Genomic DNA, 54,539 nt, shown 5'->3' with positions numbered 1-54,539 from the left:
TGGCACCGTGGCCCAGCCCGTCCATCGCGAGCAGGTATACTTCTGCACCTTTCTCTACAACACACAGGCCATCGCCGCAGAGCGTCTCGTTGGGCTTAGGCACCATGACAAACCCAATGTTGTGGCTGCCAGCGTTTGGGGCCAGGGCAGGTTTGGCCGCCCGGTGCACCTGCGAGACAATCACCGTGCCCATGCCTGGCTGAGAGTACAGGTCAAACACATCCGACTGCCTTTTGATGGCGCCCAGGCCCTCGCCGGCCGAGCCGTAGGTGGACACGCCGTCCTCCAGCATCCGGAGGGAATCAACCATGCCGGGGCCGTTATCGAGGCAGATCACCTCTATGCCGTGGCCGAGCGAGCGCACCAGCAGTTCCCCGCCGTCGGCTGCGTGCTTGGCCAGGTTAGATGTCATTTCGGACACCACAATGTTCAGCCTGCCTGCCTCAGCAGCGGTAAAGCCTGCCTCTTCTGCCATTTGGCGAATCTCCCGCTTGGCAATGCTAGCGTAAGATTTGTCGGGTATTGAAAAAAGCGTATGTTGGTTAACGACCATTCTTCCAGTGCGTAATCGTAACAGTGGTGCCTTCGCCGAGCTTGCTCTTTATGTCAAACTCGTTAACCAGGCGTTTGGTGCCCGGCAGCCCCAGGCCCAGGCTCTTGCCCGTCGAGAAGCCGTCGCGCATGGCCTGTTGCACATCGGCAATGCCAGGGCCTTCGTCCACAAATGTTAACCTTACGCCAGTTTGAGCATTTTTGCTGATAATTTCGAGCAAAACTTTGCCGCCGTTGGCGTACTTGAGCATGTTGCGCACCAGCTCGCTTGCCGCCGTAATCAGTTTGGTCTGGTTCACCAGGCTCATCCCTATTTTGGTGGCAAGTTCTTTTACTCTGTTTCGGAAAGGCACTACATCCTGCTCGCGCACGATTTGCATCGCGTCTTTAGTCAATATCATCATTCGGCACCTCCTCGTCTTCGTCTTCGGGATTTTCTATAATGCCGATTTTATTTTGCAGTAGCTCCATGCCCTTCTCCACATCCAGGGCAGTGTATACCCCCTGCAGGGTAAGGCCCAGCTCTACCAGCGTGATGGCCACGGCTGGCTGCATGCCTACTACAACGGTCTCAGCATCCATAATCCGTGACATGGAGGCAATGTTACCTAAGATGCGCCCCATAAAAGAGTCTACGATGCTTACCGCAGAGATATCAATGAGCACGCCGCGGGCGCCGGTCTTGCTCACCATGCTTATCAGGTCGTTCTCCAGAGTTAGGGCCAGCCTGTCATATAGGTCCACTTGTATGGTTACAAGCAGGTAGGGGCCCATTTTCAGAATCGGAATTCTATCCATTGGTATGATCGTATGCTATTTCAACAGGCTAAGCGCAGAGCCTTTGTTTGTTTTTCTTACTTCCACGCCACGCATGCTGAAGGCAACCTGCAGTGCGCTGGCCAGCGTAGCTTTTGTGTTGATGTTAGACAGGTCGATACCCAGGTGCACGATCGTCTGAGCGATTTCGGCGCGTATACCGCTGATAATACACTCAGCACCCATTAGGCGCGTGGCGCTAACGGTCTTGATCAGGTGTTGTGCCACCAGTGAGTCTACCGCCGGAACACCGGAGATATCAAGTATGGCGATGCTGCTGCCTGTGTTTACGATTTCCTGCAGCAGGTTTTCCATTACCACCTGGGTGCGGGCGCTGTCCAGCGTGCCGATGATCGGCAGGGCCAGGATACCCTCCCACACACGTATAACCGGCGTGGAGATTTCGTTTATCTCGTCGTTCTGGCGCAGAATAACTTCTTCGCGGCCTTTGATGAAGGTATCGAACGTGATCATGCTCAGGTTGTCGAGCAGGCCGTGCAAGGTATTCAGCTCCTTGTAAAGCTGCTCCGGCTGGTCGGCCATTTTCTCTTCCATCACACTGCTGATGGCACGCTTCAGGCTCAGCACATACATGCCTGTTTCGCGTGGGCTGAAGCCCTGGCGCGCCCGGGTAATAGAGATGTCGGAAAGAATCTCAACAACGGACTCATACTCGGGGGCATAAATATTTTCTGTATTCCCGGTGGCTGTTGCAGAAGCCAAACCACTTAGCAGGTCCTCTGACTGGCGGCGAAGCTCCTCATTTGAGATAAGATCATCGCGCAGAGCCTCGTCAGCTAGTTGGTTCTGCATCCAGGTTTCCAGGATTCTTTTCTTGTTGTTCTGTAACAGTTGCGCAGTATTGTTCATGGTTGCGTGTATAACGTACTTTTGGTTCAGCAATAGATGTATGGAATGAGGTCTAAAATTAATGAAACGCTTTTAGAAACAGGCGATTTATTGTAACTATTGAGTAATGGTTGGTAAGCCTGATAAAATAAAAGGGTCGCTATTCTTTACTTGATGAACTGTAAGTTGTTGTTAATTAATACTATATGTTTAGTGTTTGCACCCAGCGTACTGATGTGTTTCCGGGTGTTTTTTTACACAGCGTGCTTGATTGGCAACGCCTGCCGAACGCTAACGCTTGGACACTGTGCCCGTATAGAGAGTGTTTCCTAATGCGTAAACTGTGCTGTAATGCAACAAATGACAAAGCTTTGTTTCCTACTTTGCCTCCTGCTGGCAGTCGTGGCTTCCTGTTCTCCTACGCGAGTGCTGGAGACGGATGCCGCGCCGGGTTTTCACCTGTCCGAGTACAAAACTTTTGACTTCTACGATATAGACGCCAGTGGCGATGCCCTGCAGCCTTACTCTGAGCAGCTCGAGTTCCTGAAGCAGGAGATTACACAGCGGTTGGAGCAGCGCGGCCTTTCCCGCAGCTCTTCAAACCCGGACCTGAAAATAAACCTGGGGGTGGTAGTGGCTGAGAAAGTGCAGACCCGGGAAACCAGCATCCTGACTGACCCTCCGTATTACATGGGGCAGCGCCGCTACAGCTGGCAAACTCGTGAGGTGGAGGTCGGCCGCTATCAGCAGGGGACGCTGTCGATGCACCTGGTTGACAACGCCCAAAATGAGTTGGTGTGGCAAGGGGCCGCCGAAGGAGTGTTGCCGGACGATAACAGCGCCAAAGTTCGCAAGCGGATCAGCGAGGGCGTGCAGAAACTGGTGGAGGAGCTTCCGCAGTAAGGAGGTTAGCTAAAGAAATGCCTCCGGCCATCCGGGTTTGTGTTGCCCAGGTGGCCGGAGGCACAGCCAAAATCCTAACGACGCCTTTAGCTACCCGACTTTCTTTTTCTTTACCTTTTAAGCTATCTGGCGAACGAAACTTTGGACAAAGCGTGGAATAGATCCTGCTCCGGCTTGTCGGAAATAGCTGCGGCGCGCCACGCTACATAACCATCAGGGCGAATTAAAGTGGCGCCCGTGGCACCAAGGCCAAAGCTCTTTCGCCAGGTTGCTACATCATCTACTTTCACGTCTTTGCCTACCCGCACAACGCGTAGCTGGCAGTTCACTTTAGCGTTTACCTTTTCTGCTGCTTCATACCAAGCGGAGTTTTCGGTTAGTACCACCCATTCTTTCTGCAGCAGATCAAGGGAAGAGATGTTTTTGCCGTTCTACTCTACCCACAGGTGCGGCGCACGGGTGCCGGGCTGGCCATTCCACTCGTCGGGCCGTGCAGCCTCGGGTAGTTCTTCACTTACGCCCAGTACAGCCTCGGATCGGTATAGCTGCCCCAACTCCATACTCACATTGTCGTGCATTTCTACTCCCTCTAAGTCTTCGGCTTTGGCATGCTTCGCATAGTCGGGCCTGATAAACGTTTGCTGATACCTGCTCCAGGCAACGGGCCACCTTTCGGAGTGGTAGGTATCCAGCAAACCGGGGGTGGAGCTGCCCGAAAGCACGGCTGCCAGCTTCCAGGCGAGGTTGTGCACATCGTGGATGCCGGTGTTAGCCCCGAAGCCACCACGCGTTGGCGGGAGGGTATGGGCGGCATCCCCGGCCAGAAAAACCCTTCCTGCCTTAAACTCTTCGGCAATCAACGCTGTCAAATCCCAGCGGCCGTGGGTAATGATCTCAATGGGGAGGTCGGTCCGGCCGATGGCCTTTTGGATGGCTTCCATCGTTTCATTCTCATCCCGCTCCACATCATCGGTAAACATCAACACCCAGCGTCCGTCGCGGTACGTGGTTAAGAAGGCCTTCAGCCCGGGCTGTTCAATTTCAAACTGTGAGATTCCCTGTTCCAGGTACTCCTCCAGTGGTGCCCGGAATAGAACGCTTCGTACGCTGTGCATCAAGCCCCGCCCTTTTCTTTTAAGCTTTAGTGCTTCACGCACCGGGCTGGCACTGCCATCGGCAGCAATCATATACTGTGCTCTGATTTCGTCCGTTTTGCCGCTTTCCCTTTCGCGGACAAATGCAGTAACACTATCGTTGTCCTGCTCAAAGCGGAGCAGTTCCGTGCCTAATCTTAAGTTAGCTCCCAGTTCTACGGCTCGCTTTCGTAGTACCGGCTCCAGATTATCCTGGGCAATGGCGGCTCCTTTCACCGGGGAGTATTCCTTTACCTCCGCTGCTGCTCTTGCTTTTTGCGGTGGGGTCCAGTCTGTTTCCTCAACTACTTGCCCGGCTAAGCTGTCTACTTTAGCCCTGCGTAGTTTGAAATCGCCGGAAACCTGAGGGATGAATTTTTCGATGCCCACGGCCCGGTAAAGCTCCATGGTTCGCTCGGGGTAACCCACGGCTCTTGGGTGCGGATGGCTGCCTTTATGCTTTTCAATGACTATAACCGGCACATTTTGCCAAGCCAGAAAAACTGCTGCAGAGAGACCAACCAAGGAGCCTCCTATGACGAGAACCGGAATGTTCTCCATTGCTTTCTGTTCTTTTTCCATCATCTTAATCTTTTATGAATAAGTATGAGGCAAAGTTATTTCCGGCCAAGAAGGGAAAATTGAATAAATCGGTCGTTTTTGTTTTGGCTTAGCTCTTTAGGTGAGACGCCTGAGAATTTCTTGATTTCGCGGATGAAGTGGGGCTGGTCGGCGAAATCACGCTCCGGAAAGAATTTGCCTTCTTTGATTTGAGGAAGGGAAGCCCGGAAGCGCAGGATGTTGCAGTACGCTTTTAAAGAAAGGCCGAAGTATTGGTTAAAGTACCGGTTGATCTGCCTGCTGCTCCAACAGGCTCGGTCAGATAACTCCTGAACACTCAGCGCTCCATTTGAGGCGTAGAGCAGGTGGAAGAGTTTCTGCTTCCTGGGGTCGTGCTGAACAGGGGAGAACACTTGGGAAAGCTGCCCATTCAGCTTGGCGCAGAAGCTATCGAAGTCAAGCAGGTCATCAGCCTGAATATTCCAAAAGCCTTCGGGCAGCACCCTCGCCGAATCAAGTAGGGCTGCAATGCCTGCATCAAAAAGAAACTCGATTGCGGGCAACTTAAGGCTTGCAGCAAAAATGGTGGTGTGAGCCTGAAAAACTACCTGTTCGGCTTTGCTTTCTATACCTATCAGCGAAGCGTGAAAAGGCTCGGTGGGCGACATGGAAAACATGATGTCTACTCTTCCGTCGGGCAGCACGACAATGTTGTTTGCTTTGTCCGAACGGTTGGTGAGCACCCAAAAGCTCTCTACAAAATCTGTAAGGGTACTTTCTGGTTCTCTAATTTGATAGTAGATAGAGTCTGGTTGCATGTTTTGGGGTGTTGCCTACTGGTGGCTTTAGAAGCACTCACGTATCCGCCTAAAAAAGCTTGGCGTGAGCTGATTAACGTCAAACTAATATTTTACCCGTCAAAGCTCTGTTCAGTACCAATGGCGCGTTGTTGAAGTTACTCGGAGTGCCAGCTTGCGTGCCACTTCTTGCTCAGTCTTCGATTGCCTCGATACCAAGTTGCTTTAGATGCTCCAGGTGTTCCTTCATGCTCTGGAGCTGTTCTGGAGAGTGCCCCTGCCAATCCTTAACTTCTCCAGACACCCGAAGCGGGTCCCGGGAGCGGTAGGACTTGGTCGGGTTGCCCGGGTACTTTTTATCCGTTAAGTTGGGATCGTCTTCAATTAGGCCAGTCGGTTCAACTATGTATATTCTGCCGCGCCCTTCGCCCAAGGCAAGTTCGGCGCCCCAAACAGCGGCATCCATGGTGGCGGTCAGGTAGACGTAGGAGGCTTTCTTTCTCTTACCGTAGTTTGACGTAAAGCCGGGTTCTATCAGGTCCCCGGGCTTCAGGTCGGCTTTTGTGCCATGGTAGAACTGCGTCGCGCTTTGCTCCTTGGCTGGCTCCAATGGCTTTTCCTCATTTCTACTCTGTTCCATTGTTTTGATGTTGTTTGTCGATGTTTTTACGGATTTGCTGAACTAGCAGCCGTTATGCCGGCTAAGGTTCCAGTACAGCAGCTAGCGGGGTGGAAACCAAGGTACGACTGCTATACCACCTTGCTTGGCTTCAGCTTTATTTTCTTGAATCTTCTTACCCAGTCCCACACTAAAAGCGCCATGCAAAGTAGAGTTAGCGTTATGACCGGTTCAACAGCAACGTTCTTTAGTGTTTCCCAAAGGCTATCGGCTACAACAGTCTCCACTGCAAGCGTTAGTAGTATACTATCCGCAACTACAGCCAGAGCAGCAGTCGAAGTCCTATTCTCCCTCCACCTAATTCCAACAGCAATGAGGAGGGCTGAAGCTATCAGGCTATTTAATAATGCTGTACTTTCTGTGATGCGGCCACCATGCAAATTCAGGTTTAGAAATGCTGCCATAGCAACGTAAACAGCAGCCAAACAGATTAGTACCTCTCGAACGATAGGTTTAACAGGCATACCAGTTTTTATTTTGTTGCATGTAAGGGTTCTGCTAAAAACGCAGGGTTTTTATAACGCTGCTTTGCCCTCTTGAGCAAAGCTTGTTGGGAGCCTTTAACCCTTTGAAGCCTCGCCAACTCTACCTTAGGTATACTTTGCTGGGCAACGCATTTCTTTTAGTTACTGTTGGGTAGTTTCAGTGTCATTCCCTGTCCCAGGGTTAGTCCGTCTAGATGCCCTGATGTTTTACTGTCTGCCGTTTTTATGTGTAAGTGCATGTTTGTTGTGTGGTGCGTAAAGATTGCGTGGTGGCTGTTGGAGTAAAAGCCAAGTATTTCAACAGCCTGGTCAGTCAATGTGCCACGAAGCCCGGAGTTGATGTGTTTCTCGTGTGAGTGTGCCGTGTCTCCGTCTTTCCAGTTAATTACGTGCCAGTCGAACGAATTTACCTGCCCTTCAATGAGGAATGGGAATGGCTCGTCTATGTTGACGCCACTCTCTTCTGCGGTTTGCTCCACGTATTTTTCTAAGTCCTCATACGTGGATATGTTGTCAGGAATGGTAAAGCTTGTCCACTTATCGACGGAGGCGTACACCAACAAAGCTGCTTTATGATCAAAGGAGTTGCTGATAGCCAGTTCCTGGTCTTGTACTGATGAAATGAAGGGTTTACTGTCAAGGATGAGGATTTCGCCTTTTAAGTTTTCCATCGCTCCAAGGGCATAGAAGTGCTGCGTGTTTTTAAAGTCAGTCAGGTCCGCTTGGGCTGAAATGTCGCCTTTGTGCATGATGTTTTTCAAAGCCCCTCTATGCTCTACTTTGAAGTTGTCGTCCGTGTTGGGAGGTGTCGCGCAAGAGAATGCTGCGAAGAGTGTCATCGTGAGTATCTTGTGTTTCATCGTCGTTTTTTAGTGTTGCCTAATGGGGTGGTGTAGCCGCTTGGCGAGGCGTAGCCACAACAAAATGCTTACACGTGGTTGTACTTTTATTCTGCCCCAAACCTAAACCATTTTCCCTTTATGTGCTCCAGGTAGGTGATCTCTATTTTATGATTATAAGTTCTAATCTGTTGCGGGTGCTCAATTTCATTTTGAGAAAACTCTCCATAAACAAATCCCCAACCTTTACCTACTTCCCCGTATCCACAAAAGAAAACCTTAAATTGGCCAAGGTTCCTGTACTCTAAGAACCCTATTTGCTCCATTTTTTCAATTGTTGCCTCTGGTATTTCTGAAGGAGGATGATCTATTCTAAATCCTTCAATTTCCGGTTTAGAGTGGAGGTACGAAATTACCTCATTAAATTCATCTTCTTCAAATCTAACAGAGTGAGGGGCAGGATCTGTCTTCATTGCTGGAAAGCACGACACAAGAAGCACTAGAAACAAAAGATATTTTACTTCCTTCCTCATAAATATTCCCAACACTTAAGGTAGCGCAAGTTGCAGCTTAGGGATTGCAGTTGTAAAAAAAGCCATTCTTGAAGCAGTCGTAGTTTGTGAGGATCATTGCCTTACACTGTAGCTGCGTTTATAGCGCCTATATAAACTTTTCTTTACTCTTATCAAAAGCCATGTGACTGTGTAAGCCCTGCTGTAAAACACTTGCCACCTGCTAAGGCAAAAGATACAGAAAATGAATTTCGGTTGTGCAGCCTAACAAAAAAGCCACCTCTTTGCAAAGGTGGCTTTAGATCTAGAGTGGTTTCCTCTTTATAAATCATCGACTGTTTGGTATTTCAGTTGAAATACCGACAGTTCTGCATCGTTTACTTCCTTTATGGCCTTGTCATAATCCTCAGCAGAGTTTATCACCACCCCATTCCGATGTTCTTTTAGAGTGGAGAAGAACTTTACCTCAAACCATACTTTATCCAGTATTTCCTGCTCTTCGGCAGTGATGCCGGACTCACCGGTAAGCATGCTTAGCATTTGCCTGCGGGCAATGTCTTTTATTTTATCGGCTGAGTTGCCGCTGGTAGGCAGGTTGCGGATAGCACCAATTACAAAAAAGGTCTTCCCGTATCCTACCTTCTCGATGTATTCATTTCCGTATTTCAGCTTATACAGGGCCGGGTTTTCCTGGTAAACTTTGGCCAGTGAGTCCTGTACTTCCCAATTGTTTTGAAAGTAATCGTAGCCATCCTCATACTTAACCCCGCCGATCAACACGCCCTTTTCCGTTACCGGATACTGCTCAATAACCGACTGGTACAATTCGGTGCTCACAGCAAACCTTGTAGCAAAGTAATTCCCTGGATAGTAAAACGCATCGAAGAGACGGTAAGGAAACATAAATTCTATCGGGTCGGCATCGTGCTGCCAGATAGGGCTTTGGGAAAACGAATGATTAAGCTTGTAATAGGAAGTTTCGGTAGCACCAAAAGCGTTGGCGACCGGAACAAAATTACCTGTGTAAACTCCGGCTCCAACCTGCTCCTGGTAAGGATAATCTTCATCAAGGATAAGTTGCCCGTTACTGGTTATGGTTACGTTCCGGTTTCCGGCGGCTGCGTTGTAAGACGTGATACTGGTGCTGCTGTTATCGGCAGCGGTAAATTCAACCGAGCGCAGCTCGCCGTCGGTGTAGCTGTGAATAGCCGTACCTTCTTCGCTATACACTTTCTTAATTGAGGGAAGCCCGTTGGTGTACGCTGTTTCAAACCATAGTTCTCCGTCAGGGTTGTAGTATTTAGACCAGAGCGGCTTATTATCCGCACTACGACTTACTTCCATATACAGGTGCTGCTGCGGATAGCTGGCGTATACTTTGGCCGATTTTATATAACCGTTTTCGTAGTATTCGAACTCTTCTGTAGCCCCTCCGATAAGCTGATATCGAGCTTCTTTTATCCAGCCGTTTGGGTGCTGGCTAACCAGCTCAAAAGCCTCGGTAGACTGAATAGAGTAGTCGGTTTGGGAAACACTGTCTTCTTTTTCGCAGGAAGAAAACAGCACTGTAATGGAGAGAAGCAGCGATAGGTGATAGTTTTTGAGCACTGTACAGATAGTAAGGTGTTGTTAAAGTTAAAAATTTACTGAGATAAAACAAACCCTTGATCGGCTACCTGTACAGCGAAAGGCAGATAAAGGGAAGTCTGCCGGGTATTTTCTCCTGTGTTTAAGGTTAGCTCTACCTAGTATGCAGCTACTACGTAGGCTTAATTCTCTTGTAACGGCTTGTGTAAAAAGCGAACGAGGCGTAGCCGAATGTGGCGCCTGTGCAGGTTGTGAGAAGGAGCCTTACTCTTTAACTGTAGCAGTATCTTGTTTGACGGTTCTTCTGCTAACGGCTTTGTTGCTTCATCGTTTTTACCTGTTGAGATAGAGATAACTGTTACAATAGTAAGCCGCCGTTGCGCAAAAGCGATGCTGTGCGTTCGTACTTATTTCGCTTTTGTCTTTTCCGCTTCAATCTGTTTGTCGCCCCATTCTTTTAAGTAACTGATAAAGGGGATAAGCTCTTTGCCCACTTCGGTCAATGTGTATTCTACTTTGGGCGGAACTTCGAGATATACTTTCCGGTCAATTAGGTTGTCTGCTTCTAATTCCCTTAAGGTTTGTGTCAGCATTTTAGTAGTGATGTCAGGCAGCGTTCTGTTTAACTCGCCATAACGCAGTATAGCGTGCTCATGCAAATACCATAAGATTCTGCCTTTGTATTTTCCGCCAATCCGCTTAAAGGCGTAATCAACAGAACAAGTTGCAACCTCTGGACAAGCTTTCTCTTTCTTTTGCATTTTAACTTATTGATAATCAGTAATACATTATTTTTAGTATGTAGCTTACAAAAATGTACATACTTGCCATAAATATACTGTTATTCTACTTTTGAAGCTCACAAAAAGAATGAAAAAAAATGAGTTTAGAACTGGAAAATGGCAGACCTACTGTAATGAAAGCAGTCAGGCAACACGAATTTGGCGGCCCAGAAGTGCTTCGCTATGAAGATGCACCAGTCCCGGAAGTAAAAAAAGGAGAAGTTTTAGTTAAAGTGAAAGCGATTGGGCTAAATCCTCCCGACTGGTATTTACGTGACGGATATAAAATGCTACCCCCGGAATGGCAGCCCAAAGTACCGTTTCCTGTTATTCTTGGTACCGATATTTCAGGTGTAATTGTTGAAGTGGGGGAAGATGTAAAGGAGTTTTCTGTTGGTGATGAAGTGTATGCCATGGTACGGTTTCCCAGTTACGGGCAGAGCCAGGCATATGCAGCATATGTTAGTGTGCCCGCCGAAGAAGTAGCGTTGAAGCCAAATAAGATCGATTTTGTTCAAGCGGCTGCTGCCCCTATGTCCTTACTTACTGCCTGGCAGTTTCTAATTGACCTTGGCCATAAAGAACCGAATCCACTTCAACCTAATTTACACGAACCTGTTCCGGTGGCGGGAAAGAAAGTTCTTGTAAATGGAGCTGGTGGCGGAGTAGGGCATTTTGTATTGCAACTGGCAAAATGGAAAGGGGCATATGTTATTGCCGTTGCCTCAGGAAAGCAGGAAAGCATTTTGCGTGAACTTGGTGCTGATGAATTCATTGACTACACCAAAAACAACGCGGAAGATGTTGTAGCTGATCTCGATTTGGTTGTTGATGCTGTTGGGGGCCCTACCACTGGCCGCTTCTTAAAAACACTAAAAAGAGGAGGTGCCTTATTCCCAATTTTCCCTCTAGGTTTTTCCGGTGCTGAAGAAGCCGAAAGATTGGGTGTCAGGGTATCTGCCACCCAAGTACGTTCAAACGGCTCCCAGCTTTCAGAGCTTGCTGATTTGCTCGATAAGGGCACCATTAAAGTTGTTATAGACAGTGTTTTTCCGTTAGCTGATGCCCGTAAAGCGCACGAAAGAGCGGCAGAAGGGCATATACAGGGGAAAATAGTACTTACTATTCAGTAAACTAAGATATGCGTATAAATGAAGTAGCAGACAGAATTGCTTTGAAGGAACTCATTGATACTATTTCAATCCTGGGAGATAAAAAAGATTTTGAGAGCCAAGTGCAACTGTTCTCTGAAAATGCCCTATCTGAAACCATAGCAGATGGAAAAACAATTCTTAAGGTAGAAGGCAGGAAAGAAATGGCGCAGGCCTTTGGGAAATTCCTTCAGGATATGGAAACCGTGTATCATTTCAATAGTCAGCAGGTGGTTGAAATCGATGGGGATAGCGCCACAGGAAAACATTATTGTTTAATTACGCTAATAGGGAGCAGTAACGGTAAAAGAGTTAAGACCACGATTGGTGCTACCTACGAAGACGACTACATTCGGGTGCATCATAAATGGTTAGTTTCCAAAAGGGTAGGTTGTTTTAAGTGGCAGGATGAAGCGGAGATCAAGTCCTGAAGATTGAGGATTTTTAAATTAAAATGCTGTTCTTTGAAGACAGCACTTTAATTTAAAACGGTGTTATTGGGTATGACGCAAACCGGATTGTGGGCCTGGCGTAGTTACAGATTTTAGCATCTAAATTTATGTGAAGCACTCGGTTTAAGTATAGCACAAGTGCTTCTATAAAGAACCTCATCCGGCATTACACCAAACCATTGTTATGTGCCGTCTTTATTCCTTGTCCCACCTGTCTTTTGGCAGGTCTTGGAAGATTTCGAGTAAATTATTTTCTGGGTCTCTAAAATGAGCTACACGTATTCCCCACGCTGTCATGTCTTTGGGTTCCGTTATAAATCTCACGCCCTTGTTTTGTAGGGCTTTGTATGTCTCGTCGACGTTATCAACTTGAACAACGATTGCAAATTTGTCTTGCACCTTTTCATTCTTAGATGCCTCTGCACTATTAACAGCTGTACTCATAAGGTCAGCGGAAAACAGAGCAATAACTGAAGAATAGCCTGCATCAAAGCTTGCAAAGTTGTCGCCCAGTTTTCCCCAGGTGCACTCTAAACCAAGGGTGTCATTGTAAAAAGTGAAGCACTTGTCAAAGTCATTGACTAATAGTCTGATGTTGTTAAATTTCATGTTGCTTTTTTAGTTTGTTGATAGTGCAAAACTACTTTTCAACCATCGTGGCCAATTGTAAAAATCGGTCGTTTTTGTTTTGGTGAAGTTCGCTTGGATTTTGTCCTGTATGCTTCACAATTTGTTTTATAAAGTGGGATTGGTCAAAGTAATTTTGTTGTGGATATAGCTGACCATTTTTAATATGCCTATAAGAAGCAAAGCATCTTAAAATATTACTGTAGGCTTTTAGAGATAGCCCAAACCTCTCATTAAAGTAACGGTTGATTTGTCGGCTTGGCCAGGAAACATTTTTTGAATACTCTTCAACAGTTAAGTTGCCATTGGAATCATAAAGGAGGTTAAACAAATTTTGCTTTCTGCTATCAATTCCTTTACCGTTCCCTAACTTAGACAGTAGTAAGTTGTTTAAAACCTCAACAACCGCTTCCTTATCTTTGAAATGTAAACTGTCTAGTTGCCAGAAATCGTTCTGAAGGACTAGTTCCGTATTTAACAACTTCGAAATAGTTAGCTGCAATAAATACTCTGCTGCTAGAAGCTTAAACCTAACAGCGAATAAAAAGGTGTTAGGAGCAATTAAAACATCAATTTGTTTTGTCCAGAGACCTGTTAAAGAAATAGACTGAACAGAATGGTTGTCGAGTGAAATAATCAAGTCGAAACAGCCGTCAGGTAAAATAGTGAATTCAAACTCCTTGTTTGTAGAATTGTCAAACTGCCAATAACATTTCACATAATCATGGATCATGCTGTTAGGTACAAATTCTCTATATATCATTGGCTGTTTAGGTTGTCCTAACGGTTGGTGTAAGATTAGTTGCGGGAATCAGCCGAGCTTTTAGATGTGGAAACCCTGCCGCAATTAATTATACACGGGGTTAGCAATGGTATTCTCGTTTTTCCATTTCTTCATAATCAAAATCCATAGAACGATTGAAACACTTAAAACTATCAGTTTATCGGTTCCGTTAATTCCGTTTTTGATCAATGCATTGAACATCATAATTTGGATAATCAGGTGAAAACAAGCACTAGCTAAAACTGACTTTGTCAATTCCGCTACCTGTCCGATTCCCCAGCTCCCTAAAAGCATCATTGCTAAAAAGAAAAGATTGTCTCCGACAGTTGCTTTCGTTAAAAAGGTTAAATGCCACAAGTACCAAGTAAATCCAATTATCAGATATTTTTTCCAGGGTTGTAACGTTTTCAATTCTTCTTGTAAATAACCCCGCCATCCATATTCTTCCATTATGCAATACAGTAACGTCCCGATTACAGCTATAAACCCATAGAGATGAGAGTCCAGTTCAAATACATTTTTTACTCCAATTGATGTTAAAATTATAATCGGGATGACAGCCATTACCAAGCTTTTTAATTTTGATGTTCCTAAAAGTGTTGTCTCAACTTTTCTGTTTTTTTTCAAAAATAAAATAGTAAGCAATGCACCTATAAAAACACCACTGCCTTCAAGAATCATTGTTGACAGAATATAAAGCCAGGTCGGTAATTGTTGTAATTCAGATTTAGTTCGAAAATATCAAATCTGAAAATATTTGATATTGCAGTAGCAATGATGAAAAAAAACAATATTCTTTTCGAACTGATTTTATTCTGATTGATTTCGTCTTTCATATTATTGCTAACTATCTGCTCAGCAGAGGTCTATTCCATTTATCTGCATTATGTGTAGAGTATGATGGTCTCATACCATCAGAGAATCAATATAGGAAAAAATCGTTGGAGTAGTGATTTGGAGGGGCGTTCAAATGGCGTGGCGGGATAAAAAGTGCTTAAAGACTCAAGGATAAATACTCTTAAATGAGCTATAGGACTGTTTTGTACCGGAAGCTTAATTTTTTGTGCGCCTTGCGTCAGTGGTGTATCAATAAAAAGGCCTTTTACACGCTGTAAAAGGCCTTTTAAGTCGTCGGAGTGGCGGGATTCGAACCCACGACCTCCAGCACCCCATGCTGGCGCGATACCAGGCTACGCTACACCCCGATGAGAGGGCTAATTTATTAAGCAGAATGAATAATCAAAAGTCTTTTGACCGCAATTTTTACCTCTTCTGCGGCTTAGGGTTTCGCTGCACAACATAAGGGGGACGAAGTGTCTGTTCTATGCTTTCTGTGCCGTACTGTAACGCATAACCTTAGCAAAACTGAAGACGGCTGCCGCTGCGGTTTACGCCTTCCGCTCTGCCCTTTTTAGGGGGCAAGCCCGGTAGTGGTGCGTGGCGTTGCTGAGAACGCAGCCACCATACCTGTCATGGTAGAGGAGGTAGGGTGGAGGCAATAAAAAAAGCCTTGCAAGATCATTCTTGCAAGGCTTTTACGTCGGGGTGGCAGGATTCGAACCTACGACCTCCACATCCCAAATGTGGCGCGATACCGGGCTACGCTACACCCCGAACTGGGCTAGTACAAAGGCCGTTTGTAGCGGCGTTTTATACTTGGTGCACAAAAGTACGAAACTCAAATCATTTTGCAAATCATTTCACGGGTTTGAGAAGAAGAAAAATAGACCACCCTGTGCTATAGGAGCTGAGCTATACTGCTTGGCAGCATTGGTAGAAAACACAAGCGATTTAGCTTTAGTAGCTTAGGTGCTCTAGGTACTGCTTTTAAAGAGTACAGCTTCAGCTACGTGTAACGTCGGTTTAGCGGAAAATTTTTTTCAGAAGAACGCTTATGGCAGGTGCGCTGCACAAATGGTAGCATTTTGTTGAGCAGAAAGAAGCAGTAACCTGCTTTACGGTAGAAGCAGGCTACGCCGTTTTTGTAAGCCTGATCTGCCACAGGTGTTACAGGTTGTGCTGAGGTACCCCGGCCTGCCATGAATAAAATTCTGCAACAGACATCTGTAATTCTGTAACAGCCCTCCCTTTGCCACCCGCTACTTTTGCCGCATCAAATTTAACTGCGAACAATCTATATGCTGTTTCAGCTCTTTAAACCCCTTTTTCTGCTGGCTTCAGTCAGTTTGCTATTTGCTGGCAGCCTGCAGGCACAAAAACGTAAAACCATGATAAAAGACGAAACCACAGTACTTGTGCTGTTCCACTCCAATGGCGGCACTACCTACAAACTGGCAAAGGCGATAGCCAAAGGCATTGAGAGGCAGGATGGCGTAAAGGCTGTGCTCCGGCAGGTGCCGCACATCTGCCAAAGCGAAGAGGTGCGGCGGCACGCTTTTGCATCCGTTCCCTACGCTACCCCTGAGGAGCTGGGGCAATACGATGGCCTTGCGTTTGGTTCGGCGATCCATTTCGGTAACATGACCGCGGATATGCGCCTGTTCCTCGACGGCACGCTTGGCCTCTGGGCACAGCGCAAGCTGGAAGGCGTGCCTGCTACGGTGTTTATGGCTGCAGGTGGCGGGGCTGGTAGAGAGGCGGCCCTTCTTTCGTTCTGGTCTACGCTGGCAGTGCACGGCATGGTGCTGGTACCAACAGGTATGATGGGAGCTGCTGAAGTAGACAAAACCTTGCCGCAGGGCAACACGGTGTTCGGCACTACGGCCCTGGCCGCTATGTTGGGCACGGAGCGCCCCTCAGAAAGTGAGTTGTACGTTGCAGCGCTACAGGGGGAGGCGCTGGCAAAAGTAGCCAAAGCGCTCGCGCCCTTACGCCGGCAGGATGCAGCTCCGGCCTCAGCCGCTAACGTACAGGAGGCAAGTATAAACAGGCCAGAGCAACGGGTGCAGGAGCTGAAGCTAGAGCTACCCGAACTGCCGAACCCGGTGGGCAACTATACGCCGTATTCCAGGTCCGGTAACCTTGTATTTATTAACCAGGTGGCCCTGAAGGAGGGGAAGGTGTTGTACCCGGGCGTTATTGGGGAAGACCTTACCATAGCTGAAGCCAAAGAAGCGACCCACCAGACCATGCTCAATGTGCTGGCCGTGTTAAGGGAGGCGACCGACGGCGACCTTAGCCGTGTAAAACAGGTGGTGCAGTTAACGGGCTACCTAAACACCCCGCCCGGCTACACCCAACATGCCGAGGTAATGAATGTTGCCTCTGATCTGGCCGTAGCTGTATTCGGGGAGAAGGGGAAACACGCCCGCGCTGCAATCGGCGCCTCGTCTATACCTGTGAACTCACCGGTGGAGATTCAGGCGGTGTTTGAGGTGGAGTAGGGTATAGGAGGGTAGAAAGTAAAACCGCCACGCAAACTTTGTGCTGCGTGGCGGTTGTTGTAATAACGACTTTATAAGAGCTTTATTGGCTAAATGTATTTATTTCTTTATAGGTCTTATTCTGAGAATTTACCCATTCAATAAGTCCATTAGATTGTCTACCGAGAATCATATTAGCTGCCGCACTTGGGCTTGAAAAAATTGTATCCGCAGTAAATTCGTAATGAGAGCCTCTGTCTACTAATACATTTGTATCTATTAACTTTTGTCTCAATGCTTTGTAGGTTTCAGTAATAGAACTTGATAATTCCTTTTTTGCTTGAGAGCCACTAACAACTATAAATCCCTTCTCATTTTCATACATTTCTGCCTTAAAGATGTTTGACCTTATTTTATAAATTACATTCTGTTCGGTGGTATCTACATGATCAATCTTTTCATTAGGTTTTATTGTAGTTGAGATCAAAAACTTAAAACCCATGATTGGGAGTATGAGTTTAACCTGGTCGAGGAAATATTCCATGTCAGAAATATCAGCTTCATGAAGTGTCGGTAATGCAGGGAAATTGCCATTATCTATTTCTGCTGATTTTGCTTCAATTGCAAGCTGAACAAGTCTTGATTCCAAATACCTGATCTGTGTTTTTGTTAAAAGCTCATCTTTACTGATAAAGAAGATTAATTCATTAAAATCTTTTTTTGAGTCTGCAATATGTTGCTTAATCCTAACTCCAACATTTTCAGCTTCACCTATATATATTCTCTCTTCAAAACTGTCTGAACCTGGTGTACCCTTCAAGCAATAAACTCCTGGATTGTCAAACTCTGGTCGTGACAAAATTTTACTTATAGAGGCTCTGGTGCTATATAGAGCTTTACCTACTCAATTCCCTATTTCTGCTATTCTGGGACCATACTCTGTCCCATCTATCATATATACTGTGAGTTTCTTTCCCATTAATTATAAAATAAGCCGAATATATTTAGATGAAACATGTCTTTTAAAAATCAAATATAGCAGATACACCTGATCACCTTGTGGACTTTTATGTTTGTGTCTTACATTAGTTCTTCTTGCACTATAAAATCCTGCAACACATAACCAAAATTCTGTAACACCTCCACCCACTCCTCGGCATACCTTTGTCATGTTCAAAATCAGTAACACCAAAAGAAAAATAGAACATGAAAGAGCTACAATTCAAAACCAACATCAACTGCGGTGGCTGTGTGTCTAAAGTAACACCGGCGCTCAATGCCACCGAAGGCGTGTGCGATTGGAGCGTGGATACCGCCAGCCGCAACAAAGTGCTCACCGTCAAAACCGACTCCCTTTCTGCCAGTGAGGTAATTGCCACAGTAGAGCAGGCCGACTTTAAGGCAGAGGCGCTGTAACAAAAACGAAAATCACAGTAATGGCTGCCCACTCTTCAAACCTTAGCTTTAACATGCACTCATGAAGCAGCAGCTTGTTTGTCCAGCAGAAGCACCTGTTTGTGCATGGCCTGCGGCTGCCAAAAGCCAGACCTTTGTGCCGTTGCAACAAGAACACAGCAGGCAGGTGCCGTGCAAAGTATAAGCTTTACGCCGCCTGCCGCACAAGCTAAAGATCCATAACCAAAACCGGAGCAAAACAGAAGCTGCCCCTCAAAAGGCGGACGGCTACCTTATTGCCCAAACCATTAGCTACAAAATAAAACTATGAAAAAAGTGTTACGCGCCACGATCGGCGCAGCGGCCCTTGGTATGCTGCTGCTGCCCCAGGCCAACGCCCAGATCGACCTCAGCTTTCCGACCACCCCGGCTCCGGATATCACGCAGGCGGGCAAGCCATACTTTAGATCCAGTATCAACGGCATCATCACGGCCTCTGGCTTTGTGCAGGACGGCACCTTTGGCCTCGGCGATGGCGCCATTACCATGTGGGCCAGCCCCAAACAGCCTACTCAGGACGAGTACCAGTTTGGCGGCGACCTGCGCAAGACCTGGCTCATCTTTAAAGGTACCGCTTACAACCTGCCGCACGGTATCACGGCCACCGGCCGGGCCGAGATAGATTTTCTGGGAGGCACGGCAGGCGGAGGAGGCTTTGCCGACTAGAACCTGCTGCCGCGCGTGCGCCTGGCGTACGTGGAGGTGCAGAAGGGGCAGACAAGGCTGCGCCTGGGCCAGAACTGGACGCCGATGGTCGCGCAGTTCCCGAACTCGGTTACGCACTTTGCCATGGGCTACGGCTCGGCAGGCGGCATCGGTTTTCGCAACCCCGGCCTGTTCCTCTACCAAGGGTTAAGCAGCCCGAGAGCCGCCACCAAAGTACGCCTCGACCTGGCGGTGTTCCGCGGTTCCTGGACCGGCCCTAAAGCCGAAGCCGACGGTCGTGACGAAGGGGAGATCGGTGTGCCGCAGACAGAGGTGGGCCTGAACATCAGCAACCAGACGCAGCCGCTGAAATGGGAGGTGAACCTTGCCGGCCACTACGACCGCAAGCGCCTGGTGCAGGGCGATACCCGCAGCAACCTGGAGGGCAAAGCGGTGCAGGCCGGTACAAAGCTGACGTACGGCGGTGCCACCTTGCAGGGCAATGCCTACTGGGGCCGCGCCATCGGCCAGAGCTGGGGCCAGCTGCTGCAGTTCGGCGACATAGCGGGCTACGGCACCTGGGGACAGGCAGGCTACAGGTTCGGCAAGGGGTTCAGCGCCTGGGTGATGTACGGCCAGGACAACCCGAACGACGGTGACGTGCTGGCTGAAGTGCCCGGCAACGCCCGCCTCAAAAATGAAATCATTGTGCCGATGCTTCGCTATGATGTCGGTCCGCTGGGCATAGCCCTGGAGTGGTACCGCGCCAACACCGACTGGCGGCTGCTGGAGAACGGGCAGGAGGTATACTAAGCCACCTCGGCGAACCAGCTGGCACTGGGCGCGCAGTTTGTGTTTTAATCTATTCAATTCTAACAAAAATAAAACCTATGAAAAATTCATTCCTTAACTCCTTCATCCTTATCGCCAGAATCCTGATAGGGGTCACTTTTCTGATAGCAGGCTTACATAAAGCCCTGTTCTGGGACGGCCCTGCCATGTGGATGGCTTCTAAAGGGCTGCCGTTTGTGCCCTTGCTGTTGGGGGCAGCCATGGTAACAGAGCTTGGAGGGGCACTACTGTTGTTTGCGGGCATCAAAATAAAACAAACCGCCGTTGTGCTGATCCTGCTGCTCTTGCCCATGACACTCATGATGCACACTTTCTGGAACATGGAAGGGATGATGCAGCAAACCGCCGTCATGGACTTCATCCAGAACATAGCCATTATAGGCGGCTTACTGGCCCTGGCAGCGGTAGCGCACATCTCTGAGCAACTCACACCAGGTACAAAATAAAACACACCGTAAAGCCACGCACTCCTGAACAGCAGGGGCGTGGCTTTTAAATGCTAATACAATGGGACATCATCATCACCATCATCACGGGCATCACCACCATCATGCTACCGGTAACATCAAGTTTGCCTTTTTCCTGAACCTGGGCTTCGCCGTACTGGAGCTGGTGGGCGGGTTCTTCGTAAACAGCGTGGCCATTATGAGCGACGCCCTCCACGACTTCGGCGATTCGCTGGCGCTGGGTATGGCTTACTTTCTGCAGCGCAAGTCGGAGCAGGAGGGCAATGCCCGCTACACGTATGGCTACAAGCGCTACTCGGTGGCGGGGGCTTTGCTTACCTCACTTATACTTATCGTGGGGGCAGGGTTTATCGTGGCAGAGGCCGTAGAGCGTTTGCTAGACCCCGCTATGCCGGAGCCTTTGGGCATGCTGGCCTTTGCCATACTTGGCATCGCGGTGAACGGGGCTGCGTTCTTTAAATTGCAGGGCGGCTTTAATCTGAACCAAAAGGCGGTATCGCTGCACATGCTGGAGGACCTGCTGGGGTGGGTAGCGGTACTCATTGTGAGCGTTGTGCTGCTGTTTTTCGAACTGCCCTGGCTCGACCCGCTTCTATCCGTAGGTATTTCGCTGTTTATGCTGGTGCATGCGCTGCGTAACGCTTTTGCCGCCCTCAAGGTGCTGCTGCAGGCAAACCCGCTGGCCGACAGGCTGGAGCAGGTAAGGGCGCAGTTGCTGGCACTGCAGCCGGTGCTGGGGGTGCACCAGCTGCGGGTGTGGTCGCTGGATGGGGAGCACCATGTGCTGTCGGCGCATGTGGTGGTGGCAGCGGTGGGAGAACCGGATGCGGCAGCTACCCTGAAAAACGAAATCAGAAACGCCCTTAAGCCCTTCTCCATAACCGAGGTAACCCTGGAGTTGGAGCAGGCAGAGGAGCGGTGCGCCCTGCAGGTACAAGTATACTTATAATTATAATTATAATTATAAGTATAAGTATAAGTATAGCGGCCTGTGCCACACAAAGAAGCCGCCTGTAACACAGGCGGCTTCTTTGTGTGCGGGCTGTACAGCTACGCGTTTGTACTTGCCGCTTTAGCGCTGGTAAATGCCCAGGTAGCGTTTTACCGACCGCTCAAAAGCTCCCTTGGCTCCCGTGGCAATCACCTGCCCTTCGAAGGCGGCATGGATGGTGTCGAATTCCAGCGGATGGATGCGCTCGTGTATAAGGCGGATGGCCTGCTGCGGCAGCGGTACCAGGTTCGGGTAGCTGTACATAAAGGATACGTGCTTTCTGTCGCGCACCACATAGATGCTGTCGCCGGTGAGCAGGGTTCCCTGGCCGTGCCGGGGGAGGTGCAGTACGGTGCTGCCGGGGAAGTGCCCGCCCACATGCACCACCTTCATGCCGTCCCACAGCGCCAGCTCTTTGCCGCTCCAGAGCCGGATGTGCCTGCTCTCGTCTTGTATCCAGGCCTTGTCGTGCGCGTGCAGGTAAACGGGGCAGTCGAAGGCCGTGGCCCACTCCGCCATCAGGCTGTAGTAGTGCGGGTGCGAAATAGCGATCGCCTGGATGCCTCCCAGGGAGCGGATGTAGGTCGCCGTCGGCTCATCCAGGTACGGAATGCAATCCCAGAGTACGTTGCCGCTCTTTGAGAGCACCAGGTGGGCTTTCTGCCCAATGGCAAAGGCCGGTGTGATCTTCAGTTCGTAGAGGTCCGTTTGCAGTTTGTTCGTGCGGATGCCGCGCCCTTTTGCCAGTTCATCGTAACTGAGCCACTTCTGGCCCCCGTTGCCCACATACTGGCGGTCGTCGAGGCAGATGGGGCAGGTACTCTCTGCTGTTTTAGCCGAGGCGTAGCGGGTGCCGCAGGTAGCGCAGATGTTCTGCCGGTGCGGGTGCGCAATGGCGGGGGCAAGCCCTGGCCCTGTAGCAGGTGTTGAAAAACTGTGCTGCGCCAGGCCCGGCACCATGAGTAAGGAGGAGCTGAGCAGCGATTTCTGAAGGAAGGCTTTACGGTTCATGTGTATGTTGTTTTATGGATGCGAGGATCGTTTTAACAACACAAAGTTCTACACCGGCAGCCCCGGGCTCAATGGACAAATCCTCCTTTGCCCTGCACTTATCGGCCCTTAGGTTGCGGCGGCGGCATGCTTCTCCTGCTGCCGGAAGCCCTGCGGCGAGGTGCCTTCGTTTTTGGTAAAGAAGCGGGTGAAGTAGGCCGGGTCTTCGAAGCCCAGGTGGGCGGCCACTTCCTTTACAGAGAGCCGGCCGTGGTGCAGCAGCCTTTTTGCCTCCAGCATGAGGCGCTCCTTTATGAGCTGGCTTACCTTTTTACCGGCATACTTGTGCGTGATTTCGTTGAGGGTGCGTGGCGTAATAGCCAGCTCCGAGGCATAGTACTGCACCGCGTGCTGCCGTACATAGTTCTCCTCCAGCATCTTTTTAAAGGAGCGGTACACCAGGTAACGGGGCTCCGGGCCTGGCTGCAGCTCTTCCCGGTGGCTGTCTTTGAGCTTGTACACCTGCAGCAGAAAGATTTTGAGATAAGAAGCAATGATAACCGCTGACAGCTCGGAGGGCTGCTTGTACTCCAGCAGCATCTTCTGCATCAGGTCGTTGAGCAGGAGCACGTCAGTGGGGGCCAGGTGCAGCACCGGCTGCACGTTAATATTGTCGAAGATGCCATACTTGAGCAGCAGGTTCTCCGTGCCAGACTCCGTGGAGAAGAGCGACTCGTTAAATTTCAGGACAAAGCCCTTGGTGGGGCCGTTTTTCACGATCTGGTGAATGTGGCTGGGCTGCAGCAAAAACAGGCAGGGCCCCTGGAAGGCATAATCCCTAAAGTCAATGGTGTGCGTGCCGCTCCCTTCTATAATCCAGATGACCTCGTAGTAGGTGTGGCGGTGCGGCGCGACCCTTCGCAGGCCCGCATCCTGCCTGTCTTCGTACGAGGCGATGTAAAAGTCGCGGAGGTTGTTTTTGGAGAAGCTTTCTGCCTCAGAGAAAACCGGTACGGGAGCGCCTGCTTTTACCATAGTATAAACTCGCTTTTAAAGATGCTAAAGTATAGAACTGATAAGCAAGGTGTAAATTAAGTATAAATCCTGCACAGCCAGCATACTGCCGGTGCAGGATTTATACTTTAAGTTCCGGTGGCTACAGCACTTCCAGGTTCCCCATCATGCCCAGGTCCTCGTGCTCCAGAATGTGGCAGTGGTACATTACCTTGCCCGTGAATCCTTCGAACGGAATGGCGATGCGCACGGAGCCGTTGGCCGGTACGTTCACCACGTCTTTCCAGGCACGGTAGGGCACCGCCTCGCCGTTTACAGCGATTACTTGGAACGGGAAGGTGTGCAGGTGGAACGGGTGGTCCATTGCCATCGGGTTCACAATGTCCCACACCTCCAGGGTGCCTGCGCGGGCAGTCAGGTCGGTGCGGCAATGGTCAAAGGTTTTGCCGTCGATGGTGAACTGCAGTGGCTGCATGGTGGCCCCGAAAGTAAGCGTTTTGTGAGCCGCCGCCGTGGTCAGGTCCAGCGCCGGTATTTCCACCAGCTTGCCAGGCAGTTCGACTTGGGCTGGCGCACCCTGTACGGCAAAGGTAGCGAGTATGGCCCCGCCGGCTGGGGTGTCGGTGCTTGGCCCGGCGGGAGTTCTGCTGTAGGGCATGTTCAGAAGTGCCAGGGGAGCGGCTTCCATCGCCTCAACCAACATATCGGCTCTCTCCCCCGGTGCCAGCAGCAGGGTTTCCTTGGCCACAGGTTTTTCCAGGAAGCTCCCGTCCATGCCGATAACGTGCAGCTGCTTGCCGGGGATGCCCAGGTGGTAGTAACGTGCCGATGAGGCGTTCAGCACCCGTAGCCGCAGAAGCCCCGTCGGCACCTGCATCTCCGGCATTTTCTCCCCGTTCACCAGCACAAGGTTGCCCTCCTTGCCCCTTCCCCAGTCCATGCCGGTGTGCGGTGCCACATGGCCGTTCTCCAGCTGGATGTCGTGCAGCACGAGCACTTTCTCGGTGGCGGAGGCAAGGGCAGGCAGCTTGTCGGCCTCTCCCCGGATAATGATGGGCCCGGATAGCCCTTCGAAGAGTTGCCGCGTAACGCTACCGTGGGCGTGCGGGTGGTACCAATACATGCCGGCGCTGCCCGCCTGTGCGGTAAACGCGTACGAGAGGCTTTCTCCGGGGGCCACTACCTGGTGGGGCTTATCCTCCTCCGGCGACATAGATATGCCGTGCAGGTGCAGGTTAGATGGTGCCGTTAGCTGGTTGGTAAAGTGCACACTGACATGGTCGCCCTCCTGCAGCTCTAGTAAAGGGCCGGGAAAGCTGTTATTGTAGGTCAGCACGGATGCCGGCTTTCCGTGCAGCATGATGTGGCTTTGCCGGGCTACCAGCTCAAAAGAAAGGTGTCTTTCGCCGGTTTGTGTAATTGCAGGGGTCGTGGGTGCTTCCGTTTTCATATTTGTGGCCGTGTTGGTTACAGGAGCAAAGCTAACGGGTCAGGCAGGAGCTGCCGTTACATCATTTTCGGGATGAGTTACAAGTTTTTCCGAGTGCCATTTCCACCCCGATCGGGTTGGCAACAGAGTAAGCCTGCTTATCGGTGGAGAGCTGGTGGCTCATGCCCTTGCTGTTAATCAACTCCGGGAAGGCTTCTCTTTCAGCACAGTTAAACGCATTGCTAAAGTATGGGCAAGCGCTTTTAAGCCCTTTTGCCGATGCGCTAGCTCATACATCGAACGCTGTCTTTGGCTGGTCTTCCTTTTGTGCGAATGAGTTTTCTGGCCTCTGTTTACGGTTCTGCACTTTGCCTTTCCTTTGGGTGTGAGAAAATAGACATCCTCCCTGCGTTGCCAACCTAGCGTTTGTAGGGGATTAAACTATGGCGCTAGCCGCTACAGGCAGTGGCAGGCCAGCGTGCGTATTTATACTTGCCACTGCTTTACATAATTGTTTTTGCGGATGCCAGGAAGAGTGTGCGGCTATAGTTTAACTATGCCCGCACAGGTGCGTAGACAGGGGCTGGTGGTCTGGGAGCTTATGCTGAGTACCAGCCTCAGGGTGATAGCAACAGGTACCTCAACTGGCGGTAGGTGTCGTGTGCATCAAGCGCAGCTGTGAACTAGCCATTGTGCAGGAAGACCGGGCAGCGGAAACGACGGTGCACATGGAGCGCTTGCGGGGGCTGTTGGCAAAGCCTTCTCTCCCTGACGAAGAGCGAATGGGTGAAGTAATTTAACCTTTCCGCTAGATACAAAAGCTGTCATTGTACAGGGGCAGGCAGGGCTACTGCAAGGTATAGGCGCGTGCCGCTGCTCCGGTATCCCCAGACCAGCGGCCGGCCCGGGGGGAGCTCCGGAGAGTTGCCTCTTCTGTCGTCTCCCGCTTATCCTTCTGCCGCCAGCCCCGTACTAAATAGCCCTGCGCAGGGGGCGTATGTAAAACAAATCCATAACTGAAACGACCGATAGTGCTGATTGATAACCACGGAAGACGCGTAAATTACTTAAGGCTGGCTGTGACCGACAGGTGCAACCTGCGCTGCTTTTACTGTATGCCGGAGCACGGCAACGAATGGCTGCAGCGCAAGGAGCTGATGACCTATGAGGAGATGCTCCAGATTTGCTCCGTGCTGGTGAAAATGGGCGTGGACAAAGTACGTATTACCGGGGGCGAGCCGTTTGTGCGGAAGGGCATGATGCGCTTTCTGTCAGACCTGACGAAGCTGCCGGGGCTGGAGCAGGTATCCATCACCACCAACGGCGTGCTCACGGCGCCCCTTGTGCCCGAGCTGAAGAAAATCGGTATCCATTCGGTTAACCTGAGCCTCGACACGCTGGACCGGAACCGCTTCTTTGCCATTACCCGCCGCGATGTGCTGCCGGACGTGATGCACACGCTGGAGGCGCTGCTGCAGCATGAGCTACCGGTAAAGCTAAATACGGTTGTGATGGACGGTAAGAACGTGCAGGACATCAAGCCGCTGGTAGAACTGACGAAGGAGCTTCCGGTTAGCGTGCGCTTTATTGAGGAAATGCCCTTTAACGGGAGCGGAGACCATAACACGCACCTGCCCTGGGACCACTTCCGCATACTGGAGGCGATCAGGGAGGACTTTCCGGGCATCCAGAAAGTGCCGGACCCGGCAAACTCCACCGCTTACCACTACCGTATCCCCGGCCACAAAGGCAACGTAGGCATCATAGCGGCCTACACGCGCTCTTTCTGTGGGTCCTGCAACCGGCTTCGGCTCACCCCGCAGGGCGTTTTAAAGACCTGCCTCTACGGCGATGGCGTGCTCAATGTGCGGGATCTGATGCGTGCCGGTACAGGCGAGGCTGTGCTGCAGCAGACCCTGACCAAAGCCATCGGCAGCAGGGAAAAAGACGGGTGGGAAGCCGAGAAAAACGCAGCGGCCATCAGCTCCCTCAGCGCATCCATGGCGACCATCGGCGGATAACACCTGCGCAGCAGCCAATGGTACACGCTATGAGCCAGAGCGCAGCAACACGCAAAAGAAAAAAGTAAACGAATGGTTTTAGTTGAAGAAGCGGAAGCGATTATCCAGGCGCAGGCCCGGGACTATGGCACCGAACGCCTGCCGTTCGAACAGGCGCTGGGCAGGCTGCTTGCCGCTGACCTGAAAGCAGACAGGGACCTGCCTCCCTACAACCGGGTGGCTATGGATGGCATCGCGATCCGCTTTAGCGCCTTTGAGAGCGGCAGAAGGTCCTTCACGATCAGCGCCACGCAAGCCGCCGGCGATCAGCCAGTGGAGCTACAGGATGCTGCGGAGTGCGTGGAGATCATGACGGGCGCAGCGCTGCCGGCCACCGCCGATACCGTCATCCGCTACGAAGACCTGGAACTGCAGCAGGGTGTGGCGACCGTGCTTACTGAAGCAGTGCACAAAGGGCAGCACATCCACTGGAAAGGCAAAGACAAAAAGCAGCACGATGTGGTGGCGGAGGCCAACCAGCTTATCACGCCCGCGCTTGTAAGTATGGCTGCTGCCGTAGGGGCCACCGAACTGCCGGTGAAGAAGCTGCCAAAGGTGGTGGTGGTTTCTACCGGCGATGAACTGGTGGAAGTGCACGAACAGCCCCTGCCTTACCAGATCAGGCGCTCTAACAGCTACATGGTAAAGGCTGCGCTGGAGAAGTACGGTGTGCAGGCAGAGCTGCTGCATATTCCAGACGACCTGGCGGCCGCGCGGGAGCAGCTGCAGCTGTGCCTGCAGCAGTACGATGCCGTTATACTGAGCGGCGGGGTGTCGATGGGCAAGTACGACTACGTGCCGCAGGTGCTGGAGGAGCTGCAGGTGAACCGGCTCTTCCATAAAGTACGGCAGAAGCCGGGCAAGCCATTCTGGTTCGGCACGCATGCCGCCGGCGCACTTGTCTTCGCCCTGCCCGGCAACCCTGTTTCTACTTTTGTATGCCTGCACCGCTACTTTATCCCATGGCTGCTTGCCTCTGCCGGGCAAGTACAGCAGCAGAAAGTACACGCCGTTTTAGCTGCAGACCTTACGTTTAACCCGCCACTGCAGTACTTCTTACAGGTCAGGCTAAGTATAAACGGCAGGGGGCAGCTGCTGGCCACTCCCCTGGAAGGCAACGGCTCGGGCGACTTTGCCAACCTGGTAGAAGCCGATGCCTTTCTGGAGCTGCCGAGGGAGCAAAGCAGCTTTAGCAGCGGAGAAGTGTACCGGGCGTGGCCTTTTAAACAGTTATTTTCATAGAAGCATCAATAAGTATATGAGTGATTTTTCACACCTCGATGAAAAGGGGCAGGCCACGATGGTGGACGTAAGCGCCAAACAGGTAACGCAGCGCACGGCGACGGCCCGAAGTGTGGTGGCCCTGCCAGCCGAAGTGCTGGAGAAGTTTGCCGAAAACGACATTCAGACGAAGAAGGGGGCCGTTTTCCAGACAGCGGTTTTGGCGGGGATTATGGCGGCCAAGAAAACAGGCGACCTTATACCGCTGTGCCACCCACTGGGGCTGGACAACTGCCACATTACCATCCGGGTAAACGAGCAGCAGGAGGTAGAGATTGACTGTACGGCCAGCGTCACGGCCAGAACGGGCGTGGAGATGGAGGCACTGGTAGGTGCCTCGGTGGCGGCGCTAACCGTGTACGACATGTGCAAAGCACTCAGCCACGACATCGTGATAAAGGAAACAAAGCTACTAGAGAAGACAGGAGGGAAGCGTGACTTTAAAAGAGCATAAGAAGCACAGCACTATCAAAAGGCCGGGCTACGGGAGTTTCGGGCGGCAGGAGTGGGCCATACTTGGAGCCCCCTGCGATACAATTAAAGCGCTGGCCGATACGGTAATCAGTTCTCTGGCTGCAGTGCACAAGTGCGCCTACGTAGATACACGGCATGCCGAAGGCGACGCAGCGGTGAACCTGCCCGGCCGTTTGGCGGCCGGGGCGGCACTGGCGTACACAGACGAAATCCACTACGGCCAGTTCAATTACAAAGTGCAGCCTAACCCGTTTCAGTACAGGCAGCTCTTTAATGAGGCGGACCTGGTGCTGGTGAACGGCAATCACCACCAGGCAAAGGCGCAGGTGGTGGTGATAGATGCGGTAAAGAAAGAATCGCTGCGGAAAAGGGTGGCGCAGCTCACAAACGTACAGCTGTTTTTAATGGCAGGCAATGCCGATGAAGTCTTTGACTTTGTGCGGGAGGCCGTGCCCGAATGGCAGCAGGTGCCTGTTTTGCGGCTGGCGGATACAGCGGAAATCTGTGCCTTCTTCGGGGAGCGGCTGCTGCAGGCAAAGCCGGTACTGAACGGGCTTGTGCTGGCAGGCGGCAAAAGTACACGCATGGGGCAGGACAAAGGCGCCATGGCCTGGCACGGCAAAGAGCAGCGCTACTTTGCGGCCGACCTCCTGCAGGAGCAGTGCAGGGAGGTGTTTATCTCCTGCCGCCCGGAGCAACAGGCGGAGCTGAACGGAAGCTATAAAACCATTCCCGACACCTTTACCGGACTGGGGCCTTACGGGGCTATCCTTTCCGCTTTCCGGGAGCAGCCGGAGGCGGCCTGGCTGGTGGTGGCCTGTGACCTCCCGATGCTCCACAGCGAAACGCTCCGCTTCCTGGTGCAGCACCGCAACGCCGCGGCCAACGCTACTACCTTCGAGAGTCCGCAGGACGGTTTCCCGGAGCCCCTGATCACGATCTGGGAGCCGAAAAGCTACCTGACGCTGCTGGCCTTCCTGGCACAGGGCTACACCTGCCCCAGAAAGGTGCTGCTCAACAGCGACATCAGCCTTCTGCAGTCTCCATACCCGCAGGCACTGCTGAACGTGAACACCCCCGAGGATGCAGAGCGGGTAAAGCAGCTGCTGGGGCAAAAAAACGTACTTGCCGATGGAAACTGACCTGCTGCGCTACAGCTGCCAAGTGGCGTTCTCGACACAGCTACCCGAAGCAGCGGAAGCGCCAACTAGTAGCGCACAGGAGCTGAGGACACTCCTGTAAAGCCGGAGGTGCTGGCAAACGTGCGTCGTGCGGAGGAGCGTGAGGGGTTTCGTATCGGTGGCCTTCATGTGCCGCTGAACCAGGTACAGAGTGCTGCGTTCAACCTAAACAAGTCGCTTGTATTTTATTGTGCTCCGGGTAAGCGAGGCGGCAGTAGAGCAGCTCAGGCAGCCTGACCCTGCTGCCGATTAAGGCATGGGCAGAGCAAGTATAGGCGGGTTAAGGGTGTGCCGCCACCCAGGCTTCCCCATCCTCAAACACCTCTTTCTTCCAGATTGGTACGGTCTGTTTCAGGGTGTCGATGATGTAGCGGCAGGCGTCGAAGGCGGCAGCGCGGTGGGCAGCGGAAACAGCAATCACCACCGGCACTTCGCCCACCTGCAGCACGCCGGTGCGGTGGTGGAGGAGCACCTTGTGGAGAGGCCATTTCTCCAGAGCCTGCTCTGCGATCTTGGTCATCTCGTTGCGTGCCATCTGTGCATAGGCCTCAAACTCCAGCCGCTGGACCTGCCTGCCCTGGGTGGCGTTGCGCACGGTGCCGACAAATACATCAATGCCCCCGCTCTCCGGCGTCATCACCCACTCGATACAGGCAGCGATGCGCAGTGGCGCTTCTGTTAATCTTATATCTATCATACTTTTCTCTCTTTAACCACCGCTTACTGGCGGGATAACAGCCACCTCATCGCGCTGCTGCAGCACACATTCCCCTGTGGCATACTCGTTGTTCACGGCCATCATAAAGGAAGTCAGCTGCTTCAGGCGGGGATACTTTGCCTCCAGGGCTGCACGCAGTTCCTGGACAGTGGCGCCTTCCTTTACCTCCACGTCTGCCGAGGAACCCCCGAAAATATCCCTGGCAATACCAAACGCTAAAACATGTACTTTCATAGTTGATCTGATTTAACCCAGGTGCTTGTAGAGCACCTCTATACCGGCCACAAATATGAGCGCGGCCGTCATACGGCGGATGACAAGGTGGTTGAATTTAATAACAGCCAGGCGCGAACCCAGCTGGCCTCCCGCAAACACGGCCAGTGCCAGCAGGCCTATCCGCTCAAAGTTTATACTTGCCGGCAGGTGCGTGAGCTGCCCTGCAATGCCTGAAACGGAGTTTACAAGTATAAAAACGCTTGCTGTGGCTGCAATTCTCCGCGGGGTGTCCCACCGGGCCAGGTTAAGTACGGGCGACAGAAAAATGCCGCCACCAATACCCAGCATGCCGGATAGAAAACCGATGCTGCCGCCCAGCGCTCCGTCTTTTACGTAAGCTGGCTTTTTCGCTGCTGCAAGCGTGTCTTTCTCAGTATACGCCCTGTTGCCTATCCACAACAAAACGGCAGCTAGTAACAGGCAGATACCCAGAAGTATAAAAAAAGTGTGTTGCGCGATCCTTAGCGAAGCGCCCGCGTAGGCCAGGGGCACACTTACCGCTACCAGGGGTACGATCTTCCGCCAGTTTACCTGGCCGTGCCGGACGAAGAGTATCGTGCCGCCCGTTACCACCACGATGTTGCAGACCAGGGCAATAAGCCGTATCTCTTTAAAGGGGAAGGAGTAAAGCGCCAGGATGGCCAGGTAACTGGAGCCGCCGCCAAACCCTACAGAAGCGTACACAAAGGCAATAAAGAAGAACAGTGCGATTATTTCCCAGTGCTGCATGCGGTTTTGTTAAGGGTGTGTGGCGTGATGTGTTTATACCTGGTGCGGGCCTGTTGCCGGCCGTCTGCATGACACTACGCAGCCGTACTTTTCAGAGTTTATACTTTCGTGGGCGCGGCCCTGAGGCTGGGGCCTGTGCAGGAGACCACTCTTAGCCTATCGGTTTCCGCCTCCTTGCCTGCCGTTTGCCCATCAGCATCAACTTTCAGCGGAATAACCCCGTAAGCTTTTAGACTTAAACTGGCTGTGCCTGCAGGTGGAGCATGTGCTTCCTCTAACGCCGTATGTGTAGCCCTTGTACTGATCATGTCTCATAAACTTACTCTTGTGCTATGGAAAACAACTCCGCATCATTACCTCCTAAACAACGCGTCTCGCTTCGCATCAACGGCGCTGAAAGGCAGCTGGAACTCGCTCCCTGGACTTCGCTACTGGATGCCCTGCGGGAGCACCTGGGCCTGACCGGCACGAAAAAGGGATGCGACCACGGCCAGTGCGGCGCCTGCACAGTGCTGGCTGACGGCAAGCGCATCAACTCCTGCCTCACGCTGGCTGTCATGCAGGAGGATAAGGACATCACAACCATCGAAGGGCTGGCCAAAGACGGGGAGCTACACCCGGTGCAGCAAGGCTTTATCGATCACGACGCCTTCCAGTGCGGCTACTGTACGCCGGGGCAAATATGCTCGGTGATCGGTTTGGTAAACGAGGGGAAAGCCAAAACCCTGGACGATATACGGGATCTGATGAGCGGTAACATCTGCCGCTGCGGAGCCTATGTAAACATTGTAAAAGTAGTGCAGGAAGCACTGGAAAGGAGCACAGCCCAATGAGACCATTTACCTATACCCGTGCCGATGGGGTAGAAGCTGCCGTTGACCAGGTGGCCAGCCACCCGAAGGCCAAGTTTATCGCAGGCGGCACCAACCTGCTCGACCTGATGAAAATAGACGTTATGCGCCCGCAGCACCTGGTGGACATCACGCATATCGCGCTTAAAACAATTGAGGAGAACCAGGAGGGCGGGCTGCGCCTGGGGGCGCTCGTCACCAACGCCGACACCGCCTACCACCCGGAGATAGAGCAGCGTTACCCGCTGCTGTCGCATGCCATACTGGCGGGGGCCACTGGGCAGTTGCGCAATATGGCGACCGATGGCGGTAACCTGCTGCAACGCACCCGCTGCTATTACTTTTACGATACCGATACCCCCTGTAACAAGCGCGAACCGGGCTCCGGCTGCTCAGCCATCAACGGCTACAACCGCGACTTGGCCATCCTGGGCACCAGCGAACATTGCATTGCCACGCACCCCTCCGACATGGCCGTAGCCCTTGCCGCGCTGGAAGCAAAGGTGAACGTAACGGGCAAAGGCGGCGACCGCATGATTCCGCTTGCCGACTTTCACCGCTTGCCCGGAGACACGCCGCACATCGACACGAACCTGAAGGAAGACGAGATCATTACCTCCATTGACCTGCCTGCCAAGGGCTTTGCCGACCACTACACCTATATCAAGCTCCGCGACAGGGCCTCTTATGCGTTTGCACTTGTGTCTGTGGCCGCAGCCCTGGAGCTGAATGGCGAGACCATCAAAGAAGCGCGCATTGCGCTCGGCGGTGTGGCGCACAAACCGTGGCGCGTGCCCGAGGCCGAAGCAATGCTGCGGGGGCAGCAGGCTACCCGCGAGAACTTCCGGAAAGTAGCCGAGGCCTATGTGGCAGGGGCAACCGGATACGGAGACAATGACTTTAAAATTGAGCTGGCGAAGCGGGCAATCGTTCGTGCGCTGGAGCAGGCTTATAAAATGGAGGGTGCAGCATGAAAACAGATCAGATAGGAAAAGCGACGAACCGGGTAGACGGTCGCGCCAAAGTAACCGGCGAGGCAAAGTATGCCGCTGAGTTTAACGCGGATAACATGGCCCACGGCTTTGTGGTAAGCAGCGCCATAGCCAGAGGTAAAATCAAAAGTATAGACACCAGCAAAGCGCTTGCCCTGGAGGGGGTGCTGGAGGTGTTCACGCACGAGAACAGGCCCGGCTATGTGTGGGGAGACAAGAACTACAAGGACCAGGATGCCCCGCCAGGCTCCCCGTTCCGCCCGCTGTACGACAGCGAGATACAATTCAGCATGCAGCCTATCGCCCTGGTGGTGGCCGAGACGTTTGAGCTGGCACGCTATGCCGCCATGCTGGTAGAAGTGGAATATGAGCGTGCGGAGTTTGATACGGACTTCGAGGCGAACATGAGCGAGGCTTATGTGCCCGAGAAGTATAAATCCACGCCGCCGCCAGACCCTCGCGGCAAACCGGATGAGGCCTTTGAAAAGGCAGCCGTTAAGGTCGAGACCACCTATGCGCACCCCAGCGAGCACCACAACCCGATGGAGATGCACGCCTCAACGGTAGTTTGGGGGCAGGACGGTAAACTCACGGTGTATGATAAAGTGCAGGGAGTGCAAAACAGCCAACAGTACATCTGCGGTGCCTTTGGCATGGACAAGGAAGACGTGCATGTGCTGTCGCCGTTTGTGGGTGGCGCCTTCGGCTCTGGCTTGCGGCCGCAGTACCAGCTGTTTCTCGCCGTGCTGGCAGCCCGGGAGCTGAAACGCGCTGTAAAGGTGGTGCTCACCAGGCAACAAATGTTCTCTTTCGGCCACCGGCCTAAAACCGTGCAGAAGTTTGCCGTTGGGGCGGCTGCAGATGGTACGCTCCAGTCTGTGAAGCACGATGCCTTTGCCGAGACATCAAAGTTCGAAGACTACAGCGAGGATGTGATTATCTGGCCCGGCGTGCTTTACAAGTGCGACAACATGGAGCTCAGCCATAAACTGGTGTCGCTGGATGTATACACGCCCCTGGATATGCGCGCGCCCGGCGGCACCACGGGTATTTTCGGGCTGGAGTGCGCGATGGATGAGCTTGCCTACGAAGCAGGTGTAGATCCGCTGGAGTTCAGGCTAAAGAACTATTCGGAGAAAGACCAGAACCAGGATAAGCCTTTTTCCAGCAAGGAGCTGAAAGCCTGCTACCAGCAGGGAGCCGAGAAGTTTGGCTGGAGCAAGCGCAACCCTGAGCCAAGGTCCATGAAAGAGGGCCACAACCTCATCGGTTGGGGAATGGCGCACGGAGCCTGGGAGGCTGCGCAGCAGGAAGCTGCCGCCAAAGCCGTGCTGCAGCCGGACGGCAAGCTAACGGTTAGCAGCGCCACCGCCGATATCGGCACCGGCACCTACACGGTCATGACACAGATCGCAGCCGAGACAGTCGGCCTGCCGCTTGAGGACGTGACCTTTAAGCTCGGGGACTCTTCCCTGCCAAAGTCGCCGCTGGAAGGTGGCTCCTGGACCGTGTCTTCGGTTGGCTCTGCGGTGAAAGCCGTTTGCCAGAAAGTACGGGAAAAGCTGTTGAAACTGGCCCAGCAGGTTGCTGACTCTCCGCTGGCAGGAGCCTCTTTAGACGAGGTAACGTTTGCCGACGGTAAGATATACCTCTCCGGCGATGCTGCCAGAAGCGTAAGCATTGCGGCGGCCCTGGAGCAGAACGGCGGCAAATCCATTGAGGAGCAAGTGTCGAATAAACCGTTGGAGGCGCAGGAAAAGTACGCGCCTTACTCTCACTCCGCCACTTTTGTAGAGGTGAAGGTGGATGAGGAACTGGGCACTGTAAAGGTAACCCGCGTGGTGACAGCCATCGCTGGCGGGCGCATTATCAACCCTAAAACAGCCCGAAGCCAGATTCTGGGCGGTGTGGTATGGGGCATCGGTGCCGCGACGGAAGAAGAGACCGTGATGGACAACAACCTGGGCCGCTTCATGAACCATGACCTGGATAAATACCACGTTCCGGTAAATGCTGACGTGCACGATATCGACGTAATCTTTGTAGAGGAAAAGGATGATATCGTGAACCAGCTTGGGGCGAAGGGCCTGGGCGAAATCGGGATCGTGAGTGTGGCGCCTGCCATTGTAAACGCTGTTTTCCACGCCACAGGCAAGCGGGTGAAGGAGCTGCCAATCACGCTGGACAAACTCCTGTAGGGAAAGTTAGGTTTAGAGGTTTAGGCTCTTACGAGAGGGAGTGGGCGCAGGGCAGCGCCTTGTACAGCAGGATATACTTGCTAACGGATACTTTGTGAATGAAAGAACTACAGGATATTGTGCGGGCGTATGATGTGGCGCAACAGCAGGGGAAGCAAACGGCACTGGCTACGGTGGTGCACGTAGCGGGCTCCTCCTACAGAAGGCCGGGAGCCCGCATGCTGGTAACGGAAGACGGGCAACTGACAGGAGCCATCAGTGGCGGTTGCCTAGAAGGAGATGCCCTGCGCAAGGCGCGGCTCGCGATGCTGCAGCAGAAGCCCCTGCTCGTCACCTACGACACAACAGACGAAGATGATGCCACACTGGGGGTGGGGCTGGGTTGCAACGGTATCATTCAGGTGCTTCTTGAGCCGCTTGACACAGCCGATGCAGCTAACCCCATCTCTTTCCTCAAAGCCTTTCTAGGGCAGCGGCAGGCCGCGGTGCTGGTAACGCTGTTTTCGCTGGAGCGCCGCACTGCTGCACAACCCGGCACCTGCCTGTTTATACCTGAGAGCGGAGAGGTAAAAGGTGCCTGCACCGACGAAGAGTTGCAGAAGGCGCTGCTGGGTGACGCGGAGGAGGTGCTGCTGAAGCAGGAGTCGCTGACCAAAGCGTATGCAGCCACAGTCGGCACCCTGACCGGCTTTGTGGAGCTGCTGCAGCCGGCTGTTTCTTTGGTTGTGTTTGGGGCCGGCAACGATGCTGTACCGCTCACGCAGTTAGCATCTATACTAGGGTGGCAGGTAACGGTGGTTGACGGGCGCGCCAACTACGCCAGGCGAGAGCGGTTTCCGGCGGCGCAACGTGTACTTGTCGCGAAGCCCGAGGAGGCGCTGGCGCAGCTTGTGCCAGACCAGCAAACCGTGTGTCTCCTCATGACGCATAACTACAACTATGATCTGGCGATGCTGCGCCAGTTGCTGCCCCTGAAACTTCCGTACGTGGGCAGCCTGGGCCCAAGGAAAAAGCTGGAGCGCATGCTCCGGGAGTTAAAGGAGGAGGGAGCACAGGTGCCGGAGCAGGCGCTGGAAAGCGTGTACGGCCCCACTGGGCTCGACATCGGGGCGGAAACACCCGAAGAAATCGCCCTCTCCATAGTGGCGGAAATCAAAGCTGTGCTCGCCAGAAAGTCCGGCACCTTCTTGCGGAGCAAGCCCGGCACCATACACCCGCGTGCTGCGCAGCAGGTGGCCGCTGCCCGGGAGCACACGAAGTACAGCGGCTGCTCTCTTTCAAGCCTATGACAGGGCTTGTTCTGTTGGCGGCAGGTGCTTCCACACGCTTAGGGGAGCCGAAGCAGCAGTTACCCTACCAGGGGCAAACGCTGCTACAGCGGGCTGTACGTGCCGCTGTAGAATCTGTGTGTGTGCCTGTGGTGGTTGTGGTGGGAGCCAATGCGCCGTCCCTGCTGCCTTACTTGAGCGACAGCCAGGTACACACGGTGCAGAACCAGCATTGGGAAGAAGGGATGGCCTCCTCTGTTCGCTGTGGGCTGGAGTACCTGCTCCGCAAAGCGCCCACCCTCTCGGCCTGTGTGTTTATGGTTTGTGACCAGCCGTATACGACTGCCACTGTGCTGGATGCACTGGTGCAGGCACAGCAGGAAGGCAAAATTGTGGCGAGCGCCTACAGCGGCGTGCTGGGGACACCTGTGCTGTTCCATAAAAGGTTTTTTCGGGTGCTGCTGGCGCTGCAAGGGCAGCAGGGCGCGCGTAAAATAGTGCAGCAATACCAGCAGGAGGTTATAGCCATTCCTTTTGCGAAAGGAGCCGTGGACATAGACACTGCAGCCGACTATACGGCTTTACTGGCACCGGAAGTATAAAGTATGGCCTTGGGCGCTGGCGTTGTCCTTCCAAGCACCGCATCTGGCACTTATAGCTATCGTCAAACTCGTATTAAAGTACGCAGCTGACTCCGTTCCAATTCTGAACTTCTTCGTTATATCTGCGCTTCGATACTTCCGACTCTGTCCTTTTGGCTCAGCTATAAGCCCATGTACAAGTATGGGGAGAGGAGTAGCATGACGGAAGTATAGGGGGCACTCTCCATCTACTGCAAACCTGTGCCTCCCGTAGTAACAGTAGCTTTTTAGCCTGTTAGTCCCCGGCTTACAACACAATCTGCCCGTCTTTCATCACAAGTTTACGGTCTGCCATATCGGCCAGCTGCTCATTGTGCGTAACGAGCACAAAGGTTTGGTTGAACTCATCGCGCAGGCGGAAGAAGATATCATGAAGCTCCTGTGCGTTCTTGGAGTCGAGGTTACCGCTTGGCTCATCCGCAAAAATGACTTTGGGCGAGTTAATAAGCGCGCGCGCCACGGCCGTTCGCTGCTGCTCTCCGCCCGACATTTCGGAAGGCTTGTGGTCCAGGCGGTGCGACAGGCCCAGCATGAGCATGAGTTCCTCTGCCCGTTTCCGAACCTCCTTTTCAGGGGTGCCCGCCAGAAAGCCGGGCAGGCAGGCGTTCTCCAGCGCGGTGAACTCAGGCAGCAGGTTATGGAACTGGAAGATGAAGCCAATGTGGCGGTTGCGGAAGCGGGCCATCTCGGCCGTGTTCATTTTGGCGATGTTCTTGTCATCGAAAAAGACCTCGCCGGAGTCGGCTGTGTCCAGGGTGCCGAGGATGTGCAGCAGCGTACTTTTACCGGCTCCTGAGGCGCCTACGATAGACACCACCTCGCCAGTGGCAATTGACAGATCGATGCCTTTGAGCACCTCCAGCGAACCGTATTTCTTATGGATATTCGTTACCTGTAGCACAGTGTGGCAGTGGGTATGGTATAAGATCTAGAAAACAACAATCTCTCCAAAGCTACAAAACAAATGATTTACTTCTATGCACAGCTTTAAGATTCGCCCGGGTACCGCTTCTGGATGACCTTTTTTTCTACTACCCTGGCGTGCCCGGTCCCCTCACGGTCGTTAGAGCCGTGTCCGTGGACGTGGGCCTGGCCGGCATCCAGGGGTTTGGCTTTGATGACATCCTTGATCCAGAGTTCCCGAATGACCACCATCAGCACAGCCAAAAGCGGTGCAGCTAACAGAAGTCCTAAGGCTCCCTGCACTATTCCCAGGAGCACCTGGAAGAAGAGGAGCAGGGCCGGCGGCAGCTCCACAGCGCGCTTCATTACGATCGGAATAATCCAGTAGCTTTCTACAAGCTGTATGGCCAGGTATACAGCCGCTACGATAATTGCGGTTTGGGTGCCCAGTGTCAGGCCAACCAATACCGCCGGAGCGGCTGCCAGCCACGGTCCGATGTTGGGAATGAACTCTGAGAAAAAGGCCAGAACCGCAAGCGCATACGCCATGGGGATGCCTATGATTTTATAAGCAATAGCGGTAGAGACGCCGACAATGGTCATGGAGATCAACATGGCTACCATCCAGGCCTTTAGTGTACTGTAGCACTTGTCCAGCACTTCCAGCACGCGGTTCTGGTTGCGTACCGGAAACAAACTGGCGAACCCTTCGGTGTACAGCTTTGGCGAAGCGGCAAAGAAGAGCGCTGTCACAATAACCAGCAGCAAATCCACAAAAAAGCTAAACGTAGAGGAGACAAAGCCTGTGACCTTGGAGAAAAGCGAACCTTGGCCAGACAGCAGCGAAGACTCTTCCCCGGACATCAGGCTGGAAACCGACAGGTCATCCGGAACCTTTTGGAGAAGCTGGTTGCCCCAGCCGTACTGGCTCAGCCAATCCTGCACCTTATTGGCCGCCTGCGGAATAGTGCTGCCCAGCTGCTTAAACTGATCTGCCACTGTGGGGGCAACCAGCCAAAACGAGCCAATAATAAAGCCAAAAACGAGCACTACGGCCAGAAAAAGGCTGATGCCACGGTTAATGTGGATTTTAGCTGTTATCCAGTTTGTGATGCTGCAAAACAGCACGGCCAGCAGCACAGCTGCAAAAATTAGCAGAAAGAAATAGAGGTGCTTCCCTGCAAAGTACAAGCCTGCCGCCAGCAGCAGGAGAATGAGCCCGGCAACAGTAGTACGTTTTGCAAACCTGTAGATGTTCATAGTTTTATGTGGGTTTAATGTGTTAGGTGCTTACTAGGATATTCTTTACATACGAGCACAAGCGCTAACGTTGTTCGTTCTTAGGGTGCGGGCAGACTGCCAGCGCCTGGATCCGTACGCTCTTCGGAGGCGTTCAGAGGCTTCTTCTCCAACAAGTCGTGCACATACAGCTCCTTTACCACCACCATGAGCACGGCCAGCAGCGGAGCTGCCAGAAACAGGCCCAAACCTCCCTCCAGAATACCTAGCAGTACCTGGAAAAACAGCAGCAGGGCGGGCGGCAGGTCCACCGTTTTCTGGAAGATAAGCGGTGTGATGACATAGCTCTCAACAAACTGGATGACACCGTACAGCAGGAGCGCGTACAGCGCAGTTTGCGGGCTTACCGTAAGGCCAACCAGCCCGATGGGTATAGCCGCAATACCGGGGCCTACATTTGGTACAAAAGCTAGCAGGAAGGACACAAACGCAAGTGCGAAGGGCAGTGGCAGCCCCAGCAGGTTAAAGGCAATAGCGGTACTGATGCCGATAATGGTCATGGCCAGCAGCATGGCCATCAGCCACATCCTAAGGGTGTTGTAGCAGTACCCCAACACCTGTATAACGCGGGAGCGGTGCCGGACGGCAAAGAGTTTGGTAAGCCCAACGGTGTACAGCTTAGGGTTGGCGGCCAGGAAAATGGCTGTTATCAGCACGATCAGGAAATCCGCCATGATGCTCAGCGTGGTGGAGAAAACCTGCGATACCTTGGAGAAAAGCGTTTTCTGCTTGGGCAGCACCTGGCTCATGTCGTCAGGGACGCTCTGCGCTACCCGCTGGCCCCAGCCGTAGTTGCTCAGCCAGTCCTGCACCTGCTGTACCGCCTGGGGGATGGCCCCTTTCATTTCCTGTATCTGCCTGCCAATGGTGGGTGCCAGGAAGTACACCGAGGTGGCTATTACGCCAAACACCAGCAAGATCGACAGCAGCAGGCTCAGGCCCCTCTTCAGGTTCAGCTTGGCCATCAGCCACTGGCTGATGCCGCAAAACAGCACCGCCAGCAGGATGGCGGCAAACACCAGCAGAAAAAAGTAGCCGTGCCGGGCCAGCATGTAAAAGCCGGCCGCCACCAGCAGCACAATTGCCGCGGTTATGGCTACGCGTTTGGAGTACGTATAAACGTCAAGCATCAAATATTTTAAGTGAAGCGTGTCTAATTAAGTATAAGGGTACCTCTGCTTACTGAATTAGGGGCTGAGCCGTTGCAGAAAGCCCCTTTGCTGCGGCTATCCCGGAAATATTTTAAAAACGCTTTACTTGAATTTAAGGCGATAAAAGCTTACTTTCGTGCGTCCATTAAAACTGAAAGCATGAACATACACGAATATCAGGCTAAAGAAATTTTAAAGAGCTACGGAGTACGTATCCAGGAGGGTATCGTGGCTGAGACGCCAGACCAGGCAGTAAAAGCTGCTATGAAACTGACTGAGGAAACCGGTACAGGCTGGCACGTTATCAAGGCTCAGATCCATGCGGGCGGCCGTGGTAAAGGTGGCGGTGTGAAACTGGCTAAAAATCTGGACCAGGTAAAAGAGATCGCTGACCAGATCCTGGGCATGACACTGGTAACGCACCAGACAGGACCAGAAGGTAAACTGGTACAGAAGGTGCTGGTTGCACAGGACGTGTACTACCCGGGAGACTCTGAGCCAAAAGAGTACTACCTGAGCATCCTGCTGGACCGTGCCAAAGGTCAGAACGTGATCATGGCCTCTACCGAAGGTGGTATGGACATTGAGGAGGTAGCGGAGAAGTCTCCGGAGAAAATCATCAAAGAGTGGATTGACCCGGCCGTAGGGCTGCAGGGCTTCCAGGCTCGCAAGATCGCTTTTGCCTTCGGCTTAGAGGGCGAGGCTTTCAAGGAGATGGTGAAATTCGTAACGAACCTGTACAAAGCATACGTTGACACCGACTCTTCTATGTTCGAGATCAACCCTGTGCTGAAGACTTCAGATAACAAGATTCTCGCTGTTGATGCGAAGGTAGACTTAGACGATAACGCGCTGTTCCGCCACAAGAACCTGGCTGCCCTGCGTGATATCTCGGAGGAGGATCCTTTGGAGGTTGAGGCTGGCGAGCACCACCTGAACTACGTGAAGCTTGACGGTAACGTAGGCTGTATGGTAAACGGTGCAGGTCTGGCTATGGCAACGATGGATATCATCAAGCTTTCTGGCGGTGAGCCTGCTAACTTCCTCGACGTAGGGGGTGGGGCAAACGCACAGACGGTTGAGGCTGGTTTCCGCATCATCCTGAAGGACCCGAACGTGAAGGCGATCCTGATCAACATCTTTGGTGGTATCGTGCGTTGCGATAGAGTTGCCAACGGTGTGGTGGAAGCCTACAAAAACATTGGTGACATCAATGTTCCGATCATTGTTCGCCTGCAAGGTACGAATGCCGAGGAGGGTGCCAAGATCATCGACGAGTCTGGCCTGAAGGTTTACTCTGCCGTAGTACTGAAAGAAGCTGCTGAGAAAGTGAAGCAGGTATTAGCCGGCGCTTAATCCACAGCATCGTATCATAAAAGCAAAGGGGCTGCCACACATGGCAGCCCCTTTGCTTTTATACTTTATCGGCAAGGTATTGGGTGTGCCAGGTTGCTGTGCTAAACCACCTCCAGCTCCACCTCTACATTGCCGCGTGTACCGATGGAGTAGGGGCAAATCTGGTGCGCCTCATCCACCATCTGTCTCGCCTTCTCTTTGTCAACGCCCTTGAGTTCCACGCTTAGCTTTACGCTCAGCGCGTAGCCGCCATCCTCTTTTTGGTTGAGGTCCACATGGGCCGCTACGGTAGAGGCGGGGTCGAGCCGCTCATGGTGCTTGCCGGCTACAACCAGCAAGGCACTCTGAAAGCAGGCAGCGTAGCCTGCAGCAAAAAGCTGTTCCGGGTTTGTGTTGCCGCCTTGCCCGCCTAAGCCTTCCGGCAAGCTAAGCTTCATGTCGATTACGCCGTCGTCGGACTTAACCTGCCCTCTGCGGCCGCCGGTTGCAGTTACCACCGCTGTATACAGTTTCTTCATAGTTATCAGTGCTTCATGGTTCGCTTCTATACATAAGTTAACTCATGTATCAGCCCGAATGTTTTGCTCATCTCCTATTGGCGCAAGATTGTGGGGATTTTTTAGGGCAGATGTTTCGTTTTGTGCGTTTACTTTCTATTTTTGCATACCAATGCACCCGTAGTTCAACTGGATAGAATATCGGATTTCGGCTCCGAGGGTTAGGGGTTCGAATCCTCTCGGGTGTGCTTTTTTGTTAGAAAATCCATCGCTAACAAGTTTAAAATCAATAAGATATCTTGCAGCAATTAGCTTACTATACAACAAATCGTCTAAATGTTGTATAGTAAGTGTGTGTTGTTGTATAGTGTTTCCTTCCTCATACTTAGAAATATTCTATTTAGAAGGTATAGTGTCTTGTATAAAGATAATGATTATTCATCAATTCAATCTACAACCATGGGTTCTAATATATCCGCTGTGATAAAAAGATGCTGCTGATTTAAAACAAAACGCTTTTCTGGTTTATAATGCTTGTACTTAAACTTTATAAATCATGAAAAGTAAATACGAAGATAATTTTGAAGAACTACAACAAGTAGATAATGCATCTAATGATTTAGAATTTGATAGGCTATTCAGGTTGTACTTGAACGAGTGTCATGAACAGGGTTTCGGACTAATTTCATATACCGAATACCACCTTCTTCACAAAGCTGATGTCATTACAGAAGCTTGGTTAATAGACGAAATCAAAAGCCAGGAGCAACTTGATACTCCATTAGGCACGAGCATAAGCTTGGGCTTAGGAAACTCGCTCAGCGGATTTAAAACCTGGATGAAAGGACGCAGAAAAGAAAAGATTGCTGCGGTGCTATATGACTAATACCTATAAAACAAAAAGTCTGCTTTTCGGAAGCAGACTTTTTGTTTTAAATCCTGAATTCTGTTGTTATGTATTGTTTACATGGTAGCTACAAATCGGCTCTACTACCTAATTTCTGCTTAAAACTTTTCAGCCACCTTGATTGCATAATTAAACGCTCCCTCCATGTAACCTGCAAATTTGGTAGCAGTTCCCGTTCCCGAAAACTACAGCTACAGTTCATATAGCTCTGCTGCAACAACGGGTGTCCGTTATTTTGATGGGGTCGCTGGATAAACTGGTCTCCACTTTACAAAATTCGCTGCATATCCATCGATGAGGAAGTACCATATTCCTGTGTTTAATATTAATCGTTTAAGAAAGCTGGCTTTTTTCTCTTTTATCTGTCATTCAACTGAAGCTTCATCATTATATCTGTCTGCTCATCATCTCCTAATTTGAAGATGTGCTTATCAAACTCCACAAAGCCATTCTTCTTGTAAAAGCTAATTGCTCTTGGATTTTCTTCCCACACACCTAACCAGATATAGTCGGCATTTGACTGTTTAGCAATCTGCATTGCCTTTTCATAAAGCAATTGCCCAATACGTTTTCCATGATATTCACTTAACACATAGATTCGCTCTATCTCAAGGGCTTTGTCATCTTTCAACTCAGTTTGAGACAGTCCAAAGTTTATTTTCAGATATCCGATTACAAAATCATCAATTGATGCAAAGTAGAACTCTGAGTTTTCGTTATTGAGTTCAGCAGTTACCTTTTCTGTTGAAAATCCTTCTTCCAGATACTTTTTCATGTTTTCCTCTGTATTCCCTGCCGAAAAAGTTTCATAGAAAGTTTGCCTGCCAATCTTTTGCAATTGGTCGATATCCTTAAGGGTTACCTTTCTTATGCTTATATTTTCCATGATTTTTATGATTGTAGTTCGTATTAATAGCACCTGAGTTTACATCTTCCACCCATTATGTAACTGTCAGACATGAAGCAGTGTGCTTGAATAATCACCCTATCACATAAGCCCGAACTAATGCAATTACAGCGACTAACAGAAAAATAGTGTTCAGCACCCAACTTGCATGTGCCTTCTTGGATACTGCGTACAGAATCATCAAAAAACAGCCGATTATGTTCATTCCTAAATACTCAACCGACTGACCACTGATGAATCCCATACTATTCAGAGTGAAAGCCGAAAGCGAGAACACTGCGCTTGCCCAACCTATCGCTTCCCTTGTATACTTATGTATTGATACCATTGCGTAACACATTTACTGTTGCTGCAAAGAAAGCATGTGCACTTGGGTATAAAAATGCTAATATTTGCTTAATTAATGAGAAAGAGGAATCAGAGCAAATGGAAATTCAACAAATAAAGAACTTTCTGGCACTGGCGCAGGAACTGCACTTTTGGAAAACGGCTGAGAGGATTTATATCACACAGTCAGCACTCAGCAGGCAGATTAAAGCATTGGAAGAGGAACTTGGCGTAAAGCTTTTCGAAAGAAGCAAACGTAGCGTGAAACTGACTGAAGCAGGTGCGTTTTTAAGAGACCAGTGGCTACCCCTGCTGGATGAGATAAACCGCATCCACATGCAGGCGAGAAAAATACATGAGGGAGCATTCGGCACTGTAAGAATCGGTTATCCTGGTTCTATAATCTACAGCTTCATGCCAGATTTAATTTCCAGCATCGCACTCTCTCTACCTGAGTTGAAGGTGGAGTTGGTCGAGCCGACTGACATCAGCTTTGAGCAGCTTTTACTTGACTATAAGATGGACATGGCATTCAGGCGTGACCCTGCTGAAAACCCTGCCTTACAGTCCAAGTGCCTTTACTCAGAACCTTTTGCGCTTGTCGTGCCATCAGACCATCACCTGACTGAGCAGAATTTTACAGGATTTAATGATTTAAAGAACGAAAAATTCATCCTGTCAGACCTGACTCAGAACTCTGTTTATACATCGAACCTCCGACAGATTTTTGAAGATTATAAGTTTACCCCTAAGGTCTACATTGAAACGGACTTTGGTGGAATGAGTCTCGGGCTGGTTTCAAAAGGGCTTGGCGTAACAATACTACCATATTCTTACTCATTTAGCGCACTACCCAACGTTCGTTTTATACCACTGCATTATAGTATGAACCTTTTCGTGGTGTGGCGAAAAAATGACAATAGCCCTGTATTGAAGAACATACTTCACCAAGTATTGGAAGTTGCCAATAAATATCTTGTGGGGAGTAAGTAAAGAAGGCTTGATGGCACCAAAAGAACTGTGCTTCTAAGTTTACAGCTAAGGTATTCGGTGCAATCATGAAGGGATATTTTGTGTATATATCAGGTAAGAAAACAGCCGTTAAAGCAACTAAGCTTTTTCTGCAAGATGTTCTTTGACCTTACTAATAGTACTCATACCGCATCGGCACAACCTTTTAATTTCAGAATAACTCATACCTTGAACCAAGTACTTCTGAATGTCCTTATGCTTAGCAAGAAACTTCTCTTTGCTCTCGATTGTGCCGACCAACCTGCCTGTATGCAAGCCCTGCCGCTTCCGCTCTTGGATACCGCTTCTGATACGAGCGGAAAGCTGCTCTGATTCCAGACGTGCAAGGTCGGAAACGATAGTTACAATTAGCTTACTGAAGATATCATCTTTGGGATTGCCCGCATTTAAGGTAATGTTTAGGTTGTGTATGTAAAGCATTATTCGCTGCTCTTCAAATTTTTTGAGCAAAGCCAGCGTCTCAAAGGTATTTCTCCCTAATCGACTAATTTCATGCACCTGTATAACCTTGATATCAGGGTTCTCGGTAACATACCTCAGCATAGCCTGCAACTGTTTTCTGTCTTCCATCTTAACAGAGAATCCAGAAACTTTTTCTGAGAACACTTTAACTACCTCAAAGCCTTCTACTTTTTTTATGTCATTAATTTGCCGTGACAGCCCCTGTCCTTGCGAACTTACCCGTGTATAGATAACTGATTTCATAATGTTAGTTTACAAACCACTTTTACTCCCAATTTAGCAAGTGCTATCATAGGAGTAAATCTATATCTAAATTTCAGGATATACCAGGTTTTGGCGATGTTTTAGGAGCGACCTTTTTTCAGGAGCAATTTTAAAGGTTAATTGATTTAAAAAGTAAATTAGCGTGTGGAAGAGGAAGTGCGGTAAATCAGTTCTACTTCCAGTGCATAAACTATATTCATTTAAAAATCTATGACCAAAAAGAAATCTTTCAAAGACATTTTCTTCAGTGAACTCCCAAAGTTGGATGTCCACATAATGAATCACGGTGCATTTGATGGTGAAGTCTCGGAAATATACTATAACGACTACAGTCCAGGAAAAGAAGAAGAGTTTGAGGACTACCTAAACAAACTTCTTAGCCAATTCACAGAAGAGTTGAACACAGACTTGGAAGAAGTGCGCCACCCTAAGACCATGCTTGTAAACCTCCGAAACAGATGTGAGCAATTAAACGGACAGTTCCAGCTTATAAGAACAGAGCAACAGAACAAAGTACTTACAAATAAGAATCCTGTACCTCAGGATAAGATTGATTTCTTCAACACCATGACTGACTTGCAGGAAAGCTACATAGACCAAGCACAAACACATGTTGAAGAGATAATTGCCGAACTTGAAACAGAGAAAGGAGAGGTAAGCAACAGCATAGACCTGAAGCTGCAATTCAACCTAAAGAAGAAAGAGGTTGCCACTTTGTTTCTGTTGCTCGAAAGTGCAGGGTTCATAAAGAATGTTAACAGCAGTGATGTTCTAAAATTCATTGAAAAGCATGTGATGTTTGAACAGGGAGGCGTTTATAAACCTATCACAGCATTATCAACTCAACTTTCACAAATAAGGAATGATGGTGTTCTGAAGCCCCACACTGTTGAACGGTTAAAACAAAAGCTTAGCGAAGCTTCCATTGAAACAAACAATTAACAAAACACAGACTAACAATACTTTAAAAAAGTAGCTACTTTTTCAATCTTTCTGCCGCAGCCAAAAGTCATGAACTTTGCATCATCAAAATTTTAAAAACAAAATTCATGACAAACAACAATCAAACACCAGCTACTGCTGCCAAGGCTGCGGCAGTTAGCCAACAGAACTTATCAATTGTTCTTCCTTGCAATGTATTCCCCCAGGCTGTTAATGATTATATCCAGCAGCATAAGAACTGTCGTGGATGGTCTAAAAACCACTCTGGCTTGTCTGCACTTATGGCTGCTTCATCTGCAATCGGAAACACCTATAAAGCAGTAGGTATAATGGATGCTTCCCCCTCGTTATATGGTGTACTTGTTGGACCACCAAGCACTGCTAAGTCAGATATCGCTGAAGAAGGTTTAAGGGTAATCAGCAATTATCAGGTTAAACTTGAGACTGAGTATAGCATAAAATACACTGAGTATGAACAAGAACTACTCTACTGGAAATCACTTAAGCCGAGGGAAAGGCAACAAATGGGCTTTGCTAAACCCAAGGAGCCAAAACTTGAACAGGCGTTGATTGACAAAACAACTCCACAAGCGTTCGGAGATGCATTAATGTATAACCGCAGGTCTGTCACTTTCTTCAAAGATGAAATTGCAAGCTTAATCAGAAATGTGAATGGGGATATGAAAGGTGACCTACTAAAGTGCTGGAAAAATAGCTGGTATGCCTATAGTACGAAAACAAGAGGACATCAAAAGATATATACACCATTCCTGAATATTTTCGGGACAACCCAGCCTAAACAATTGGAAGCTTTTACGAAAAACATGGGAATGGAGAGTGGGTTCAGCATAAGATTTCTTTATGCCTTCCCTGAAAGTACAGGAGCAGTAGCTTACAAAAGTGTAAGCAATTCAGTAAAACAAGAATATTACAACATTATAGACAACTTACTGAACCTGAAAACTTGTATTAATCAACATGGGAATCCTGAACCTACAGCACTTGGTTTCGACCCTGTAGCTTTTAGGCATTATGAAACTTGGAGAGTGCATTTTTCACAAGTTGCTGCAGGGGGAGATGATTTGGAAAGGGAAATCATGGGCAAGATGGAACTGTACAGCTTACGCTTTGCTCTAATTTTACAGTTGATGTATTGGGCAGCAGGAGAAGATAATAAGAAATCAATAGGTCTAAGGGCTGTGGAAGGGGCTATAAAGCTTACTAAATACTTTCTTCAGTCCTCGATTATGGCACACCAGCAAATGGTAACACCAGCCAAAGCTAACTCTAAGAAAGTCGACCCCATCAGCTTAATCGGTTTGTTCAATAGTGGCGAGTCCTACAAATCAATAAAAGCAGCAGGGATTGCACACGAAAGAGATGTAAGCAAAGCCATCAAAATGTTTCCAAACCTGTTAACACAAGAGGCAAAAAGTAGGCTGAAGAAGTTCGCAAGCTAACGCTATGAAAGAGTATGGAGGAATGGAAGTGGAAGTAAGGCTTTTTGCTTCCACTTCCAACTTCCAACTCACTTTCCCATCAGCCAGTCGTGGTAAGCCTGAACTCTTCTGTTCACCTCATAGGTTACGCCATGACGAGATACTTTTTCCTGAAGCCTGTCAACATTCACCCTCAATGGCATGGTAGCATGTAGAGCCAGTTCCTGGTCGAAGTACAGCACCAACACCTTTAGGGATGAATAGAAGACGTGCATTTGATTTTTCACAAACTGCTCCAGAACGTAATCGTAGTCCTCTGCACTGGTGATGCAATGATAGAGGTTTGTCTTCTCTTCAATTATGCCACTTGGAATTACTTCATAAACCCCACCCTTAGTGTAGACTCTTAGTGGAGCAGGAACGTCTAACTCATAAGCATCTTTATCCAGGTTAAAGATGATAGGATTTTGGTAGCCACTACTGTTCATCTTTCTCAGCTAATAGTTTGTTCAATGTTTTAAGCGAAATGGCTATAAGCTTTCCTTTGCTGAAGCGGGCGTTATACTTCCTCGATGCAATAATTTTAAGCAAATCAAGCTGATGATTTACATCTTCACTAATCTTAACGGTAACTGTCTTCATGGTCGTGTTCTTTTAATTATATATCTGAAAAAGGCACTTCTCTCCTTCTCTACCAAAGAAGACCATTCTGATATATACTTTAAAACAGAAACACAAAATGGAACACATATTAAACAACGAAGTGCTATACAAAAGCAACAGCTTAGAGATAAAGAAGACCTATAACCAGGAAATTGACCGATATGGTTTAAGTAGTTCTGGTGGTAAAAGGTTAGAAGCTAAATACCTCCACATCTTCCCCTATACACCAGATAATATGGCTCCTGCGATAAAAACTGATAATGAGTATGTCTGGATAAACTTTGATTTTCAAGAAAAGCCTATGTTGGATAAGGATTCTTGGATTTGGAAATGCTGTGTTCCTACCTGTTCTGCTTGTAATTGTTTAGATGATGGTAGTATCTTGGACTGCACGATTTGCGAAGCTGGCAGCATCTTTAATAACCTTAACTTCAGAACTACCAGCCAAACACTCGATATTACTACGTACGAGTATGATACCAGAGACAATACCTATAGAGTTACTCTGACTAAAATTGACTCTATAAGCGATTTAATTTTCGATTACAAATGGGAAGCAGCAGAGGTTGAGCAACAGCTTAGATGGACAATCGACTCATACGAGCAGTTGAAGGGCAATCATAAATACAATCTAAATGTATGTGTTTTTGAGTATTTAGAGGGTAATGTAGCCGTTCAGCTTACCCCTTTTAATATTTTGATTGAACTTACTGATACCTCTATACTAATGGATGTGACGAAGAATAAGATTGTGTTGGGCTTTGACGAGTTTCCTTATAAAAAGTAGTGGGAAGTAACGTTATTTACTTCTATTTGGTGAATCGCATTTTGAAATCTCACCCAACTATCACAATTGTAGTAGGGTGGCGTTTCATGTAGTGGCTAATGTGACTCAGCTTACTACACCGAAAAGGCTGTTTAAAGGCAGTAACAGAGGTTTATTGTTGGCTGGTAGTAAGTAGTAGGTGTAGTAGGTGAATTTTCATAAACCATACAATGTAAATCTATAATTTACCTTCTATTAGATATACTTTCCTATCTCTATAAATTTAACTACTACATTTACTACTTACTACAACATGCATTTATAGCTAATAGAGGCAGATATCATGTAGTAGGTTCATGAATTAGCACTTACTGCACCTACTACTTGTTATTAAATTTATACTCTCTCAACCAGATGAATAACCCATTACAGCAAGAATTAAATACATTCTTGGAGAACATATCTCTGACCAACTCCATGTTCTATCAGACGGCTACGCATCTGAAAAACCAGAAGAAGACTTTGTTAGTGCGTTTTGAAGGAAAAGACCCCGAAGAAGGTATAATGGGAACAGCTTTAGCTATTGGTGACCTGACTGGTCCTTCTGATAATGGATTTAAGATTTTCTATCATACGGGTAAGCGTGACGTGATAAAGGTTAAAGATATACCAGGTAGTGTAGAAGCGTTGATAAGCAGGGAAGGAATGAGAAGCGTGGCTACCTGCTATGAAGTTCTTGAGTCTTTTTTGTTTGATATCACCGCAGCTTACCTGTACAACAACCCTGATGAATATTGTAAAGCAGGCAAGATTGCAAATCAAAAATGCATTTCTCTGGATGACTATAAGGAGAAGGTCAGAAAATATCGTGGCAAAAACAACGCTGATATCGTTAAGCTTATTAAGCGACTATCTGAAAGGTTCAACGAGTCAGAACAGCCGAGAAGGTATAATATCTCCCAATGGTATCAGGTTATAAGCCATGTCAGGCATGCAGTAGTCCACTCCGCATTTAAGATAAATAAGAAAAGAGCAGACTTCACAGCATACCAAAAAGAGTTATTCGAACATCACTTTACCTTTGAAGAGGACTTCCAGCAATACTCGCTCAGGATGAGCATAGAGGATTCCAAGAAGCAGATTATACTTGTGGCTGAATACGGGTTCCACATTTTCAAGAGTCTCAGCATGGAAAAAGGGTATGACTGGCAGGTACTAAAGGGTATGAAAAAGGAAGTAACCAACTAAACCAATAGCCGAACTGGATATAACGTTACTCGTGCAGCTAAAGCCCGAAGCATAGCAAGGGTTAAAGCTGAACTTTGTTGGCTAAAGTTTTTTCTTGACTTTTCTTGAAGGCAGTTTAGATTCCAAAAGTATTACTCCATTTCTCGCTCTTGAGCCATAAAGTTGTACTGTGGCGTAGCTAACTTATAGGTTTGGTTGTAGGGTGTTGTTCTTCATTTTGTCTTGCCATAGCAACTTCATAGAAAGGAAGTAATCTGATTCAAAAGCAATGGCTCTGATTTCATCTATTTCATATTCATAATCATACTTTACTTCCACAGAACCATCTGCTTTAATCATGTCGATTTTTAAAAGACTATCAGTTACTTGTGATATTATTGCCAAGCATCTGTCAATTGGCTTATTGCAAAGAGGAAGAATATTATAGCTATTGCAAGAACTACAAAGGCTAAAATTGATAAGGCTTTGAAAAGCTGTTTCAATATTTCTTTCATACTTTCAATCCCATACAACGTTACTCGTGCAGCCGAAGCCCGTAGCGTAGCAAGGGTTAAGGCTGCACTTTGTTGCCAGAAGTTATTCTCTTTTTAGTTGATTTTCAAATAAGTTAACAATGGCAACGTAGTCTTTCAATTCTTGCACGTCATCGTAAAACTCTGAATAGGTTTTAGGATTATAGAAACTGTAAATTCTGAAGTTATCTCCAATCTTGAATTCTACAGTATAGCTTTCCCCATCTGATACTATTATCTTCTTCTCCGCTCTTCCCCTTATTGTATCTGTATACTTCTTCATCTTTGGCTCAAGCTCTTTTTGGTTGGGCAAATAAGCCAAGTTTTGATTCAGCAGCAATCTCATTAATGACCTTAACTGCCCCTGCTCAGATTTGAGCCTATACTTCTTTATTTTTATTGGATAATTCTGTTCGGCATACTCTACTGCTGTCCAAATAGAGTCTTTAACAGCAATTATTTTCAAATTCCTTGTCCCACTCAATTCATTCCGCTTATAAAAGCGAACTTCATTTGTGTTTGAAGTTTCGTTAATGGGTTTTAGTCCTACCTTTTTCTCGAAATCGCTGTTTGGAGACAAGTTGATGCTATCAGATTGGATGTTGTCTGCTTTTGTTCTTTGTATATCTGGAATTTGTCTTCGCTGTGCATATCCATTCAAGCAGTTGAGAAGAGCGAAGAGTATTATCAGTCTATACTTTTTCATTGATTACAATTACTGGCAACGGTGTAGTGCTATAATGTGGGCAAGGCGCAGCCGCAGCATATATTATGCACTTGGTTATGCTATTTGTTTTTTATTCTATCCTTACAGGCAAATAGAACAGTGATGGTTCAGTACACCCTTCTTGATTCTTGTGTAAACGACGGCGAGGCCGTCGGCCGTGGCTGGCGTTTACACGTGGTTAGCACATGTAATTTTTAGTCTATTATATGCTTTACTTCTTTTACTTTGTAGAATCCACTGTAATCATCCCAAAAAACCAATAGACCCCAATTTGAAAGAGCATCAATTAGATAGGCTTGTTTTGAGGGTTCAAGGTTTTTTTTCTGCATACCACTCTTAGTAAATAATGAATCAAGAGTAAATTCCTTCCCTCTCCGAGTAATGGAGTCTAAGCTTTCCCAAGGCTTTATAACAGAAGCGTTTTGTTTAGCTTCAGGGTTTAACCTTAACAACCTATCACCTTTAACTATGGAAGCTATCGTTATTGAATCCGTGGGTTGATTTGCAAGTACGCTTAGTTCAACTAATTCCTTTACAGTGTCCAAAAGTATCCGTACTGTATCTTCTCCATAAGCCGCACCTGCAGTAAAAAAGGCATATCCAACAGGTGGAGGTGGCAGTTGCTCTTTACTTATTTTCCCTTGGATTCTATAATGTGTCATTAAAGCCTCCACATAACCTGCACTTTTTCTACCTTGAATCTCTGGAAAATCTTTTGAAGTCTCAGTTTTGCTGTGACAACCAAAGACAATGATGAAAAGGATAAAGGGGAGAAATCTCAATATTTTTAATGGTTTATGATGTTCTTATTTGTGCTAACGGTCTCGTACAGGCAATGTGTGAGGCATCAGCCGAACGTGATGCCTGTGCTTTGTTGGCAGTAGTTATTCTTACTTTTTATCTGACTGTAGCAACACAGCAGTTTTATTTCAGTTTTGGAATAAACTTTCAGCTTTGAAAACTGCCAAAATCACTACCAATAAGAAAACTGTTCCTATGACTTTATTGCCAAAACCGTAGGCAACACTATCGGCAGTTATTCCCCTATATTTATTCTTTATTGTTTTGAAAGACTTAGGTTCTTTTCCCCTTACAGTATCTATAATACATAGAATTAACCACCTTACAAGCAATCCGATATGCTCAAGAAAAATACCACCAAAGATTGCTTGAATCATTTTCTATAATTTTTATTCCTGCCAACTATAGGATATACGTCACTATGACGGTTATCTGCACTATGTACGGAAGTGGTTCTGCTCTTTATTAATACTGAAACTTGCATTTTAGGGGCTGTTTCGAGGTCTTCCATCACAATATCACTACTGTACAATATAAGAAACAATCAGGTAAATCAGATTTCTCCCACCACTTTTTAGAGGCAAAACGCCCAATATAAGGTGATTCTATACAAAGAACTTTCTATCACTGAGCAAATAAGCAGTATTTATCCGCTCTTACATAGCGCACAGTGTTTCAAAACGTACTGTTCCTGGTAAAAGCTTTAGCGTTCTGGTGCAATTCAGCTATCCGATTGTATCCGTATTATCCGTTTATAAACGAATATACTCGTGTTAAAACTCGGCTACCACGTTAAAATGACACTTAGGCAGCATATAACGCCTGGTAGGATTTCCTTCTAATTCTAACTAATTAACATCCGTTTATTCTCATATTAATATACTCTTCTGCCTGCTCAATCAACTCCTTAACATCTGACATAGGATTGGCAATTTCTTCTTTAAACTGGTCATCCAGCAGCGCAAAATAAACCGCTCCAACTTCTCTCTCCT

The 54,539-nt window shown here is 49.4% G+C and carries 62 protein-coding genes and 3 tRNA genes (2 of these 65 cut by a window edge); 26 read left to right on the top strand and 39 right to left on the bottom strand.

Annotated features, from left to right (window positions below; genetic code table 11):
- The 4 genes in view from CA264_RS10750 to CA264_RS10735 are tightly spaced (at most 15 nt apart) and all read right to left on the bottom strand, a layout consistent with a single transcriptional unit that may run on beyond the window.
- Positions 1 to 553, bottom strand: the 5' portion of a protein-coding gene (locus CA264_RS10750; protein ID WP_025607036.1) for an ATP-binding protein. Its footprint begins 476 nt before the window's first position; the window shows 553 of its 1,029 coding nt (coding positions 1-553); the start codon lies at positions 551 to 553; its stop codon lies beyond the left edge, outside the window.
- The gene (locus tag CA264_RS10745) at positions 543 to 956 is read right to left on the bottom strand and encodes an anti-sigma regulatory factor (protein WP_025607034.1); all 414 of its coding nucleotides are present in this window, start codon (positions 954 to 956) and stop codon (positions 543 to 545) included. Before CA264_RS10745 ends, CA264_RS10750 begins: the two co-directional genes overlap by 11 nt.
- Entirely contained in the window at positions 940 to 1,350 is a 411-nt protein-coding gene (locus tag CA264_RS10740; RefSeq protein WP_025607032.1) for an STAS domain-containing protein, read from the bottom strand. The genes CA264_RS10745 and CA264_RS10740 overlap by 17 nt, the downstream gene beginning before the upstream one ends.
- Positions 1,351 to 1,365: 15 nt before the next feature.
- A complete protein-coding gene (locus CA264_RS10735; RefSeq protein WP_025607030.1) occupies positions 1,366 to 2,238 on the bottom strand; it encodes an STAS domain-containing protein in 873 nt (290 codons plus the stop codon).
- Positions 2,239 to 2,577: 339 nt separating this feature from the next.
- Between CA264_RS10735 and CA264_RS10730 the strand changes: the two genes are divergently transcribed.
- Positions 2,578 to 3,120: a DUF4136 domain-containing protein gene (locus CA264_RS10730; RefSeq protein ID WP_051364414.1), complete on the top strand. Its 543-nt coding sequence runs from the start codon at positions 2,578 to 2,580 to the stop codon at positions 3,118 to 3,120.
- Between the two features lie 122 nt (positions 3,121 to 3,242).
- Here the strand turns inward: CA264_RS10730 and CA264_RS22105 are convergent, their stop codons facing one another.
- From CA264_RS22105 to CA264_RS10690, 9 genes are all read right to left on the bottom strand, one after another.
- On the bottom strand, positions 3,243 to 3,539 hold the full coding sequence (locus tag CA264_RS22105) for an aromatic-ring hydroxylase C-terminal domain-containing protein (protein WP_335682965.1): 297 nt from the start codon (positions 3,537 to 3,539) through the stop codon (positions 3,243 to 3,245).
- Between the two features lie 12 nt (positions 3,540 to 3,551).
- Positions 3,552 to 4,838 (bottom strand): FAD-dependent oxidoreductase, encoded by a 1,287-nt coding sequence (locus tag CA264_RS10725; RefSeq protein WP_211233393.1) that lies wholly within the window; start codon positions 4,836 to 4,838, stop codon positions 3,552 to 3,554.
- Between the two features lie 32 nt (positions 4,839 to 4,870).
- Entirely contained in the window at positions 4,871 to 5,632 is a 762-nt protein-coding gene (locus tag CA264_RS10720; RefSeq protein ID WP_025607028.1) for a helix-turn-helix domain-containing protein, read from the bottom strand.
- Positions 5,633 to 5,804: 172 nt separating this feature from the next.
- Positions 5,805 to 6,251 carry an NAD(+)--rifampin ADP-ribosyltransferase gene (arr, locus tag CA264_RS10715; protein WP_025607027.1) on the bottom strand — a complete coding sequence of 149 codons (447 nt, stop codon included), beginning with the start codon at positions 6,249 to 6,251 and terminating at the stop codon, positions 5,805 to 5,807.
- 110 nt (positions 6,252 to 6,361) lie between these two features.
- A complete protein-coding gene (locus CA264_RS10710) occupies positions 6,362 to 6,694 on the bottom strand; it encodes a hypothetical protein (protein WP_157593691.1) in 333 nt (110 codons plus the stop codon).
- Positions 6,695 to 6,912: 218 nt separating this feature from the next.
- Entirely contained in the window at positions 6,913 to 7,614 is a 702-nt protein-coding gene (locus CA264_RS10705) for an acetolactate decarboxylase (protein WP_162912077.1), read from the bottom strand.
- A 107-nt stretch (positions 7,615 to 7,721) separates the two neighbouring features.
- Positions 7,722 to 8,147: a hypothetical protein gene (locus tag CA264_RS10700; RefSeq protein ID WP_025607022.1), complete on the bottom strand. Its 426-nt coding sequence runs from the start codon at positions 8,145 to 8,147 to the stop codon at positions 7,722 to 7,724.
- Positions 8,148 to 8,447: 300 nt separating this feature from the next.
- Positions 8,448 to 9,734: a hypothetical protein gene (locus tag CA264_RS10695; protein ID WP_025607021.1), complete on the bottom strand. Its 1,287-nt coding sequence runs from the start codon at positions 9,732 to 9,734 to the stop codon at positions 8,448 to 8,450.
- A gap of 386 nt (positions 9,735 to 10,120) precedes the next feature.
- On the bottom strand, positions 10,121 to 10,474 hold the full coding sequence (locus CA264_RS10690) for a winged helix-turn-helix transcriptional regulator (RefSeq protein ID WP_025607020.1): 354 nt from the start codon (positions 10,472 to 10,474) through the stop codon (positions 10,121 to 10,123).
- Positions 10,475 to 10,593: 119 nt separating this feature from the next.
- Between CA264_RS10690 and CA264_RS10685 the strand changes: the two genes are divergently transcribed.
- Both CA264_RS10685 and CA264_RS10680 read left to right on the top strand, forming a co-directional pair.
- Positions 10,594 to 11,628, top strand: a complete 1,035-nt coding sequence (locus CA264_RS10685; protein ID WP_025607018.1) for an NADP-dependent oxidoreductase — start codon at positions 10,594 to 10,596, stop codon at positions 11,626 to 11,628.
- Positions 11,629 to 11,636: 8 nt separating this feature from the next.
- Complete coding sequence (locus CA264_RS10680) at positions 11,637 to 12,077, top strand: nuclear transport factor 2 family protein (protein WP_025607017.1); 441 nt, start codon at positions 11,637 to 11,639, stop codon at positions 12,075 to 12,077.
- A gap of 216 nt (positions 12,078 to 12,293) precedes the next feature.
- Here the strand turns inward: CA264_RS10680 and CA264_RS10675 are convergent, their stop codons facing one another.
- The 5 genes from CA264_RS10675 to CA264_RS10655 all read right to left on the bottom strand — a co-directional run bounded on the left by CA264_RS10675 (position 12,294) and on the right by CA264_RS10655 (position 15,123).
- A complete protein-coding gene (locus CA264_RS10675) occupies positions 12,294 to 12,707 on the bottom strand; it encodes a VOC family protein (protein WP_025607015.1) in 414 nt (137 codons plus the stop codon).
- 31 nt (positions 12,708 to 12,738) lie between these two features.
- Entirely contained in the window at positions 12,739 to 13,488 is a 750-nt protein-coding gene (locus CA264_RS10670) for a helix-turn-helix domain-containing protein (RefSeq protein WP_025607013.1), read from the bottom strand.
- 84 nt (positions 13,489 to 13,572) lie between these two features.
- Complete coding sequence (locus CA264_RS10665; RefSeq protein ID WP_211233392.1) at positions 13,573 to 14,190, bottom strand: CPBP family intramembrane glutamic endopeptidase; 618 nt, start codon at positions 14,188 to 14,190, stop codon at positions 13,573 to 13,575.
- Positions 14,191 to 14,640: 450 nt separating this feature from the next.
- Positions 14,641 to 14,714 (bottom strand) — tRNA-Pro (locus CA264_RS10660).
- A 335-nt stretch (positions 14,715 to 15,049) separates the two neighbouring features.
- Positions 15,050 to 15,123 (bottom strand) — tRNA-Pro (locus CA264_RS10655).
- A 614-nt stretch (positions 15,124 to 15,737) separates the two neighbouring features.
- Between CA264_RS10655 and wrbA the strand changes: the two genes are divergently transcribed.
- Positions 15,738 to 16,853 (top strand): NAD(P)H:quinone oxidoreductase, encoded by a 1,116-nt coding sequence (gene wrbA / locus CA264_RS10645; RefSeq protein ID WP_084196248.1) that lies wholly within the window; start codon positions 15,738 to 15,740, stop codon positions 16,851 to 16,853.
- Between the two features lie 82 nt (positions 16,854 to 16,935).
- Here the strand turns inward: wrbA and CA264_RS10640 are convergent, their stop codons facing one another.
- Positions 16,936 to 17,691 (bottom strand): GIY-YIG nuclease family protein, encoded by a 756-nt coding sequence (locus tag CA264_RS10640; RefSeq protein WP_211233391.1) that lies wholly within the window; start codon positions 17,689 to 17,691, stop codon positions 16,936 to 16,938.
- Between the two features lie 347 nt (positions 17,692 to 18,038).
- On the opposite strand from CA264_RS10640, the gene CA264_RS10635 reads away from it, so the two are divergent.
- The 5 genes from CA264_RS10635 (at position 18,039) to CA264_RS10615 (ending at position 21,200) form a co-directional block, all read left to right on the top strand.
- Positions 18,039 to 18,248: a heavy-metal-associated domain-containing protein gene (locus CA264_RS10635; RefSeq protein ID WP_025607008.1), complete on the top strand. Its 210-nt coding sequence runs from the start codon at positions 18,039 to 18,041 to the stop codon at positions 18,246 to 18,248.
- A gap of 306 nt (positions 18,249 to 18,554) precedes the next feature.
- The gene (locus CA264_RS10630) at positions 18,555 to 18,953 is read left to right on the top strand and encodes a hypothetical protein (RefSeq protein ID WP_025607007.1); all 399 of its coding nucleotides are present in this window, start codon (positions 18,555 to 18,557) and stop codon (positions 18,951 to 18,953) included.
- A 15-nt stretch (positions 18,954 to 18,968) separates the two neighbouring features.
- Positions 18,969 to 19,745 carry a hypothetical protein gene (locus CA264_RS10625; RefSeq protein WP_025607006.1) on the top strand — a complete coding sequence of 259 codons (777 nt, stop codon included), beginning with the start codon at positions 18,969 to 18,971 and terminating at the stop codon, positions 19,743 to 19,745.
- Positions 19,746 to 19,822: 77 nt separating this feature from the next.
- On the top strand, positions 19,823 to 20,230 hold the full coding sequence (locus CA264_RS10620) for a DoxX family protein (protein ID WP_025607004.1): 408 nt from the start codon (positions 19,823 to 19,825) through the stop codon (positions 20,228 to 20,230).
- Positions 20,231 to 20,291: 61 nt separating this feature from the next.
- The gene (locus tag CA264_RS10615) at positions 20,292 to 21,200 is read left to right on the top strand and encodes a cation diffusion facilitator family transporter (protein ID WP_025607002.1); all 909 of its coding nucleotides are present in this window, start codon (positions 20,292 to 20,294) and stop codon (positions 21,198 to 21,200) included.
- Between the two features lie 123 nt (positions 21,201 to 21,323).
- Here CA264_RS10615 and CA264_RS10610 read toward each other — a convergent pair whose 3' ends face one another.
- The 3 genes from CA264_RS10610 to CA264_RS10600 form a co-directional block, all read right to left on the bottom strand.
- Positions 21,324 to 22,253, bottom strand: coding sequence for an MBL fold metallo-hydrolase (locus CA264_RS10610; protein WP_025607000.1), 930 nt, complete (start codon positions 22,251 to 22,253; stop codon positions 21,324 to 21,326).
- Positions 22,254 to 22,361: 108 nt separating this feature from the next.
- Positions 22,362 to 23,267, bottom strand: a complete 906-nt coding sequence (locus tag CA264_RS10605; protein WP_025606999.1) for a helix-turn-helix domain-containing protein — start codon at positions 23,265 to 23,267, stop codon at positions 22,362 to 22,364.
- A gap of 121 nt (positions 23,268 to 23,388) precedes the next feature.
- Positions 23,389 to 24,696: a multicopper oxidase family protein gene (locus CA264_RS10600; protein ID WP_025606997.1), complete on the bottom strand. Its 1,308-nt coding sequence runs from the start codon at positions 24,694 to 24,696 to the stop codon at positions 23,389 to 23,391.
- 1,010 nt (positions 24,697 to 25,706) lie between these two features.
- On the opposite strand from CA264_RS10600, the gene moaA reads away from it, so the two are divergent.
- The 4 genes from moaA (at position 25,707) to CA264_RS22100 (ending at position 29,632) form a co-directional block, all read left to right on the top strand.
- Complete coding sequence (gene moaA / locus CA264_RS10595; protein WP_025606995.1) at positions 25,707 to 26,696, top strand: GTP 3',8-cyclase MoaA; 990 nt, start codon at positions 25,707 to 25,709, stop codon at positions 26,694 to 26,696.
- Positions 26,697 to 26,768: 72 nt separating this feature from the next.
- The gene (locus tag CA264_RS10590; protein ID WP_025606994.1) at positions 26,769 to 27,977 is read left to right on the top strand and encodes a molybdopterin molybdotransferase MoeA; all 1,209 of its coding nucleotides are present in this window, start codon (positions 26,769 to 26,771) and stop codon (positions 27,975 to 27,977) included.
- Positions 27,978 to 27,993: 16 nt separating this feature from the next.
- Entirely contained in the window at positions 27,994 to 28,470 is a 477-nt protein-coding gene (gene moaC, locus CA264_RS10585; protein ID WP_025606993.1) for a cyclic pyranopterin monophosphate synthase MoaC, read from the top strand.
- Positions 28,451 to 29,632, top strand: a complete 1,182-nt coding sequence (locus CA264_RS22100) for an NTP transferase domain-containing protein (RefSeq protein WP_025606991.1) — start codon at positions 28,451 to 28,453, stop codon at positions 29,630 to 29,632. Before moaC ends, CA264_RS22100 begins: the two co-directional genes overlap by 20 nt.
- A gap of 319 nt (positions 29,633 to 29,951) precedes the next feature.
- On the opposite strand, the gene CA264_RS10575 is transcribed toward CA264_RS22100, so the two are convergent.
- From CA264_RS10575 to CA264_RS10565, 3 genes are read right to left on the bottom strand one after another with little or no spacing between them, the layout of a single operon-like run.
- A complete protein-coding gene (locus CA264_RS10575) occupies positions 29,952 to 30,368 on the bottom strand; it encodes a molybdenum cofactor biosynthesis protein MoaE (RefSeq protein ID WP_025606989.1) in 417 nt (138 codons plus the stop codon).
- 12 nt (positions 30,369 to 30,380) lie between these two features.
- A complete protein-coding gene (moaD, locus tag CA264_RS10570; protein WP_025606987.1) occupies positions 30,381 to 30,623 on the bottom strand; it encodes a molybdopterin converting factor subunit 1 in 243 nt (80 codons plus the stop codon).
- A 12-nt stretch (positions 30,624 to 30,635) separates the two neighbouring features.
- A complete protein-coding gene (locus CA264_RS10565; protein WP_025606985.1) occupies positions 30,636 to 31,394 on the bottom strand; it encodes a sulfite exporter TauE/SafE family protein in 759 nt (252 codons plus the stop codon).
- A 332-nt stretch (positions 31,395 to 31,726) separates the two neighbouring features.
- Here CA264_RS10565 and CA264_RS10560 point away from each other — a divergent pair, with 332 nt between their 5' ends.
- From CA264_RS10560 to CA264_RS10540, 5 genes are all read left to right on the top strand, one after another.
- Positions 31,727 to 32,227 carry a (2Fe-2S)-binding protein gene (locus CA264_RS10560; RefSeq protein ID WP_025606982.1) on the top strand — a complete coding sequence of 167 codons (501 nt, stop codon included), beginning with the start codon at positions 31,727 to 31,729 and terminating at the stop codon, positions 32,225 to 32,227.
- Positions 32,224 to 33,219: an FAD binding domain-containing protein gene (locus tag CA264_RS10555; protein WP_025606980.1), complete on the top strand. Its 996-nt coding sequence runs from the start codon at positions 32,224 to 32,226 to the stop codon at positions 33,217 to 33,219. Before CA264_RS10560 ends, CA264_RS10555 begins: the two co-directional genes overlap by 4 nt.
- Positions 33,216 to 35,435 carry a xanthine dehydrogenase family protein molybdopterin-binding subunit gene (locus CA264_RS10550; RefSeq protein WP_025606978.1) on the top strand — a complete coding sequence of 740 codons (2,220 nt, stop codon included), beginning with the start codon at positions 33,216 to 33,218 and terminating at the stop codon, positions 35,433 to 35,435. The genes CA264_RS10555 and CA264_RS10550 overlap by 4 nt, the downstream gene beginning before the upstream one ends.
- Positions 35,436 to 35,533: 98 nt before the next feature.
- Positions 35,534 to 36,724 (top strand): XdhC family protein, encoded by a 1,191-nt coding sequence (locus CA264_RS10545; protein ID WP_025606975.1) that lies wholly within the window; start codon positions 35,534 to 35,536, stop codon positions 36,722 to 36,724.
- Positions 36,721 to 37,305 (top strand): nucleotidyltransferase family protein, encoded by a 585-nt coding sequence (locus tag CA264_RS10540; protein ID WP_025606973.1) that lies wholly within the window; start codon positions 36,721 to 36,723, stop codon positions 37,303 to 37,305. The genes CA264_RS10545 and CA264_RS10540 overlap by 4 nt, the downstream gene beginning before the upstream one ends.
- A gap of 286 nt (positions 37,306 to 37,591) precedes the next feature.
- On the opposite strand, the gene CA264_RS10535 is transcribed toward CA264_RS10540, so the two are convergent.
- From CA264_RS10535 to CA264_RS10525, 3 genes are all read right to left on the bottom strand, one after another.
- Positions 37,592 to 38,245, bottom strand: coding sequence for an ABC transporter ATP-binding protein (locus CA264_RS10535; protein ID WP_025606971.1), 654 nt, complete (start codon positions 38,243 to 38,245; stop codon positions 37,592 to 37,594).
- Positions 38,246 to 38,331: 86 nt separating this feature from the next.
- The gene (locus tag CA264_RS10530) at positions 38,332 to 39,507 is read right to left on the bottom strand and encodes an AI-2E family transporter (RefSeq protein WP_025606969.1); all 1,176 of its coding nucleotides are present in this window, start codon (positions 39,505 to 39,507) and stop codon (positions 38,332 to 38,334) included.
- 80 nt (positions 39,508 to 39,587) lie between these two features.
- Positions 39,588 to 40,676, bottom strand: a complete 1,089-nt coding sequence (locus CA264_RS10525; protein ID WP_025606967.1) for an AI-2E family transporter — start codon at positions 40,674 to 40,676, stop codon at positions 39,588 to 39,590.
- A gap of 180 nt (positions 40,677 to 40,856) precedes the next feature.
- On the opposite strand from CA264_RS10525, the gene sucC reads away from it, so the two are divergent.
- Positions 40,857 to 42,053: an ADP-forming succinate--CoA ligase subunit beta gene (gene sucC, locus CA264_RS10520; RefSeq protein ID WP_025606965.1), complete on the top strand. Its 1,197-nt coding sequence runs from the start codon at positions 40,857 to 40,859 to the stop codon at positions 42,051 to 42,053.
- A 101-nt stretch (positions 42,054 to 42,154) separates the two neighbouring features.
- Here the strand turns inward: sucC and CA264_RS10515 are convergent, their stop codons facing one another.
- Positions 42,155 to 42,571, bottom strand: coding sequence for an organic hydroperoxide resistance protein (locus CA264_RS10515; RefSeq protein ID WP_025606963.1), 417 nt, complete (start codon positions 42,569 to 42,571; stop codon positions 42,155 to 42,157).
- A 153-nt stretch (positions 42,572 to 42,724) separates the two neighbouring features.
- Between CA264_RS10515 and CA264_RS10510 the strand changes: the two genes are divergently transcribed.
- Positions 42,725 to 42,798, top strand: a tRNA-Arg gene (locus CA264_RS10510).
- 308 nt (positions 42,799 to 43,106) lie between these two features.
- Entirely contained in the window at positions 43,107 to 43,436 is a 330-nt protein-coding gene (locus CA264_RS10505; protein WP_025606961.1) for a hypothetical protein, read from the top strand.
- A 379-nt stretch (positions 43,437 to 43,815) separates the two neighbouring features.
- Here CA264_RS10505 and CA264_RS10500 read toward each other — a convergent pair whose 3' ends face one another.
- Together CA264_RS10500 and CA264_RS22495 are read right to left on the bottom strand one after the other, a co-directional pair.
- Complete coding sequence (locus tag CA264_RS10500; RefSeq protein ID WP_025606959.1) at positions 43,816 to 44,343, bottom strand: GNAT family N-acetyltransferase; 528 nt, start codon at positions 44,341 to 44,343, stop codon at positions 43,816 to 43,818.
- A gap of 94 nt (positions 44,344 to 44,437) precedes the next feature.
- A complete protein-coding gene (locus tag CA264_RS22495; protein WP_025606957.1) occupies positions 44,438 to 44,692 on the bottom strand; it encodes a CBU_0592 family membrane protein in 255 nt (84 codons plus the stop codon).
- On the opposite strand from CA264_RS22495, the gene CA264_RS10490 reads away from it, so the two are divergent.
- The gene (locus CA264_RS10490; RefSeq protein ID WP_237151103.1) at positions 44,692 to 45,684 is read left to right on the top strand and encodes a LysR family transcriptional regulator; all 993 of its coding nucleotides are present in this window, start codon (positions 44,692 to 44,694) and stop codon (positions 45,682 to 45,684) included. The genes CA264_RS22495 and CA264_RS10490 overlap by 1 nt on opposite strands.
- Positions 45,685 to 45,801: 117 nt before the next feature.
- Here the strand turns inward: CA264_RS10490 and CA264_RS10485 are convergent, their stop codons facing one another.
- Positions 45,802 to 46,428, bottom strand: coding sequence for a recombinase family protein (locus CA264_RS10485; protein WP_025606955.1), 627 nt, complete (start codon positions 46,426 to 46,428; stop codon positions 45,802 to 45,804).
- Positions 46,429 to 46,659: 231 nt separating this feature from the next.
- Between CA264_RS10485 and CA264_RS10480 the strand changes: the two genes are divergently transcribed.
- Both CA264_RS10480 and CA264_RS10475 read left to right on the top strand, forming a co-directional pair.
- The gene (locus tag CA264_RS10480) at positions 46,660 to 47,391 is read left to right on the top strand and encodes a hypothetical protein (protein WP_025606953.1); all 732 of its coding nucleotides are present in this window, start codon (positions 46,660 to 46,662) and stop codon (positions 47,389 to 47,391) included.
- Between the two features lie 107 nt (positions 47,392 to 47,498).
- On the top strand, positions 47,499 to 48,851 hold the full coding sequence (locus CA264_RS10475) for a DUF3987 domain-containing protein (protein WP_025606952.1): 1,353 nt from the start codon (positions 47,499 to 47,501) through the stop codon (positions 48,849 to 48,851).
- A gap of 68 nt (positions 48,852 to 48,919) precedes the next feature.
- On the opposite strand, the gene CA264_RS10470 is transcribed toward CA264_RS10475, so the two are convergent.
- Both CA264_RS10470 and CA264_RS21865 read right to left on the bottom strand, forming a co-directional pair.
- The gene (locus CA264_RS10470) at positions 48,920 to 49,318 is read right to left on the bottom strand and encodes a hypothetical protein (RefSeq protein ID WP_025606950.1); all 399 of its coding nucleotides are present in this window, start codon (positions 49,316 to 49,318) and stop codon (positions 48,920 to 48,922) included.
- Positions 49,308 to 49,472: a hypothetical protein gene (locus CA264_RS21865; protein ID WP_157593690.1), complete on the bottom strand. Its 165-nt coding sequence runs from the start codon at positions 49,470 to 49,472 to the stop codon at positions 49,308 to 49,310. Before CA264_RS21865 ends, CA264_RS10470 begins: the two co-directional genes overlap by 11 nt.
- A 97-nt stretch (positions 49,473 to 49,569) precedes the next feature.
- Here CA264_RS21865 and CA264_RS10465 point away from each other — a divergent pair, with 97 nt between their 5' ends.
- A complete protein-coding gene (locus tag CA264_RS10465; protein WP_025606948.1) occupies positions 49,570 to 50,280 on the top strand; it encodes a hypothetical protein in 711 nt (236 codons plus the stop codon).
- 393 nt (positions 50,281 to 50,673) lie between these two features.
- Positions 50,674 to 51,507, top strand: a complete 834-nt coding sequence (locus CA264_RS10460; RefSeq protein ID WP_025606946.1) for a hypothetical protein — start codon at positions 50,674 to 50,676, stop codon at positions 51,505 to 51,507.
- Between the two features lie 183 nt (positions 51,508 to 51,690).
- Here the strand turns inward: CA264_RS10460 and CA264_RS21860 are convergent, their stop codons facing one another.
- The 5 genes from CA264_RS21860 to CA264_RS10440 form a co-directional block, all read right to left on the bottom strand.
- The gene (locus CA264_RS21860; RefSeq protein ID WP_157593689.1) at positions 51,691 to 51,846 is read right to left on the bottom strand and encodes a hypothetical protein; all 156 of its coding nucleotides are present in this window, start codon (positions 51,844 to 51,846) and stop codon (positions 51,691 to 51,693) included.
- Between the two features lie 237 nt (positions 51,847 to 52,083).
- Positions 52,084 to 52,725, bottom strand: a complete 642-nt coding sequence (locus CA264_RS10455; RefSeq protein WP_025606945.1) for a hypothetical protein — start codon at positions 52,723 to 52,725, stop codon at positions 52,084 to 52,086.
- A gap of 215 nt (positions 52,726 to 52,940) precedes the next feature.
- On the bottom strand, positions 52,941 to 53,528 hold the full coding sequence (locus CA264_RS10450; protein WP_025606943.1) for a hypothetical protein: 588 nt from the start codon (positions 53,526 to 53,528) through the stop codon (positions 52,941 to 52,943).
- 147 nt (positions 53,529 to 53,675) lie between these two features.
- Complete coding sequence (locus CA264_RS10445; protein WP_025606942.1) at positions 53,676 to 53,924, bottom strand: hypothetical protein; 249 nt, start codon at positions 53,922 to 53,924, stop codon at positions 53,676 to 53,678.
- Between the two features lie 475 nt (positions 53,925 to 54,399).
- Positions 54,400 to 54,539 carry the 3' portion of a hypothetical protein gene (locus CA264_RS10440; protein WP_157593688.1) on the bottom strand. 79 nt of this gene lie beyond the right edge of the window, so the window shows 140 of its 219 coding nt (coding positions 80-219); the start codon falls outside the window, past its right edge — the gene reads right to left on this strand; the stop codon is at positions 54,400 to 54,402.

This window comes from Pontibacter actiniarum (genome assembly GCF_003585765.1).
Taxonomy (GTDB): Bacteria; Bacteroidota; Bacteroidia; order Cytophagales; family Hymenobacteraceae; genus Pontibacter; species Pontibacter actiniarum.
Note: the sequence above shows the minus strand (reverse complement) of the source record. Positions and strands in the feature narration are given on the sequence as shown.

What these genes read in the sequence shown, in the direction of transcription:
- CA264_RS10745 (WP_025607034.1), bottom strand. Translation starts at nt 956, where the DNA reads ATGATGATATTGACTAAAGACGCGATGCAAATCGTGCGCGAGCAGGAT.
- CA264_RS10740 (WP_025607032.1), bottom strand. Translation starts at nt 1,350, where the DNA reads ATGGATAGAATTCCGATTCTGAAAATGGGCCCCTACCTGCTTGTAACC.
- CA264_RS10735 (WP_025607030.1), bottom strand. Translation starts at nt 2,238, where the DNA reads ATGAACAATACTGCGCAACTGTTACAGAACAACAAGAAAAGAATCCTG.
- CA264_RS10730 (WP_051364414.1), top strand. Translation starts at nt 2,578, where the DNA reads ATGACAAAGCTTTGTTTCCTACTTTGCCTCCTGCTGGCAGTCGTGGCT.
- CA264_RS10725 (WP_211233393.1), bottom strand. Translation starts at nt 4,838, where the DNA reads ATGATGGAAAAAGAACAGAAAGCAATGGAGAACATTCCGGTTCTCGTC.
- CA264_RS10720 (WP_025607028.1), bottom strand. Translation starts at nt 5,632, where the DNA reads ATGCAACCAGACTCTATCTACTATCAAATTAGAGAACCAGAAAGTACC.
- arr (WP_025607027.1), bottom strand. Translation starts at nt 6,251, where the DNA reads ATGGAACAGAGTAGAAATGAGGAAAAGCCATTGGAGCCAGCCAAGGAG.
- CA264_RS10710 (WP_157593691.1), bottom strand. Translation starts at nt 6,694, where the DNA reads ATGGCAGCATTTCTAAACCTGAATTTGCATGGTGGCCGCATCACAGAA.
- CA264_RS10705 (WP_162912077.1), bottom strand. Translation starts at nt 7,614, where the DNA reads ATGACACTCTTCGCAGCATTCTCTTGCGCGACACCTCCCAACACGGAC.
- CA264_RS10700 (WP_025607022.1), bottom strand. Translation starts at nt 8,147, where the DNA reads ATGAGGAAGGAAGTAAAATATCTTTTGTTTCTAGTGCTTCTTGTGTCG.
- CA264_RS10690 (WP_025607020.1), bottom strand. Translation starts at nt 10,474, where the DNA reads ATGCAAAAGAAAGAGAAAGCTTGTCCAGAGGTTGCAACTTGTTCTGTT.
- CA264_RS10685 (WP_025607018.1), top strand. Translation starts at nt 10,594, where the DNA reads ATGAGTTTAGAACTGGAAAATGGCAGACCTACTGTAATGAAAGCAGTC.
- CA264_RS10680 (WP_025607017.1), top strand. Translation starts at nt 11,637, where the DNA reads ATGCGTATAAATGAAGTAGCAGACAGAATTGCTTTGAAGGAACTCATT.
- CA264_RS10675 (WP_025607015.1), bottom strand. Translation starts at nt 12,707, where the DNA reads ATGAAATTTAACAACATCAGACTATTAGTCAATGACTTTGACAAGTGC.
- CA264_RS10670 (WP_025607013.1), bottom strand. Translation starts at nt 13,488, where the DNA reads ATGATATATAGAGAATTTGTACCTAACAGCATGATCCATGATTATGTG.
- CA264_RS10665 (WP_211233392.1), bottom strand. Translation starts at nt 14,190, where the DNA reads ATGATTCTTGAAGGCAGTGGTGTTTTTATAGGTGCATTGCTTACTATT.
- wrbA (WP_084196248.1), top strand. Translation starts at nt 15,738, where the DNA reads ATGATAAAAGACGAAACCACAGTACTTGTGCTGTTCCACTCCAATGGC.
- CA264_RS10635 (WP_025607008.1), top strand. Translation starts at nt 18,039, where the DNA reads ATGAAAGAGCTACAATTCAAAACCAACATCAACTGCGGTGGCTGTGTG.
- CA264_RS10630 (WP_025607007.1), top strand. Translation starts at nt 18,555, where the DNA reads ATGAAAAAAGTGTTACGCGCCACGATCGGCGCAGCGGCCCTTGGTATG.
- CA264_RS10620 (WP_025607004.1), top strand. Translation starts at nt 19,823, where the DNA reads ATGAAAAATTCATTCCTTAACTCCTTCATCCTTATCGCCAGAATCCTG.
- CA264_RS10615 (WP_025607002.1), top strand. Translation starts at nt 20,292, where the DNA reads ATGGGACATCATCATCACCATCATCACGGGCATCACCACCATCATGCT.
- CA264_RS10610 (WP_025607000.1), bottom strand. Translation starts at nt 22,253, where the DNA reads ATGAACCGTAAAGCCTTCCTTCAGAAATCGCTGCTCAGCTCCTCCTTA.
- CA264_RS10605 (WP_025606999.1), bottom strand. Translation starts at nt 23,267, where the DNA reads ATGGTAAAAGCAGGCGCTCCCGTACCGGTTTTCTCTGAGGCAGAAAGC.
- CA264_RS10600 (WP_025606997.1), bottom strand. Translation starts at nt 24,696, where the DNA reads ATGAAAACGGAAGCACCCACGACCCCTGCAATTACACAAACCGGCGAA.
- CA264_RS10590 (WP_025606994.1), top strand. Translation starts at nt 26,769, where the DNA reads ATGGTTTTAGTTGAAGAAGCGGAAGCGATTATCCAGGCGCAGGCCCGG.
- moaC (WP_025606993.1), top strand. Translation starts at nt 27,994, where the DNA reads ATGAGTGATTTTTCACACCTCGATGAAAAGGGGCAGGCCACGATGGTG.
- CA264_RS10575 (WP_025606989.1), bottom strand. Translation starts at nt 30,368, where the DNA reads ATGATAGATATAAGATTAACAGAAGCGCCACTGCGCATCGCTGCCTGT.
- moaD (WP_025606987.1), bottom strand. Translation starts at nt 30,623, where the DNA reads ATGAAAGTACATGTTTTAGCGTTTGGTATTGCCAGGGATATTTTCGGG.
- CA264_RS10565 (WP_025606985.1), bottom strand. Translation starts at nt 31,394, where the DNA reads ATGCAGCACTGGGAAATAATCGCACTGTTCTTCTTTATTGCCTTTGTG.
- CA264_RS10560 (WP_025606982.1), top strand. Translation starts at nt 31,727, where the DNA reads ATGGAAAACAACTCCGCATCATTACCTCCTAAACAACGCGTCTCGCTT.
- CA264_RS10555 (WP_025606980.1), top strand. Translation starts at nt 32,224, where the DNA reads ATGAGACCATTTACCTATACCCGTGCCGATGGGGTAGAAGCTGCCGTT.
- CA264_RS10550 (WP_025606978.1), top strand. Translation starts at nt 33,216, where the DNA reads ATGAAAACAGATCAGATAGGAAAAGCGACGAACCGGGTAGACGGTCGC.
- CA264_RS10545 (WP_025606975.1), top strand. Translation starts at nt 35,534, where the DNA reads ATGAAAGAACTACAGGATATTGTGCGGGCGTATGATGTGGCGCAACAG.
- CA264_RS10540 (WP_025606973.1), top strand. Translation starts at nt 36,721, where the DNA reads ATGACAGGGCTTGTTCTGTTGGCGGCAGGTGCTTCCACACGCTTAGGG.
- CA264_RS10530 (WP_025606969.1), bottom strand. Translation starts at nt 39,507, where the DNA reads ATGAACATCTACAGGTTTGCAAAACGTACTACTGTTGCCGGGCTCATT.
- CA264_RS10525 (WP_025606967.1), bottom strand. Translation starts at nt 40,676, where the DNA reads ATGCTTGACGTTTATACGTACTCCAAACGCGTAGCCATAACCGCGGCA.
- sucC (WP_025606965.1), top strand. Translation starts at nt 40,857, where the DNA reads ATGAACATACACGAATATCAGGCTAAAGAAATTTTAAAGAGCTACGGA.
- CA264_RS10515 (WP_025606963.1), bottom strand. Translation starts at nt 42,571, where the DNA reads ATGAAGAAACTGTATACAGCGGTGGTAACTGCAACCGGCGGCCGCAGA.
- CA264_RS10505 (WP_025606961.1), top strand. Translation starts at nt 43,107, where the DNA reads ATGAAAAGTAAATACGAAGATAATTTTGAAGAACTACAACAAGTAGAT.
- CA264_RS10500 (WP_025606959.1), bottom strand. Translation starts at nt 44,343, where the DNA reads ATGGAAAATATAAGCATAAGAAAGGTAACCCTTAAGGATATCGACCAA.
- CA264_RS22495 (WP_025606957.1), bottom strand. Translation starts at nt 44,692, where the DNA reads ATGGTATCAATACATAAGTATACAAGGGAAGCGATAGGTTGGGCAAGC.
- CA264_RS10485 (WP_025606955.1), bottom strand. Translation starts at nt 46,428, where the DNA reads ATGAAATCAGTTATCTATACACGGGTAAGTTCGCAAGGACAGGGGCTG.
- CA264_RS10480 (WP_025606953.1), top strand. Translation starts at nt 46,660, where the DNA reads ATGACCAAAAAGAAATCTTTCAAAGACATTTTCTTCAGTGAACTCCCA.
- CA264_RS10475 (WP_025606952.1), top strand. Translation starts at nt 47,499, where the DNA reads ATGACAAACAACAATCAAACACCAGCTACTGCTGCCAAGGCTGCGGCA.
- CA264_RS10470 (WP_025606950.1), bottom strand. Translation starts at nt 49,318, where the DNA reads ATGAACAGTAGTGGCTACCAAAATCCTATCATCTTTAACCTGGATAAA.
- CA264_RS21865 (WP_157593690.1), bottom strand. Translation starts at nt 49,472, where the DNA reads ATGAAGACAGTTACCGTTAAGATTAGTGAAGATGTAAATCATCAGCTT.
- CA264_RS10465 (WP_025606948.1), top strand. Translation starts at nt 49,570, where the DNA reads ATGGAACACATATTAAACAACGAAGTGCTATACAAAAGCAACAGCTTA.
- CA264_RS10460 (WP_025606946.1), top strand. Translation starts at nt 50,674, where the DNA reads ATGAATAACCCATTACAGCAAGAATTAAATACATTCTTGGAGAACATA.
- CA264_RS21860 (WP_157593689.1), bottom strand. Translation starts at nt 51,846, where the DNA reads ATGATTAAAGCAGATGGTTCTGTGGAAGTAAAGTATGATTATGAATAT.
- CA264_RS10455 (WP_025606945.1), bottom strand. Translation starts at nt 52,725, where the DNA reads ATGAAAAAGTATAGACTGATAATACTCTTCGCTCTTCTCAACTGCTTG.
- CA264_RS10445 (WP_025606942.1), bottom strand. Translation starts at nt 53,924, where the DNA reads ATGATTCAAGCAATCTTTGGTGGTATTTTTCTTGAGCATATCGGATTG.